We start from the raw sequence: 57671 nt of genomic DNA, 5'->3' as shown, positions 1-57671 counted from the left end.
CCCGAATGCGCGCGGGTTCCGGGCACCGGATCCGGCGGACACGGGGTGCCGCCGACGCGCCGGTGCGTCGTGCCCGTGTCATGCCGCCGGGACACCTCCGAACGCTCGCGCGGCCCCATCGGCGTGGCGGCGCGCGGTCGCGGTGGCAGTGACGCGTCCGGCACCCGCGAACCCGACGGCGCCGCGCCGTTTCGTCCCGCGCGGATCCGACCCGCGCGCTTTTGCTGCCACCGGCCGTACTTGTCTGGACACCGAGTGCTTCCGGTCCGTTGACTGGTCCCCGGGAGCGGCCGTTCACCGCTCTCGGGGGGCGGGCGGGAGCGGGTCCGACACAGCCGCGCATCCCCCGTGCCGACGCCGTCGGGCACAGCACGGCACGCTTCACCTGGGGGATGGTCGCATTGCGTTCGTTTGGCGATTCCGCCGCGCAGGCAGACCCGTGGCCGGAACGGGAACCCACCCCGGACGCGCCGCGGAGCGGCACCGTGCCGCTGTCGTTCGCGCAGCGCCGCATGTGGTTCATCGACCGGTTCGAGGGCCCGTCGGCGACCTACAACGCCGCCTTCCCGCTGCGCCTTTCGGGCACGCTCGACGCGGCGGCGCTGCGGCGGGCCCTCGCTGACGTGGTGGCGCGGCACGAGAGCCTGCGCACGTTGATCGGCGAGGACGACACGGGTGTGCCGTTCCAGCGAGTGCTGCCGGCCGACGACGCCTTCGTCGCGCTGCCGGTGGTGGACGTGCCGGAGGAGGGGCTCCCCGACGCGCTGACGCGGGCCGGTGCGCGCCCGTTCGACCTGACCGCGCAGGTCCCGATCCGCGGGACCCTGTTTCGCTGCGGCCCCCGGGAGCACGTTCTCCTGCTGCTCTTCCACCACATCGCGTGCGACGGCGTGTCCCTGGTGCCGCTGGCCCGCGACCTGGCCGCCGCCTACACCGCACGCCTGGCCGGCCGGGCCCCCGACTGGGCGGAACTCCCCATCCAGTACTCGGACTACACGCTGTGGCAGTACGACCTGCTCGGTGCCGAGGACGACCCGGACAGCCTCCAGCGCGCCCAGGTCGAGTACTGGCGCACGGCCCTGGCGGGCGTCCCGCAGCCGCTCGCGCTGCCCACCGACCGGCCGCGCCCGCCGCGGGCCGGCCACCGCGGCGCGGACGTGGAGTTCACCCTCGACGCGCAGGTGATGGCCGCCGTCGAGCACCTGGCGAACACCCGCGGGGCGACGGTGGCGATGGTGCTCCAGGCAGCCCTCGCCGTGCTCCTGCACGGACTCGGCGGCGGCGACGACCTCACCATCGGCTCGCCGATCGCGGGCCGCACCGACGAGCAACTGGCCGACCTCGTCGGCTTCTTCGTCAACACCTGGGTGCTGCGCGCCGACCTGTCGGGCAATCCCACGTTCACCGGGTTCATCGAGCGGGTACAGGACAAGGCCCTCGCGGCCTACGACCACCAGGACGTGCCGTTCGAGCGCCTGGTGGAGGCCCTCAACCCCGAGCGGTCCACGGCCTACGCACCGCTGTTCCAGGTCATGTTCGCGTGGCAGAACTTCACCCTCCCGGACTTCGCGCTGCCGGGGCTCGACGTGCGGCACGTGTGGCCGCCGACCACGACCGCGAAGTTCGACCTGTTCTTCAACGTCATCGACCTGCCCGGACGGGGCGTCGTCGGCCACCTGGAGTACGCCACCGACCTGTTCGACGCGCGGACGGCCCGGACCCTGGCCGACCGCTACACCCGCCTGGTGGCGCGGTTGTGCGCCGACCCCGATCGGCGGATCGGCTCGGTCGACCTGCTGGACGAGGACGAGCGGGAACTGGTCCTGCGGCGCTTCAACGACACGGCCGCGCCCGTCCCGGACGCGACCCTGCCCGTCCTCTTCGAGCGGCGGGCCGCGCGATGCCCGCGATCCGTCGCCGTCGTCGGCGGCGACACCTCGTACACCTACCGGGAACTCGACGACGCCGCCGACCGGCTCGCACGGGAGCTGGTGCGGCGAGGCGTCGGCCCGGAGACCCTGGTCGGGCTCGCCCTGCCACGCTCGGCCGAACTGGTCGTGGGCCTGCTCGGCATCCTCAAGGCGGGCGGCGCCTACCTGCCGCTGGACCCGCGCCACCCGAGCGCGCGGCTGGACTTCGTGCTCGCCGACGCCCGGCCGCGACTGCTCCTGACGGACGCGCGGGCCGCGGCCGTCCTGCCGGACTCCGGCATCCCCCGGCTGTTCCTCGACGACGTGCCCGACGGCTCCGACGGCTCCGACGGCGCGCCGACGCCGGCCCGCGCGGCGCCGCGCCCGGACCACGCCGCGTACGTCATGTACACCTCGGGGTCGACGGGGACCCCGAAGGGCGTCGTCGTCACCCACGCCACCGTCGTCAACGGCATCACGCGACTCGCCGCCGCCGTCGGCGTCGACGAGCACACCCGCATGACGGCGGGTACGTCGATCAACTTCGACGTGTCCGTCTTCGAGATCCTCACCACGCTCGCCGCGGGCGGCACCGTCGACGTCGTCCGGGACGTACTCGCGCTCGCCGAGGACGGCGGCCGGCACGGCGATGTGATCAGCACCGTGCCCTCCGTCTTCGCCGAACTCCTCGACGAGATCGCCGACACGACCTCCGTGCGCACACTGGTGTTCGCGGGCGAGGTCCTGCCCACCGCGCTGGTGCGGCGCGCCCGTGCGGCCTTCCCCGGTGTCCGGATCGTCAACGCCTACGGCCAGACGGAGTCGTTCTACGCCACCGTGTTCACCCTCGACGGCGCCACCCTCGCCGCCGACGGCGGGCCGGACACCGGCAGCACGCCGCTGGGCGCTGCGCTCGGCAACATGCGCGCCTACGTCCTGGGCGCCGGGCTCGCGCCCGTCCCGGTCGGCGCGGTGGGCGAGCTGTACGTCGCCGGACACATCGCGCGCGGCTACCACCGCCGCCCCCAAGCGACCGCCGAGCGCTTCGTCGCCGACCCGTTCGGACCGGCCGGCACGCGGATGTACCGCACCGGCGACCTCGCCCGCCGGACACCCGACGGGCAACTGCACTACGCGGGCCGTGCCGACGACCAGGTGAAGGTGCGCGGCTTCCGCATCGAACCCGGCGAGGTGGAGGCCGCCCTCACCGCACACCCCGCGGTCGCCCGGGCGGTGGTCGTCGCCCGGGACACGGCCGGGGGCCGGCAACTCGTCGCGTACGTGGTGCCCGTCGACCGGGTCGTGCGGGCGGACTCCGTCGACCTGCTGGCCGGGATCGACGCCCGGGAACTGCGGGCCGCCGCGGCCCGACGGCTGCCGGACTTCATGGTGCCGTCCTCGTTCGTGGTCCTGGACCGGCTTCCGCTCGGCCCGAACGGCAAGGTCGATCGCGCGGCACTGCCCGAGCCGGAAGTGTTCGGCGGCGCGTACCGGGCGCCGCGCACCGCCCACGAGAAAGTGCTCGCCGCGGTGTTCGCCGAGGTCCTGGGCCTGGAACGGGTGGGGCTCGACGACGACTTCTTCGCGACCGGTGGCGACAGCATCCGCTCGCTCCAGGTGGTCGCGCGGGCCCGGGCCAAGGACGTCGACATCACCCCGAAGCTGATCTTCGAATGCCGGACGCCGGCGGCGCTCGCCGAGGCCGCGACCGCGGTGACCGCGGCCGACGGCGTCGACGACGACGGGATCGACGAGTACGCCGGCGACGACTCGGTCGTACCGCTGCCGCCGATCGCGCGGCATCTGCTCGACGCGGGCGGCGGGTACGAGCGGTTCGCGATGGCAGTGGCCGTGGAACTGCCCGAGGGCATCGACGAGGCGGGGCTGCACGCGACGCTCGCCGCCGTGGTAGCGCACCACCCCATGCTGCGCTCCCGGCTCACCGAAGCCCCGGCCACCGCTGCCCCCACCGACGCGGCCCGGCCCGGCGCCGGCGGGCACCAGCCGGTTCTCCTGGTCGAGGATCCGGCCCTGCTCGACGTGACCACCGTGCTGCGCCGCACGCCGTGGGAGGACCCCGGCGACCGGGCCGCCTGGGAGGAACTGCTCGGGGACGAACTGGAGTCGGCGGCCGATTGTCTCGACCCGCGCGGCGGGGTGATGGCGCGATTCGTGTGGTTCGACCCCTCGCCCACGAAGCGGGCCGAGGCCCCCCGGGCGCGGGGGCGGCTGCTCATCGTGCTGCACCACCTGGTGGTCGACGGCGTGTCCTGGCGGGTCCTGCTGCCGGACCTGGCCGCCGCCTGGGCGCAGGTGCGCGACGGCGGCACGCCCCGGCTGCCCGGGGCGGGCACCACGCCGGGCCGGTGGGCGCGTGCCCTCGCCCGCGAGGCGCACACCGCCGAGCGGTCGGCCGAACTGCCCCTGTGGCGGGCGATTCTCGACGGTCCCGATCCGCTGTTGGGCGCGCGGGACCTCGACCCCGAGGTGGACACCCGCTCCACGCTCGAACACCTGCGGATCGGCCTGTCCGCCGAGGCGACCGCGTCGCTGCTCACCACACTCCCGGCCGCATACCGCGCCGGCGTGAGCGACGGGCTGCTCGCGGCCCTGGCCCTGGCGGTCGCCCGTTGGCGCCAGGGCCGCGGTGTGCACGCGTCCGCGACGCTCATCAAACTGGAGGGGCACGGGCGCGAGGAGAGCGTGCTGCCGGGCGCCGACCTCTCGCGTGCGGTGGGCTGGTTCACCACCGTGTTCCCGATCCGCCTCGACGTCGCGGGCCACGACCCGGACGAGGCCTTCGCGGGCGGCCCGGCCGCGGGCGCGCTCGTCAAGGACGTCAAGGAACGGCTGCGCGCCCTGCCCGACAAGGGCCTCGGCTACGGCCTGCTCCGCCACCTGAACCCGGAGGCCGGGGCCGAACTCGGCCGGTACTCCGAAGGGCAGATCGGCTTCAACTACCTGGGCCACTTCGCGGCCGCGGACATGCCCGAGGACCTGCGGGGCCTGGGCTTCACCATGGTCGGCGCCCCGACCGCGCCGCGCACCATGGACATCCCCGCCATGTCCACCCTGGAGATCAACGCGGCGGTCCTCGACACCGGTGCCGGTGCCTGCCTGGAGACGGACTTCGCGTACCCGCCCGGGGTGCTCGACCGCGCCGAAGTGGGCGAACTCGCCGGACTGTGGCGGACCGCGCTCGAAGCACTGGCCCGGCACGCGGAAGACCCGGACGCGGGCGGGCTCACCCCGACGGATCTGCCCCTGGTGGCGGCCACGCAGGCGGACATCGACGGGTGGGAGCGCAGCTACCCCGGTCTGGTGGACGTCTGGCCGCTGACGGCCCTGCAGTCGGGCCTGCTGTTCCACACGGAGTTCGAGGGCGCCCGGGACCCGTACCGGATGCAGCTCACGTGCCATGTGTCCGGGCATGTCGACGCGGACCGGATGCGCGCGGCCGGGCAGGCCCTGTTGGATCGACACCCGAACCTGCGCGCGGCGTTCACGACCGACACCGCGGGCAACCAGGTCCAGGTCATCAGCCCGGAAGGCGTCGAACTGCCTTGGCGGGAGCTCGACTTCAGGGGGCTGCCGGACCGGGGGCGGGACGAGGCCGTGGCCGGCTTCCTCGCCGACGACCAGGCCGCGCCCTTCCCACCCGGCACACCACCGCTGCTGCGGATGTCGTTGATCCGCACCGGCGAGCTGGGGTCGGACCTGGTCCTGACCGCCGCTCACGTGCTGTTCGACGGCTGGTCGTTGCCGCTCCTGCTGGGCGAACTGCTCCGCCTGTACGCCTGCGCGGGCGACCCGTCGGCGCTACCGCGTCCGCGCCCGTTCCGGGACTTCCTGCGCTGGCTCGACCGGCAGGACAAGGACGCGACCGCCCGCGCCTGGACGGCGGAGCTGGACGGTGTGCGCGAGCCCACCCTGCTCCTACCGGATGCCGTGTCCGGCCCCGGCGACCGGCGCGCGGCCGAGCACACGGGCATCGGGCGGGTCGAGGTCGACCTGTCCCCGGACGAGGCCCGGGAGTTGTCCCGGCGGGCCGTCGAACTCGGCATCACCGTCAATACCGTCGTGCAGGGAGCGTGGGCGGTCCTGCTCGGACAGTTGACAGGCCGTCAGGACGTGGTGTTCGGCGCGACCGTATCGGGCCGCCCGCCGCAGGTGCGGGGCTGCGAGAGGATGCTCGGCCTGTTCATCAACACCGTTCCCGTACGGGTCCACTGCACCCCCGGCACGCCTCTCGCGCAGGTCCTGACCACCCTCCAGGGGCGGCAGGCCGCGCTGCTCGACCACCACCACCAGAGCCTGGCGGACCTGCACCGCACGCTCGGACTGTCGACCCTCTTCGACACCCTGGTGGTCTTCGAGTCGTACCCCGTGCACCGTGCGGGCATCGCGGAGGCACACACCGCCGCGGGCATCGAGATCACCGGTATCCGTCCCGTTACGGGCACCCACTACCCGCTGACCGTCATGGCGGAGGCCAACCCGCACCCGCGGCTCTCCCTCCACTACCAGCGGGCCCTGTTCGAACCGTCCGCCGCGCACACGCTCGCGGACCGCCTCCTGCGCGTACTGCGCCGGATCGCGGCCGACCCGCAGGCCCCGGTCGGCTCGGTCGACATCCTGGCAGCGCACGAACGCGCCCTGCTGCTGGGCACATCGACCGCCGCCGCACCGCCCGCCCCGGTGCCGGAGGCGACGGTGGCGGACATGTTCGAACGGCAGGCGGCGCGGACTCCGGACGCGACGGCGGTGCTCCACGACGGTACTTCGGCGACGTACGCCCGCATCGCAGCCCGGGCCGACCGCCTGGCCGGGGAACTGATCTCCCGGGGGGCGGGCCCGGAGCGTGTGGTGGCCGTGTCCCTGCCCCGCACCACCGACCTGATCGTCGGCCTGCTGGCCGTGCTCAAGGCGGGCGCCGCCTACCTTCCGATCGACCCCGCATACCCCGGCGACCGCCTGGACCTGATCCTGCGCGACGCCGCGCCCGCCCTGGTCCTCACCGACACGGCGACGGCGGACGTGTTGCCCGCCACCGACGCGCCCGTCCTGCTCCTGGACACCGTCGACCTCGTGGGGCATCCGAGGAGCGGCCCCGTCGAGAGGCGGCGTCCGAGGCCACGCTCGCTGGCCTACGTGATGTACACGTCGGGGTCCACCGGTACCCCCAAGGGCGTGCTCCTGGACCATGCCACCGTAGTCAACGGCATCCGCCATCTCGCCGACCGCACCGGTATCCGCCCGGGCGCTCGCGTCCTGGCGGCAACCTCGGTCAACTTCGACGTCTCCGTCTTCGAGATCTTCACCACCCTCTGCCACGGCGGCACCCTCGACCTCGCCCGGGACATCCTGGAACTGGCCGAACGCGACGAATGGCACGGCGGGGTGATCAGCACCGTGCCCTCCGCCTTCGCCGAACTCCTCGACCGGATCCGCGACAAGACATCCGTGGAGACCCTGGTCTTCGCGGGCGAGGCACTGCCCGCCGCGCTCGTGCGGCGCGCCCGCGCGGCCTTCCCCGATGTCCGGATCGTCAACGCGTACGGCCAGACGGAGTCCTTCTACGCCACCACCCGCACGGCCGACGACACCGGAGAGGGCGTGAGCCCGAGCGGCATTGCGATCGGCACCCCGCTGCCCAACCTGCGCGCGTACGTACTGGGCTCCGGCCTCGCCCCGGCGCCGGTGGGCGTCGTGGGGGAGCTGTACGTCGCCGGGGAGTTGGCCCGTGGCTATCTCGGCCGGGCGGCCCAGACCGCCGAACGCTTCGTCGCCGACCCCCACGGTCCGCCCGGCTCCCGGATGTACCGCACCGGCGACCTGGCCCGGCGGCGCGAGGACGGACACCTGGAGTACGCGGGCCGCACCGACACCCAGGTCAAGGTGCGCGGGTTCCGGATCGAACCCGGCGAGGTCGAGGCCGCCCTCACCGCGCATCCGGACGTGCGACAGGCGGTCGTGGTCGCCCGAGACTCCGGCGCCGGCGGCACCCGTCTGCTCGCGTACGTGATCCCGGCCGACACCCCGGCCGACCCCGTCGACGCCACGGCTGTGCGCGCGTACGTCGCGGCCCGACTGCCCGAGTTCATGGTGCCGTCGGCGTTCGTCGTCCTCGATCGGCTGCCGCTCACCCCCAACGGCAAGCTCGACCACGAGGCCCTGCCCGCCCCGACGGTCGACGGCGGAACCCACCGGGCGCCGAGCACATTGCGGGAGAAGGCCCTGGCGGACCTCTTCGCGCAGGTCCTGGACGTGGAACGGGTCGGTGTCGACGACAACTTCTTCACCCTGGGCGGGCATTCGCTGCTCGCCACCCGGCTGACCGCGCGGATCCGCGCGCACCTGGGCGTGGAACTGCCGATCCGCACGGTGTTCGACGCCCCCACGGTCGCCGAACTGGTGCGGGAACTGGGCACGGGCCCGGACGTCCGGGCGCCACTGGGGGACCGGCCGACCCGCACCGGCAAGGTGCCGTTGTCGTACGCGCAGCGCCGATTGTGGTTCATCGACCGGTTCGAGGGGCCGTCGGCGACGTACAACATTCCGCTGACACTGCGACTGACCGGCGACCTGGACGTGGCCGCGCTGACCGCGGCGCTGCGGGACGTGGTGGCCCGGCACGAGAGCCTGCGCACGGTGTTCGCGCAGGACGGCGACGGCACGCCGTACCAGGTGGTGCTGCCCGTCGACGCGGCCCGACTGCACGTGCCGGTCGTGGCGGTGAGCGGGCCTGGGGCCCAGGATGCCGCGGACGAGCCGGCCCGGCGGCCCTTCGACCTGGGCGCGGAGATTCCGCTGCGGGCCGTCCTGCTGCGCCGCGACGCCACGGATCACATCCTGTGCCTGGTGCTGCATCACATCGCCGGTGACGGCCAGTCGATGGCGCCGCTGCTGGGCGAGTTCTCCGCGGCCTACGTCGCCCGGCGCGCGGGCCGCGAGCCCCGGTTCGCACCGCTCCCGGTCCAGTACGCCGACTACGCGCTGTGGCAGCACGACCTGCTCGGCGACGCGGACGACCCGACCAGCGTCCTGGCAGGCCAGTTGGCGTACTGGAGGGCGGAGCTGGCAAGCATCCCGCAGCCGCTGCGCCTGCCGGTCGACCGGCCGCGCCCGGCGGTGGCGAGCCACTGCGGCGACCAGGTCGAGATCACGCTCGACGCCAAGCTCCTGGCGGCCGTCGAGGCGCTGGCACGCGAGCACGGGGCGACGGTCGCGATGATGTTGCAGGCGGCGCTCGCGGTGCTGCTGCACCAGATGGGGGCCGGGGACGACATCCCCATCGGCTCGCCGATCGCGGGCCGCACCGACGCCGCGCTCGACGGCCTGATCGGATTCTTCGTCAACACGTGGGTGCTGCGCGCGGACCTGTCGGGCCGCCCCACGTTCGCGGAACTGCTCGACCGGGTCCGGGACAAGGCGCTGGCCGCGTACGACCACCAGGACGCGCCCTTCGAGCGCCTGGTGGAACTGCTCAACCCGGAGCGGTCGACGGCACACCACGCGCTCTTCCAGGTGATGCTCGCCTGGCAGAACATCGACCGGGTGGACCTCGACCTGCCGGGCCTGCGCGCCACCCCTGTGCCGACGGGCACCGGCACCGCCAAATTCGACCTGTTCGTCAACCTCGCGGCGGTCGACGGCGCCGAAGGCCGGGAGGTGCGGGGCCTGCTCGAATACGCCACCGACCTGTTCGACCGGGACACCGCGGCGCGCCTCGCGGACCGGTTCGCGCGGGTGTTGCGGCAGGTCGTCGCGGACCCCGGGGCGCCGGTCGCGGCGGTGGACGTGCTGGAGCCGTCCGAACGGGAGCTGCTGCTGGGCCGGTTGAGCGGGGCGGCGACCACCGCCGCCGTTCCCGAGCCGTCCGTGGCGGGCCTGTTCGAACGGCAGGCGGCGGCCACACCGGACGCGACGGCGCTGGTGTGCGACGGCGAACGGTTGTCGTACGCGGACCTGAACGCCCGCGCCGACCGCCTCGCCCGGGTGCTGCTGTCCCGTGGCGTACGCCCGGAGAGCCTGGTCGCCGTCTCCCTGCCGCGCACCCCCGACCTGATCGCGGCCCTGCTCGCCGTCCTCAAGGCGGGCGCCGCCTACCTGCCGATCGACCCCGCGTACCCGAGCGAGCGCCTCGGCCTCATCCTGCGCGAGGCGGACCCCGAACTGGTCCTCGCCGACGCGACGACGGCGGACGTGCTCCCGGCGACGACCACGGCCCCGGTCGTGCGGATGGACCGGCTCGACCACGCGGCGCGGCCGGAGCACGACGTGGCCGTCGGGGACCGGCCGGGTCCCGGATCCCTGGCATACGTGATGTACACCTCCGGCTCCACCGGCGCCCCCAAGGGCGTCGCCCTCACCCACCACTCGCTGGTCAACGGCCTGCGCCAACTCGCCGTACGGTCCGGCATCCGCGCGGGCACCCGCGTCCTGGCCGCGACGTCGATCAACTTCGACGTGTCCGTCTTCGAGATTTTCGCCACCCTGTGCCACGGCGGCACGCTCGACGTCGTCCGCGACGTCCTGGCCATCGGCGAGCGCGGCGCCCCGCTCGGCGGCGTCGTGTGTGCCGTCCCGTCCGTGTTCGCCGAACTCCTCGACGACATCGCGGACACGACCGCCGTCGAGACGCTGGTGTTCGCCGGCGAGGCGCTGCCGTCGACGCTGGTGGACCGGGTACGGGAGACGTTTCCGGGCGCCCGCGTGATCAACGCCTACGGTCAGACGGAGTCCTTCTACGCCACCACGTTCACGGTCGACGACGCCGGGCCCCGGAGCGGCGGCACACCCATCGGCACCCCCCTGCCGAACATGCGCACCTACGTTCTCGGCCCGGGGCTGACACCCGTGCCCGTCGGCGCGGTCGGTGAGCTGTACGTCGCCGGACCGATCGCGCGCGGCTATCACGCCCGCCCGGGAGCGACCGCCGAACGCTTCGTCGCCGACCCGTACGGCCCGCCCGGCGCACGCATGTACCGCACCGGCGATCTGGCCCGCCACAACCGAGACGGACACCTGGAATACGCGGGCCGCGCCGACGCCCAACTCAAGGTGCGCGGCCTGCGCGTCGAGCCCGGCGAGATCGAGTCCGTGCTCGCCGGGCACCCCGCCCTCACCCGGGCGGTCGTCGCGGCACACGAGTACGCCGGCACGGTGCACCTGGTCGCCTACGTCGTCCCGAGCGGTGCGCGGCACAACGCCGACCGCGTCGAGAGCGTGGGCGACATGGACATCGACCTGACGGCCCGGGTCTCGGTGCGGGAACTGCGGGCGTATGTGGCACGGCAGTTGCCGGAGTACATGGTGCCGTCGCACTTCCTGGTCCTGGACCGGCTCCCGCTCGCCCCGAACGGGAAACCGGACCGGTCGGCGCTGCCCGACCCGGAGTTCACCGGCGGCGTCTACCGGGCGCCGGCCTCGGAGCTCGAACGCATCGTCGCCGACGTGTACGCGCAGGTGCTCGGCCTGGAACGGGTCGGTCTCGACGACGACTTCTTCGCCGCGGGCGGCGACAGCATCCGGTCCATCCAGGTGGTGTCCCGGGCGCGGGCCGCGGGCGTGGAGATCACGCCGCGCCAGGTCTTCGAGTGCCGGACGGTCGCCGAACTCGCACGCGCGGCCGCGGCCGCGGAACCAGGCCGCGGTGTGGTGCTCGACGAACTCCCGGGCGGCGGGACGGGCAGCATGCCGCTGCTGCCGATCGCCGCGTCCATCCGCGACCTGGGCGCGGGCTTCGACCGGTTCGCGATGTCCGTCGCGCTGCGGCTGCCGCGGGGCGTGGACGCGGACGGACTGGCGGCGACGCTGCGCGCCGTGTTCGACCGGCACGACATACTGCGGTCGCGGCTGGTGAACGACGATTGTGTGCGGTTGTGGATCGCCGCGCCCGGCTCGGTCGACGTGCCGGGCCTGGTTCGCCGCGTGCAGTGGGCGGGCCCATGGGAGAACCAGGCGTGGCGGGAGTTCGCCGCGGCGGAGCTCAACGCGGCGGCCGGGCGGCTGGATCCGGGCGCGGGGGTGATGGCGCAGTTCGTGTGGGTCGAGTCGACGTCCGGCGACCCCGGGCGGCTGCTCGTCGTGCTGCACCATCTGGTGGTGGACGGGGTCTCGTGGCGCATCCTGCTTCCCGACCTCGCGGCCGCCTGGCAGCAGGCGCGCGCGGGCCGGGTGCCGGAGCCGGCCCCGGTCGGCACGTCCGTGCGGCGCTGGGCGCACGCCTTGGCGGACGACGCGCGACGACCCGAGCGCACGGTGGAACTCGCCTACTGGCAGGGCGTATTGGCGGGACCCGACCCGCTGCTCGGCACACGTGCGCCGGATCCCGTGCTGGATGTCGCGTCCACGGTGGAGCGCGTGTCGCTGCGGCTTCCGACGACGGTGACCGACACGCTCCTGACCACCCTCCCGGCCGCGTTCCACGGCGGCGTCAACGACGGTCTGCTGGCCGCGCTGGCCCTGGCCGTGGCCCGTTGGCGGCGCGCCCGCGGCGTCGACGAGCCGTCCACACTGATCAGGTCGGAGGGGCACGGTCGCGAGCAGGACGCGGTACCGGGGGCCGAACTGTCGCGCACCGTGGGCTGGTTCACCACGCTCTTCCCGGTGCGGCTGGACACCGCGGGAGTGGACCTCGACGAGGCGTTCGCAGGCGGGCCGGCCGCCGGGGCGCTCGTGAAGGCCGTCAAGGAGCGACTGCTCGCCGTGCCCGACAAGGGTCTGGGCTACGGCCTGCTCCGCTACCTCAACCCCGACACCGCGGCCGGCCTCGCCCGGTACCCCGCGGGGCAGATCAGCTTCAACTACCTGGGCCGTTTCTCGGCCGCCGACATGCCCGACGACCTGCGGCACCTGGGCTTCACCCCGGCACCCGAACTGGTGGGTCTGACCGCCGACCTCGACCCGGACATGCCCGTGGCGGCCACGCTGGAGATCACCGTGGTGGCCGTCGACACCGGCGACGGCACCCGGTTGGACGCCACGCTCGGCGCTCCCGCGGGTGTGTTGCCGCGCTCGGCGGTCGGGGAGTTGGCGGACCTGTGGCGCCAGGCACTCGAAGCGCTCGCCACACACGCGTCGGGCGTCGGCGCGGGCGGGCTCACGCCCTCCGATCTGCCACTGCTGCCGGTGCACCAGCGCCAGATCGAGGTGTGGGAGGAGCGCTTCCCCGACCTGGCCGACGCCTGGCCGCTGACGCCCCTCCAGTCCGGGCTGCTGTTCCACTCCTTCCTCGGCGACGGCACGTTCGACGCGTACCGGATGCAACTGGCCTTCCACGTGGTGGGCCGTGTGGACGCGGCCAGGATGCGTGCGGCGGGCCAGGCCCTGCTGGAGCGGTATCCGAACCTGCGGGCCGCGTTCGTCGACGCGGTCGACGGCCGGCCGGTGCAACTCGTGCCGGGACGGGTCGTGTTGCCGTGGCGGGAACTCGACCTGAGCACCTTGCCAGCGCGGGAGCGGCAGGCGGAGCTCGCCCGGTTCCTGGCGGACGACCACGCCGCGGCCTTCGACCCGGCCGTGCCGCCGCTGCTGCGGATGACGCTCGTACGGATGGCCGAAGAGCGCTTCGAACTGGTTCTGACAGCCCATCACATCCTGTTCGACGGCTGGTCGTTCCCGATCCTGATGCGGGAGCTGCTTCGGCTTTACGACACGTCCGGCGACGCGTCGTCGCTGCCCCGGGCGCAGGGTTACCGGGAGTTCGTGCACTGGCTCTCCCGCCGGGACGCGGCCGCGTCGGCCGCCGTGTGGGCGGGCGAGTTGGAGGGGCTCGACGGGCCCACGCTGCTTGCGCCCGGCCGGGGCTCCGCCGACGGGAGCGGCATCGGGCAGGTCGACGTGGCGCTGTCCGCGGAGGAGGCCCGGGCCCTGTCCCGGCGCGCCGCCGAGCTGGGCGTGACCGTGAACACGCTGGTCCAGGGTGCGTGGGCGGTGCTGCTGGCCGGGCTCACCGGCCGGGACGACGTGGTCTTCGGGGCCACGGTCTCCGGACGCCCGCCCGCGGTCGTCGGCATCGAGTCGATGGTCGGCCTGTTCATCAACACTCTGCCGGTACGCGTGCGTTGCCTCCCGGGCTGGTCGTTCGCGCAGGTGCTGACCAGGCTTCAGGAGCGGCAGGCCGCGCTGCTCGACCATCATCACCACGGGTTGGCGGACATCCAGCGGGCTATCGGGTCGGCGGAGCTCTTCGACACGCTGGTGGTGTTTCAGTCGTATCCGGTCGATGAGGTTGGGGGTGGGGGCGAGAGCAAGGGCGTGGGCGTGGGCGTGGGCGTGGGCGGGTTTGGGGCTGGGGCCGGGGCTCCGGCCAGGGATGGGGATGGGGATGGGGATGCCGACTCGGGCGCCGGGATTGCCTTCACGGGTCTGCGTCCGTTCACCGGGACCCACTATCCGCTGACGCTGATGGCGGGTGCGGACCCTTACCTGCGGCTGTTGCTTCAGTACCGTCCGTCGGCGTTCGACCGGGGTGCGGTCGAGCACGTCGCCGGGCGCCTGGCTGACGTTCTGCGACTCGTGCTGACCGCCCCCGACGAGCCGGTGGCCCGGGTCGACGTCCTGGCGCCGGGAGACCGCGACCATTTCCTGCGTGGCCTCGACGACACGGCGGATCCGGTGGTTTCGGCGACAACGCTGCCCGAGCTCTTCGAGCGGCAGGCGGCGGCCACGCCGGACGCCACGGCGCTGATGCATGCCGGCGGTCGTTTGTCGTACGCGGACCTGAACGCCCGCGCCAACGGCCTCGCCCGGGAGCTGCTGTCCCGTGGGACGGGCCCGGAGACGGTGGTGGCGGTGTCCCTGCCCCGCACCCCCGACCTGATCGTGGCGCTGCTGGCGGTCCTCAAGGCAGGCGCCGCGTATCTGCCGATCGACCCCGAATACCCGGGCGCCCGCCTGGACTTCATTCTCCGTGACGCCGATCCCGCGCTGATTCTCAGCGACACCGTGACGACGGACCTGCTTCCCGACACGAAGGTCCCGATCCTTCACCTGGACGGGCTCGACTTCGCTGGCCTCCCGGCGACCGACCCGGCCGGCCGCTGCGAGCCGGGCTCCTTGGCGTACGTGATGTACACGTCGGGCTCCACCGGCACTCCCAAGGGCGTGCTCCTGGACCACGCCACCGTCGTCAACGGCATCCGTCATCTCGCCGACCGCACCGGGATCCGCCCGGGCCCGCGGGTCCTGGCGGCGACCTCGGTCAACTTCGACGTCTCCGTCTTCGAGATCTTCACCACTCTCTGCCACGGCGGCACCCTCGACCTCGCCCGGGACGTTCTCGAACTGGCCGAACGCGACGAATGGCACGGCGGGGTGATCAGTACCGTGCCCTCCGCCTTCGCCGAACTCCTCGACCGGATCACCCACACCGTCACCGTCGACACGCTCGTCTTCGCGGGCGAAGCCCTGCCGTCGACGCTGGTCGAGCGAGCGCGGCAGGCGTTCCCCGGTGTGCGGGTCGTCAATGCCTATGGTCAGACGGAGTCCTTCTACGCGACCACCTTCGGCATCAGCACCATTGATGGCACCAGCACGGCCGGCGGCAGCGCGCCCATCGGCACCCCGCTGCCCGCCATGCGCGCCTACGTGCTCGGGCCCGGGCTGAGGCCCGTTCCCACGGGTGTCGTCGGCGAGTTGTACGTCGCCGGGCAGTTGGCCCGCGGCTATCACGCCCGTCCGGGACCGACCGCCGAGCGCTTCGTGGCCGACCCGTACGGTCCGCCGGGCTCGCGCATGTACCGCACCGGCGACCTCGCCCGCCGGCGCGGGGGCGGACACCTGGAGTACGTGGGTCGCACCGACAGCCAGATCAAGATCCGCGGCTTCCGTGTCGAAGCAGGCGAGGTCGAAGCCGCCCTCGGCACGCATCCCGACATCCGGCAGGCAGCCGTCATCGCGCGGGACGCGCCCACCGGGAAGCACCTGGTCGCCTACGTGACCGGGGACGGGATCGACACCGATGCCCTGCGCGCGTTCGTGTCCGGCAAGCTGCCCGGCTTCATGGTCCCGTCGGCCTTCGTGGCCTTGGACCGGCTCCCGCTGACAACCAACGGCAAGTTGGACCGGGCCGCGCTGCCGGCCCCGGACCTCGGCGCCGGCGCGGGCGCGTATCGGGCGCCGCGGACCGCGCGCGAGGAGACGCTGTGCGCCCTGTTCGCGGAGGTCCTGGGTGTGGAACGGGTGGGTGTCGACGACGACTTCACCGCACTGGGCGGGCATTCACTGCTGATGATGCGCCTGTTCGCCCGGGTAGACGCCGAACTCGGTGTGCGGGTGCGAGTGCGGGACTTCCTCGCCGCGCCGAACCCCGCCGGCCTTGCCGGGCTGGTCGAGAACGCGGCGGCGGGCCGGGCGGCCGACGCCCCCGCCGTCGTGCCGCGCTCGGAGGCGCGGCTCGCACCCGAACTGCGCTTCCCGGACGCGGGAGGCTTCGGCGCGTCACCGCGGCACGTACTGCTCACCGGAGCCACCGGATTCGTCGGCGCCTTCCTGCTGCGCGAACTCCTCGCGCAGACCGACGCACAGGTGCACTGCCTCGTGCGCGCGGACGCGGACGCGCACGCGCACGCGGATGCGGAACAGGAGGGACGCGTACGCCTGTATGCCGTGCTGGACTCGTACGGCATCGACGTGGGTACCGACGCCGGGCGCGTGCACATCGTGCCCGGCGACCTCGCGCACGACGGTCTCGGCATCGGCGCCGCCCGCTGGGCGGGGCTGCGGGATCAGGTGGACACGATCGTGCACGCGGGCGCACACGTGCACCACCTGTCCGGGTACGAGCGCCTGAAGGCGGCGAATGTGGAGGGCACCCGGACCCTGCTGCGGCTTGCCGCCGAGGGCATCCCCAAGCGTTTCCACCACGTCTCCACGCTGGGGATCTTCGGCAGCGCCGCCGGGCCGCGCCTGCTCACGGAGGACTCCCCGATCGAGGACGCACGGCACACGGCCGCCGACGGCTATGTGGCGAGCAAGTGGGTGGCCGACCTGATGGTGCAACAGGCCATCGCGCGCGGCGCGTCCGGCCGGGTATACCGACTCGGCCGGATCTGGGCGGAGTCGCAGCACGGCGCCGTCAACCCCGACGACATGTTCTGCCGCCTCCTGACCACGTGCGCCGCCCTCGGCTGCCACCCGGAGGGAACGGCCCTACGCGCCGACCTCCTGCCCGCCGACATCGCGGCCCGCGCCCTGGTCGCCCTGGCCCTGGCCGACGCCGCCCCGGCCGTCCACCATCTGCACCACCCTCGGCAGACGGGTGTGGACGCCTTCCTGCACGTCTTCGACGCATGGCGCGGCAGCCGATCGAAGCCGGTATCCGTCCCGGAGTGGCTCCGCCGCCTCGGCCAAGCCGCCGAGGCCGGCCGCCCCCTGCCATTCCTGCCCTACCTGCACGTCTTCCGGCAGTTCGAGGAAACCCTCGGCGACACGGCCCATCTCCCGCCCGACACGTACACCAACGCCCGGACCCTGCACACCCTGGAGCAACTCGACATCGCCCTGCCCGAGGTCGACGAACGAATGATGCGAGCCTTCTGGCAACGCCTGGAGGCCAGGGGGGAACTCGACTGACAGCACACCCTGGCCCCACCCCCGACGACGAGCCCCAGGTGCCCGGCGGACGGGGCTCGGTACGGCCGGCGTGCTCAATCGCGCACCATCGCATCCGCTCACCGGCCGGCCGCCGGGGTGTCGAGTCGGCGACGGAGGATCCGGTCGGCGATGGCAGCGCGGATGCCCTCGCTTCCGAGCCACAGGCCGAGGCGCCGGTGGAGTTCGGCGACCTGGTCGATGGTCAGGCCGGTCACCGGCACGGGGTCGAGGCACAGCCGTGGCTCGGGCGGCCCGGTGGTGGGGATCAGGTCCGGGCGATGCCGACCGATGTCGTCGAGGAGTACGACACGGTGGTGTTCCTCGATGTGCGCGACGACACCCGGTTCGTCGTCGATCGGGTACACGACGACGCGCAGGAGGAGCCCGAAGCCGTCGCGGACGACCCGCGCTCGACCGGGCTGCGGCTCGTCCGAGTGTCGCGGGCACAGCAGGGTCTCGGCGAGGGCGCCCACCTCGGCGTCGGTGAGGTGGAGATGGACGCGGTCGATCCGCACCGCCGACGAGTGCGTCCCGGCGGCGGCGACGGTCAGCCGCCACGGCCGCGCGTGTTCGACAGGCGCGAGGTGGATGCTCCAGGCGGGCAGGGTCACCATCGCGGTGATCGCCTCGGTATCGGTCACGAGGGCTCCAACGGGTGTGTGGGCATCGGGGGTTGCTGTGGAGCGAGGTGGTGGAGCGGGCCCGGCTGCCGCTCGGTGCGGCGCGGGCGACGGAGGGTGGCCGGTGCCCGGAAGCGCACCGACTTGGATCAGGGCCTCCTGGTTGGTCACGCTGTCTCCATCCGGTCGCCGCTGCAGCCCCAGGTTCGTGCTCCTGCGGACGTCACGGCAGGTGTGCGAACCGGCCGCCGATGTGCACGATTCACACGGGGTGTGAAACCGAAATCGTTAGGCTCGGTGACCAGGGCCTGGTTCTGCAACAGCGAGGAGACCCGTGAGCCCGAACCACTTGCTCGCAGCAGCGCTTGATGACGCCGGTATGTCCCGCGCCGGACTCGCCCAGCGCGTTAACGACCTCGGTACCCGTGCCGGCCTGACGCTGCGCTATGACCATACTTCCGTCGGCCGCTGGCTCAAGGGCCAACGACCTCGCGGGCAGTCGGTCGAACTGGTCTGCGCGGTCCTAGCCGAGCGCTTGGGCCGCGCTGTCACCGCGCCCGACATCGACTTCGCCGGTCGGCCGGACGATTCGCCGATCGAGCTGATGGCTTTCGTCGAACGTGCCCCGGCTCTCTGGACATCGGACCACCGGCTCTCCAAAACCGTTCACGAGACTCCCGCCATAACAGGCGTGGCTGCCATTGCACCTGTGTGGGAGTGGGAGAACCCGCCCACGACGCCAACACCTCACATCGAGGAATCGCCCGTGTTGGTCCTGAGGATCTCGAGATGCTGCGCGCAGCGCGCATGCACTACGAACGCATGTACCAGCAGGCCGGCGGCCTGGCCGCGAAACCACGTGTCATCCGATTCCTCGCCGAAAACGTCGCCCCGGCCATCCGTGGCAGTTACCCCGATCGCGTCGGCCGCGAGCTGTTCCGCGCGGTCGGGGGGCTCGTTGCGATCGCGGGCATCTGCACTTACGACTCCGATCAACAGGGCCTGGCTCAGCGCTACTTCCACCAGGCGTTGCGAATGGCGAAGGCGTCCGGCGACCAGGCGTTCGGCGGATATGTCATCGCTCTCCTGGTCAATCAGGCTCTGTTCCTGCGCGACTATCGGCAAGCCATTGCCTTCGCCGAGGCGGGTCTGCGCACCGCCGGTCCGCACTTGTCACCAGCATTGGCGACCGACCTACACGCCATGCAGGCCAAGGCATTTGCCCGGATGAAGCACTCGACCGCAGCACGCCACAGCCTCACCAGGGCCGAGGCGGCCCACGAACGGATCCACCGCGCCGACGAACCCCCCGAGACGACCTACGTACAGCCTGGCCGCATCGACCATCAAGCCGCAGAGGCGATGCTCAGCCTCGGCGATCACCGGGCCGCCCTTCGCTACGCCGAGGACGCCGTCCACGTAAAGACCCACACACGCGGGCGCGTCCACCGTCTCGCGACCCTCACTTCCGTGGCGGTGGCCTGTGGGGACCTGGACCAAGCGGTCTTCTCGGCGGCGTCGATGCTTGACGCCGCACAGGGCGTCGAGTCCCGCCGGCTGCTCGACCGTATGTGTGCGATGCATCGCACGCTCGCACCGCATGCGGACGTGCGGGCAGTGCGCGAGGTGGCCGAGAGAGTCGAGACCGCGCTGGCCCTGTCTGTCTGACGGACACCGAATCGCCCGCGAGGAGACCGGCATGAAGTGGATCAAGCACAGCGAGACCGACGTCTACAGCAACAAGTGGTTCGCCATCCGACTCGCCGACGTCGAACTGCCCGACGGGCGCCACCTCGACCATTACCTCATCCGGCAACGGCCCGTCGCACTCGCAACGATCGTCGACGACCAGGACCGGGTCCTGCTCCTGTGGCGCCATCGATTCATCACCGACACCTGGGGCTGGGAACTTGCCGCCGGAATCGTCGAGGAGCAGGAGGGCGAGACGATCGAGGAGGCCGCCGCCCGGGAGATGTTGGAAGAGACCGGTTGGCGACCGGGACCGCTCCGTCACCTGCTCAGCATCGAACCCTCAAACGGCCTCTCCGATGCGGTCCACCACGTCTACTGGTCGGAAAGCGGCGACCACGTCGGCGATCCGGAAGACGCGTTCGAGTCGGACCGGGTCGAGTGGGTGTCGCTCAAGGAAGTACCGGACCTCGTGGGCCGCAGCGAGATCCGATCGGCGAACGCCATGGCCGCGCTCCTGCTGTTGCACCGGATTCGCGGACTCTGACACCGGACAGCACCATCCGCTGCCTTCGACATCGAAGGGTGCCCCCGCCGAGGGCTCCGGTCTCGATTCTCCCGAGACCGGAGCCTCTCCGCGTGCGCGCGGTGTTGCCGGCGTTTCGACCAATGCCGACCGTTGGGATCAGGTGTGCGCCGGCAGAGGCTTGGCACCGTGGTCGTCCGCGAGTGCGGCATTCTTCTCCGTGCCCTCGAACCTGGCGGTTTCGTCGGGGATTGCGGCGCCTGTCTCGGCACCGAGCTGCTCCGGACGGGCCGTATTCATCAGCGCGGCAACGATCAGCGCGCCCACCACGATGATGCCCGCGGCCCACGCCCCCGCCTCCGCGAAGCCCTCCACCAGTGCCTGCTTCGCGGTCGCCGGGCTGCTGTCGTGGGAGGCCAGGTAGTCCACGGTCGCGCTCGTGGCGATGGTGTTGAGCAGCGCCGTTCCGAGCGAACCGCCGATCTGCTGCGCGGTGTTGACGGTGGCCGAGGCCACGCCCAGGTCGCCCTGGTCGACGCCGTGGGTGGCGTAGTTGATGGCCACCGGCATGACCAGGCCCGCTCCGAAGCCGAGCAGGAGCTGCGAGATCAGCACGCCGCCGGCGTACGAGGTGTCCGGGTCCACGGTGATCATCCACAACATGCCGACGGCGTTGACGAGCATGCCGGGCACGATCAGCGCCCGCGGCGGGAACCTGGGCATCAGCCGGGTGCTGAGCCCGGCGGCCGACACCAGGACCGCAACGGCCATGGGCAGGAAGGCCGCCCCCGTCTTGGTCGGCGAGTACCCCTTGACCACCTGCATGTAGTAGGTCATGAACAGGAACGCCCCGAACATGCCGATGATGGCCAGACCCACGGCCAGGTACGCGCCGCCACGAGTGCGGTCGGCGACCACCCGCAGCGGTAGCAGCGGCTGCGCCATCCGGCTCTCGACGAAGACGAACATCGCGAGCAGCGCCGCGCCGACGGTCAGCAGGCCGAGGACCGTCGTCGAGCCCCAGCCGTCCGCCTCGGCCCTGGTGGTGGCGTACACGATCGCGACCAGCCCGCCGGTCACCAGCACTACGCCCGGGATGTCCAGGCGCGCCTTGCCGTCTCGCCGCGACTCGGCCAGCACCATGTACCCGCCGATCGCCGCGACCAGGGCGATCGGGATGTTGACGTACAGGCACCAGCGCCAGTCCAGGTAGTCGGTCAGCGCCCCGCCGGCCAGCAGCCCGATCGTGCCGCCCGCGGCGCTGATGCCGCCCCAGATCCCGAACGCCTTGGTGCGGTCCTTGGGTTGGCTGAACGTCACCGTCAGCAGCGCCAGCGCGGACGGCTGGAGCAGCGCGCCGAACGCCCCCTGAACGGCCCGGGCGACCAGGAGCATCTCGAAGTTTCCCGCCGCGCCGCCGAGCGCCGACGCGGCGGTGAAGCCGAGCAACGCGATCAGGAAGGTCCGCTTGCGTCCGACGTAGTCGGCGATCCGGCCGCCGAGCAGCAGCAGGCCGCCGAACGCCAGCGTGTACGCGGTGATGATCCACTGCCGGTCGGCATCGGAGACCCCGAGGTCCCCCTGGATGGACGGCATCGCGATGTTCACGACGGTGGCGTCCAGTACGAGCATGAGCTGGGCCAACCCGATGAAGAACAGCGCGACCCAGCGGCGCGATGGGCCGGCCGGGGCCTGCGCGTTCGTGGTTGCCATGACGTGGTCCTCACTCGTGGTGGTACGTGCCGCGCCGATCCTTCGCGCGGCGTCCTGACGTTCACGAGACGTGGGCGATTCGATCCGCGTGACAGTGGCGTGATGTGCCGTACGTCACCCGGTCGCAGGTGTCACAAAGCGGCCGGGCCCGACGTCTTGTGCGTACGGGTGCGGGAACCGGTCATGGGAACGAACGGGTAGGAGAAGCCAGGCATGAGCGCAAGCAGCGAGGAACCAGCGGAGGCTGCGGCGGGTACGACCGAGCCGCCCCGCGTCGGCGAGGGTCGCGTGGACTCGGCCGCGGCCACCGACGCGTTCGTGGCCCACCGCAACCTCCTCTTCACCGTCGCGTACGAGATGCTCGGCTCGGCCGCCGACGCGGAGGACGTTTTGCAGGAGGCCTGGTTGCGGTGGGCGGGGGTCGACCTGGCCGCGGTGCGCGAGCCGCGCGCGTTCCTGGTGCGGATCGTGACCCGGCTGGCGTTGGACCGGCTGCGCGCACTCGACCGCCGCAAGGAAACCTATGTCGGCCCCTGGCTGCCCGAGCCGCTCCTGACCACGCCCGACGTGGCCGAGGACATCGAACTCGCCGACAGCCTCTCGATGGCGATGCTGCTGGTGATGGAGACGCTCACGCCGACCGAGCGCGCGGTGTTCGTACTGCGGGAGGTGTTCGACGTCGCCTACGACGAGATCGCCGAAGCCGTGGACAAGAGCCCCGCCGCGGTCCGCCAGATCGCCCACCGGGCGCGGGCGCACGTCGCGGCACGCCGCCCACGCGACGTCATCTCCCCGGCCGAGACCCGAGCCGCGCTCCAGGCCTTCCAACGCGCGGTCGAGACCGGAGACCTGCAAAACCTCGTCGACATCCTCGCGCCCAACGTCGTAGCCCTCAGCGACGGCGGCGGAATCAGGCACGCCGCGGTGCATCCGATTGTGGGAGCCGACGAAGTCGCCCGTTTCCTGGCCTTCGGCGTGACCAGATTCACCGCCGGCGTATCGATCGAGGCGGTCCAGATCAACGGCTGGCCCGGACTCATCATGCGCCGTGCCGGAGAGATCCACGGCGTCATGGCCATGCGCGTCGAGGCCGGCCTCATCACCGGCCTCTACACGGTGCGCAACCCGGAGAAGCTGTCCCGCCTGGAGCAGGAGACCGAACTGAGCCGTTGAGGGGGGAAGCGACCCGGGGCAGGAAGTCCCCACAGCCCCGACCTGCCTCAACGGGTCGGGGCCGATCGACGAGTACTGGGCCAGGGCCCATCCGGTGCTGCTCGGCGGGGTTACAGCTTGTAGCCGAACTCGTCCGCCGGGGTCGCGGGGGAGGTGTAGCCGTTCGACTGGACGGTCACGTTCACGGTCAAGGGGTCGGTCGGGCCGAGGTCGGGTGGGGGTGCGGTGGCGGTGATTTGGTCGGGGGGTGTGCGCCGGGTGATTTCGGCGGCGTTGTTGCCGAACCAGACCTTGGCGTCGGAGGCGAAGTTCTCGCCGGAGATGGTGACCGGGGTGCCTTTCGGTCCGGTAATCGGGTTGATGCCGGTGACCAGCACGGGTTCGGGGCCGCCGTAGGCGAACCGGCAGGAGGGGACGGCCGGGGAGGTGCCCAGGTTGGTGGTGACACGAACGGCGACGACGCCGACGCCGGCGCCGATGCCCCGGGGGAGATAGGCGGTGATCCGGGTGCCGTTGTCCGTGATGTCGATTCGGGGGCACTCCAGCGTGCCGAAGTCGACACCGGTGTTGACCCCGGTGCCCAGGCCGGTGCCGGTGATGGTGACCGCGGTGCCCGGTAGGCCGACGTTCGGGCTGATGGAGGTGACCACCGGCCCCGGCAGGACGTCGGGGGCGCCGAGCAGGTTCAGGTAGGTGGAGTTGGCGTGCTGGTAGGCGACTTGGCCCATGAAGTCCTGGAGTGACTTCCTGGTCACGTTCGGGTCGTAGGAGCCGGGCGTGGTCCCGTAGCCGGTGTTCAGCTCGCAGGCGTCGCCCGGTTGCGCGTAGACGTTGGGGCCGGGAAGGCCGGCGATCGTCGAGATGACCGCTTTGACGTCGTTGGTCGCCGCCGGGCCGGGGCCGGGGTACCAGTTCTTGGCGTCGTCGAGGTTGGTCCAGGCCTGCGGCACCAGGTCGTAGGCGTTGTAGTAGCGCTCGTTGGCGACCCAGTGCAGGCTTTCCACGTAGGACACGAAGTCCGCACCGCCGGCGGTGGGTGCGGCGAAGGTGTGCATCGCGAACCGCGGGGGGTTCGGCCAGGTTTGCGCTTGGAGGTAGGGCCCGACCATGGTCGCGACGCAGCCGCCCAGGCTGTGGCCGATCACCCGGATGGTCGGGTTCGCCGGCGCCTTGGCGAGCGCGCGGGTGAGCGCCTGCATCAGGGTGACACCCACCGAGTTCATGGTGACGACCTGGGTGAACGCCTCCATCGCGCCTTTGGCGACCCAGACCGGGGTCGACGGCGAATTGCCGACGGTGAACGGCACCACCGTGCCGACGCCGAGGTCTTCGAGCAGGTCGGTCTCGTTGCCGACCGTGCCGCGGATGACCACGGCGAACTCGTTGGATCCGTTGATGCTGTTCGCGAGATACGCCATGTTCGCGTTGTCCGGGCTCAGCGCGACCCACTGCAGGTTCCAGTCGTTCCCGGTCGCCAGGGAGGAGTCGGCCAGTTGCTCGTGGATGCCCAGGAAGACCCGGTTGCTGTGCTCCGCCAGCGTCTCCCCCGACGGACGCGGAGCGGCCGCGCTCGCTGCGATCGCGGCGAGCGTCATGGCCACCGGGGCCATCGCCGATGGGAGCTGTTCGTTCGCCATGCTCACTCTCCTGGCCCCCGATCGCGCGAAGTGCGTCGCAGCCAAACTACGTTTCGCCGACGCAACCCGACGGGACCCGAAGGCAGTTCGGTGGCGGGTTCACACGTTCGGGCCAGTCGCGCCCGGGCCGTCGTTTCGGGCTGTCGCGCCGGGCCGTCACGCCGGGCTGTCACGCCGGGCACGAGGATCACTTCGGCAGGGTGCGGTCAGCCCCTTCTGGGGCAAGCCACGGCATCGCATGACGCTCGGTGGCGCCCCTTGGCGCCATCTGGTGTCGCAGGGCGTCACGGTGACCCGCTCGGCGCCACCCGGTGCCATGTCCTGCCTCAGGGGGCCCAGGAGTGCGCGTGACACCACCGCGACTCGGGCCACCTTCCTTGTGTTTCCGCAGGTAGAGCCGTTGTTTCGTGGCCTGCCCCAGGCAAGGTGCCATCTGGGCTTGCATATGGCGCCATTGTGCTGCCATGATGACGTCATGGACCTCGCACCGTATGTCGACAACCTCCGCCGCGAACTCGCTGTGGCCGCCGAAGCCGGCGGAGAAGATGCCCGCGAACTGGCCGAGCGGCTTATCGCTCCGCTGGAGTCGGCGACCCGTCTGACCATGCTCAACGTGCTCTCCGCCGCGATGGACGAGATCACTCGTGAGCTTGCCCCCGGGTCGGTCGACATACGGCTGCGCGGACTGGACCCGGACTTCGTGGTGACGCCGCCCGCCGACGGTGGCGCCGCCGCGGAGCCGGCCGCGCCGGTCGAACCGTTCAGGGCTCGCGCGCCCGCCGACGGCGACGAGGCCGCCGCCCGCGTCAACCTGCGGCTGCCGGCCCACCTCAAGGCGCGTGTCGAGGAGGCCGCGAGTCGCGAGGGCCTGTCGGTCAACGCGTGGCTGGTGCGGGCCGTGTCGGGCGCGGTCGACGGCGCGCGGCCACGTACGACGGAGAAGACCCAGAGCATCGGACAGAGCTTCAGCGGTTGGGTGCGCTAGCCGCAATACCCCCATCCGCGGCACCACTTCACCCCGACCGCTGCACCCCCACCGCTTCGCCCCCAGCACGCCACCCACATCACGTCCTACCAGCGGGGACGTCCCGAAGACCCAAGAGGACGAGACAGCCATGCCTTCTTTCGACACTCCCGAACCCATCTCGATCACCGCGCACGTGGAGGCGGGTTCCATCCAGTTCACCGCGGGCGACCGCCCCGACACCGTGGTCGACGTACGACCCCGGGACCCGAAGCGGGACCAGGACGTACGGGCGACCGACCAGACCGAGGTCACCTACGCGAACGGCGCGCTGACCATCACGACGCCCAAGTCCGGTCTGTTCGGCCGCACCGGCACCGTCGACGTGAAGGTCGAACTGCCCACCGGCTCGCGCATCGACACGACCGGAGCCTGGACCCAGGTGCTCGGCGAAGGACGGCTCGGCGAGGTCCGCGTGAAGACCTCCTCCGGCGACGTCCGTCTCGACACGACCGGCCCGCTGAACCTGATCGCGTCGCACGGCTCCATCACCGTGGACCGGGTCGAGGGCCCGGCCGAGATCACCACCAGCTCCGGCAGCCTGCGCGTCGGCATCGTCGACGGCCCCGCCGTACTGAAGAACTCGCACGGCACCACGACCGTCGAGGCCGTGACCGGCGAACTGCGGGTGAGTGGCGCCAACGGCGACATCGAGATCCGGCGCGCCGAGGACTCGGTCACCGCCACCACCGCCCACGGCACCCTGCGTGTGGGCGAAGTGGCCTCCGGCACGGTCCAGTTGGAGACCTCGTACGGTGCCATCGAGGTCGGCGTCCGCGAGGGTACGGCCGCCTGGCTCGACGTCAGCTCCAACTCCGGCCAGGTGCGCAATTCGCTCGCCGCGTCCGACACCCCGGAAAAGACGGCCGACGCCGTCAAGATCCGCGCCCGCACCCGCCACGGCAACATCGACGTACGCCGCGCCCGGGTCTGAGCGCCACATCCTCGATCGCCCCATCCCCCAGCCACTTCAGCCTTCGAATGGAGGGCCCCGTGCCTTCTTCCATGCTGCCCACGTCCCGGCGGGCCGACGGTCACGTGCCGACGGTCGCCGTCTCCGCCACCGATCTGCGCAAGTCGTACGGCGACAAGGTCGTGCTCGACGGCATCGACCTGCGCATCCCGGCCGGCTCGGTGTTCGCGCTGCTCGGGCCGAACGGCGCCGGCAAGACCACCGCGGTGAAGATCCTGTCCACGCTCATCGGCGCCGACGGCGGGCAGGCCCAGGTAGCGGGTCACGACCTCGCCACGTCACCGAACGGCGTGCGGGCCGCGATCGGCGTCACCGGGCAGTTCTCCGCGGTCGACGGGCTGATCACCGGCGAGGAGAACATGCTCCTCATGGCCGACCTGCACCACCTGTCCAAGCGCGAGGGACGGCGGGTCGCCGCCGAGTTGCTGGAGCGCTTCGACCTCACCGAGGCCGCGAGGAAGCCCGCCTCCACCTACTCCGGCGGCATGAAGCGCCGCCTGGACATCGCCATGACGCTGGTCGGCAACCCGCGGATCATCTTCCTCGACGAGCCCACCACCGGCCTGGACCCGCGCAGCCGCCACAACATGTGGGGCATCATCCGCGAACTCGTCTCCGACGGCGTCACCGTCTTCCTCACCACCCAGTACCTGGACGAGGCCGACGAACTCGCCGACCGCATCGCCGTCCTCCACAACGGCAGGATCGCCGCCGAGGGCACCGCCGAGGAACTCAAGCGCATGATCCCCGGCGGGCACGTGCGACTGCGCTTCGCCGACCCCGTCGCGTACAAGAGCGCCACCGACGCGCTGCGCGGAATCGCCCGGGACGACGAGGCGCTGTCCCTGCAGATCCCCAGCGACGGCAGCCAACGCGAACTGCGCTCCATCCTCGACCGACTCGACGCCGCCGGCATCGAAGCCGACGAACTCACCGTGCACACCCCCGACCTCGACGACGTCTTCTTCGCCCTCACCGGCGGCACCGACCAGCCGAAGGAGGCTGTCCGATGAGCTCCCTCTCCCTCGCCGTACGCGACTCGCACACCATGCTGCGCCGCAACCTCCTGCACGCGCGCCGCTACCCGTCCCTCACCCTGAACCTGCTGCTCACGCCGATCATCCTGCTGCTGCTCTTCGTCTACATCTTCGGCGACGTGATGAGCGCGGGCATGGGCGGCGGCGCCGACCGCTCCGAGTACATCGCCTACGTCGTGCCGGGCATCCTGATGATGACCATCGGCGGCACGGTGGTCGGGACCGCGGTGTCCGTGTCCATGGACATGACCGAGGGCATCATCGCCCGCTTCCGCACGATGGCGATCCACCGCGGATCCGTACTCATCGGGCACGTCATCGGCAGCGTCCTGCAGTCGATCGCCAGCGTGTTCCTGGTGGGCGTGGTCGCCGTGGCCATCGGCTTCCGGTCCACCGACGCCACGGCCCTGGAATGGCTCGCGGCGTTCGGCCTGATGGCACTGGTCGCCCTGGCGCTCACCTGGATCGCGGTCGGGATGGGCATGGTCAGCCCCAACGCCGAGGCGGCCAGCAACAACGCGCTGCCGCTGATCGTCCTGCCGCTCATCTCGAGCGCCTTCGTCCCGATCGACGCGATGCCGGGCTGGTTCCAACCGATCGCCGAGTACCAGCCGTTCACCCCGGCCATCGAGACCCTGCGCGGCCTGCTGCTGGGCACCGAGATCGGCCACAACGGATGGCTCGCCATCGCCTGGTGCCTGGGCCTCACCGTGCTCGGCTACTTCTGGTCGAAGGCGGTCTTCAACCGCGACCCGAGGCATTAGCCCGGACGACCGCGCGGGCCATCCCCCGCGACTCGTCCCCTCGAGGGCGGCGTACACCGACACCGCGTCGGCGTACGCCGCCCTCGGTCGCGTGTTGTCGCCATCCGAGCCGACCAGGGTCAGCGCACCCGTACTCCGTCGATCGCGATCGAGAGCAGCAGATCGGCCTCGACCGGACCGTCGACATCCTGCTCGGTGGCGAGCGCGATGGCGCCGACGAGCTTGAGCAACCGCGTGATGGTGATGTCCGGGCGCACGGCACCCGCCGCCTGGGCGCGGACAAGGAGCGCGTCACCCGCCTTGGTGATCATGTCGTGGCAGGTCTCGCCCAGCCCCGGGTCCCCGTCGCGCATCAGGGACGCCCCCAGGCCCCGGTTGGCCACGGCATGCGCGCCGACGGCGTGCAGCCAGGTGGACAACGCCCGACCCGGGTCGGGTTCGGCGAGCACATCGTCGGCCTTCGCGCACAGGGCCTCCACGCGGTCCTTGAAGACCGCCTCCAGGAGAGCCTGCCGGGAGGGGAAGTGGCGGTGCAGCGTGGCCGATCCGACTCCCGCGCGGCGGGCGACCTCCTCCAGCGAGGCGTCGGCGCCGTACTCGGCGATCAGGGCCCCGGCGGCGGCCACGAGCTTCTCGACGTTGCGGCGGGCGTCGGCGCGCATCGGTCGGCCGGGTGGGGCGGCGTCCTTGGGCACGGTCACTCCTGGCGGCTTGAAAAATGGGGTGGTCCTCCATATCGTAGCGAACGACAAATGGAGGGCCACCCCACTTATGGTGCGGCTCCCTCGCGCACGGAAACGATGGAGAAAAAGAAACGTGAAGCCGACACGGAAGACCGTCGTGGTCGTGGGAGCAACCGGCCTGCAGGGCAGGACCGTCGTACATCACCTGCTCCGCGACGGCCGGCAGGTGCGGGCACTGACACGCGACCCGAACGGGGCGCGGGCCGCTGCCCTGGCACAGGCAGGCGCGCAGGTGGTGCGGGCACGGATGGAGGACGTCGACTCCCTGACCGCCGCGGCCGAGGGCGCCTGGGGCCTGTTCAGCGTCCAGCCCACCGTCGGATCGCCGGGCACCGCACCGGACTTCACCACCGAGGACGAGGTGACCTGGGGCATCAACGTCGCCGAGGCGGCGCGGGCCGCGGGTATCGGACACTTCGTCTTCACCTCGGTCGCCGGAGCCGACCGACACCGCGAGGAGAAGCTTCCGGTGAACGTGGCCTGCAAGTGGCGGATCGAGCGGCACATCGCCGCGCTCGGCCTGCCCGCGACGATCCTGAGGCCGGTGTCCTTCATGGAGAACTTCACCGGCGGCTACGCGCTGCGGAACGGGAACCTGTCCACCGGGCTCGCCCCCGACGTCCCCCAGCAGATCATGGCCGTCGACGACGTCGGCGCCGTCACCGCACTGGCGTTCGCCCGGCCGAAGGAATGGATCGGCCGGGCGGTCCCGCTCGCGGGAGACGAACTCACGCCGGTTCGGATCGCCGCGGCCATCGGGAAGGCACTCGGCATACCGCTTCCCTACGTACAGATTCCGATCGACGCGATCCGGGCCCTGAGCGAAGACTTCGCCTACGCCAACGAATGGCTCAACGAACGCGGCTACCGCGCGGACATCCCCGCAACCCGGAGGATCCACCCGGGCGTGCTGGACTTCCACACCTGGCTGGAGCGCACCGGCGCGGCCCGGATCGCCGCTTTCCTCGCCTCCGAGCGTGCCGCCGGACAGGACGCATGAGCACCCGCACGCACATTCGCGGCGGCACCGGCACCGGCACCCACGGCCTCGGGCGCGTCGGGATCTGGGCAGGGGACTTCGACCGTCTTCCCGCACCCGAGATCCGTTCGGCCGCCACCGCGATCGAGGAACTCGGCTTCGGCGCCCTGTGGTTCCCCGAGACCACGGGCCGGGAGGCGATGGCCCAGGCCGCGATCCTCCTGGCGGCCGCCCGGCACATCACCGTGGCCGCCGGCATGACCGACATCTACGCCCGCGACCCGATCACGACCGCCGCCGCGCAGCGCACCCTGGACGAGGCGTTCCCCGGGCGCTTCCTGCTCGGCCTGTGGGACAGCCACCCCAGCTTGGCCCAGGACATCCGCGGCCACCGCTTCGGCCCGCCCCTGGCCACCATGCGCTCCTACCTCGACGCGCTGGACGCCGCCCCGTTCGGGCCACCCGACACGGTCGCCTCGCCGAACCGCGTACTCGCCGCCCTGGCCCCCGACATGCTCGCCCTCGCCGCCGAACGCGCCCGGGGCGCAACGGTGTTGGGCATGCCCATCGAGTACACCCGCACCGCGAGAAGCATCCTCGGAGCCGACGGCCTCCTGGCCATCACCCAACTGTGCGTGCTCGGCGACGACCAAGCGACCACCGCCGACCCGGCCCGCGCCACCGCCGCGGCCGCCCTGCCGAACCGCCACCGACTCCTGCGCGGACTCGGACACGAACACCCGGAAGCCCTCGACAACCGACTCGTGGACGCCCTGGTGGCCCACGGCCGCGCCGAGGACATCGCCCACCGCGTGCAAGCACACCTCGACGCCGGAGCCGACCACGTCAGCCTCCACCTCGTAACCTCCACCCCCGACTCCCCACCGATCCGGCAGTGGAAGCAACTGGCCGAGCACCTGCCCGTCTGACCCGACACACCCACACGCGAACACACGAACACGAACGGCAGCGCGGTGTGTGGACCCCGGACCGCCGTCGCCGGGAGGCGCCCACACGGCGCGATCGTCGGCAGTCCCCGTGGATGCGTCCGTCGACGCCTGGGAAGCGAGCACCGTCGACGGCGGCGCCCCCGGAGCGGAGCGAGGCGTCGGACGGCCGACCGGCACGCGCGTCCCGGCGTCGACGTGTGTGCGTTGGTACGATCACGCATGACCTCACAGCGGGCGAACGGCGTCGAACTCGGGATCGAGAGCTTCGGTCGCGACACCGATCCGCTCGTCCTCCTGGCCGGCGGAACCACCATGCTCTCGTGGCCGGATGCGCTGTGCGAGCGGCTTGCGGCGGGCGGACGACGGGTGGTCCGCTACGACCTGCGCGATTGCGGAGCCTCGACGTCCGTCGACCCGGAGGCACCGGCGTACAACCTGCGCGATCTCGCCGCCGACGCCGCCGCGCTCGCCGGTGCCCTCGGCGCCACGACGGCCCACCTCGCCGGAATCGGCGTCGGCGGCATGGTCGCCCAGGTCGCCGCGCTCGACCATCCGGACGCGTTCTCGGCGCTGACCCTGGTGGGCACGCGGCCGGTCGCGCCCGGCCCGGTCGACGACGATCTGCCGGACCACGACGCGGCGAGGATGCGCGCGTTGTTCTCCCGCCCCAGGCCCGACTGGATTGACCGGACAGCGGTCGCGGCGTACGCCGCCGAAGGCGCCGAGTTGCTCGGCAACGACCCGGACCAGGCACGCGCAACCGCGGCCCGGATCTGGGACCGCACGCCCTCGGTCGAACCGGCCGTACAACAGGCGAATCAGCTCGCGATGGTGTTCGCGCGCCTCGACTGCGCGCCGCGCTGGCGCGAGCGCCTGGGCGAACTCACCCTCCCGACCCTCGTCGTGCACGGACGTGACGACCCGTTCTTTCCCGTGGGCAACGGCGAGGCACTCGCCACGGCAATCCGCGGCGCACGCCTGCTCGTCCTCGACAAGATGGGCACCGCCATCCCCGAAACGGCGGCCGACCGGCTCGCCGCGGCGATGCTCGAACACTGACGCCCGCTTGCACCCGTGACGCCTGCCGACGCCCGCTGACGCCTACTGACGCCTACTGACGCCCACGACTCCCGGAGCCTGGGCTCACGGGTCGGGTCGAGTCGGGTCGGGTCGAGTCGCCTTCACGGCAACGCCTCTGTCGGAGGGGCGGGATACGATCTCCGTTGATCGAGGCCGGTCAGAGCACCTTCGAAGTCCGCGGTCATGGGGGGTGGGGCCGGATGGGCGACAACAGAACACAGGAAAGTCCACTTCGTGGAAGCCCTACCGGCATCCATACCTCACCCCCCTCCAACGCCCCACCGCAGCACCGGTCGTGGAGGCGGACCGGGCCGTCGGCGGGCGACTGAGAGCCCGCAGGCCAGGGTGCGGCGCGCCCCTGTTACGGCCGCACGCAGGACCCGGGTGCGAACCGCGAGGCCGACCGGGTGTGGACACGCGTACACGGCCATGGGCCGCCCACGCATCTGGGCGTGACCTCGCGGAGTTGCCAACTACGATCGGCCTCCGACGACATGGGGGTTCACGTGGCATCGACGCCGCCGACCGAGGATCGGATCACCGAGCGAGGCTTGAAGGTGTCGTTTCATGGTGGTCGGGTGATGGGCGCGAGGATGCGAAGTGATGGCGTAGGCGGGACGGCTCGGTGAGTTCACGGCCGCATGGGAGCTTGCTCGGACCTCTCTTCGGCCAGGGGCGTGCACCGCGCGATTCGGGGTTGCCGGTGCCGTCGGGGCGAAGGGCCCTCCAGTGAAGCAATATGTGAAGAACTACCGTGCCGGGGACCCCGTCCTCAAGGCGGTCGGAGTCGGAAAGGACTCCCGGCCGTCCTCGTTCCGGGCTCCTCGTGGGATCACGCCCGACGATCCGTTCTACCGCCAGGTGCTGGCCGCGCGTTCCGTGGCCGAGGTGGGGGAGTTGCTGCACGCCAAGTTCGGCCACGATGTCGGCGACGTCGTTGTCGATATGACCGGTGCGGACCTGTACATCGCCAAATTCGTCGCCGTGGCCGCCGGTCACTGGTCCGGGCTGCATCCGGGGCACGACAACCTCGGCTTCCTGGGGGTCCACGCCACCGAGTGGGGCGGCGACCTGTACGCGGCTCACGCGACCGAGGTCGGGGCGGTTCACCTGCATGCGCCGTATTTCGGAGGAGAGGGCCACCGGGATCGGCTGGCCGAGGGAGTCGTCGGGGGTATCGAGCACGTCATTGACGACTCGCCCGAATACGCGGCGATCACGCACGTGTTGCACGAACTCTCCCATATCGAAGCGTTCAGATTCGGCGGTGTGAACCACTCGTTCATGCCCAACATCCTCAAGGCGGACAGGAAGGCCGCTCGCAGAGGCAAACCGGGGTACGACAAGACCTCGTCGCGTCGGGCGGCTCAGCACCCGGCCTTCGCGCGATTCCCCCGACTACGCCTGTTGGACGACAAGGCGGTCGCCGAACAGATCAGCCCCTACGCCGCAACAGGCAAACACGAGACCTACGCGGTGGCGAAAGCCAAGGTCTACATCGCCGGTGATCAAGCAGGGGACGCCAGCCTCATGGTGGCGAGACTGGGACCGCCCATCGCTGCGGAGATCGCCGCAGCCCCGGGGCTGGTCGCCACGTTCAACCATCTGCGCCACCACCTCGACGAGGCGACCGGCCTGGAAACCACGAACCTGTTGGCTCGCCGTCGGGAGATCGAGAACGCCCGCGCCCTCCGCGAACAAGCCAGGCAGGCCGGACACGCCCGCACGCGGGGTGCCCCTCGGCGAGGAATCCGGTCGCTGCTTCGTCGGGGCAAGCACACCCATGCTCCCGACGTCGCACAGCCGCGCCCCCGACAACACCTCCTCCTCTCGACCCCGTCCGGTACAACCGAGCCGACGCACAGGACGAACACGTTCGGACAGCGAGTCACCGTTGCGCCGGATGCGGGATCGAGCGATGCCCCCGCGCTCCGCACGCCACTCGCCGGCGCAGGCACCGTGGCAGCGGCACGCGGCCCGGTGACCGTGCCGACGCCACACCGCCATTACATCGTGCTCGGCGGCAAGTTGGCGTCGGCACTGGGCCCCGCGCGTGCGGCGGCTTCGCGTGCGGGCCCGGTTGTGGCGAATGCCGCGCTGTCGCCTCCGGCGGGTATCGGGAAGGGGGAGGGCCGCAGTCGCTCCAAGGACGCCGGGAAGTCCCCACGCGGGTTGGGGTGAGCCGGAGAGGATTCCAGCGGGGGAGAGCGGGCACATGACGACGCCCACCCCGCCTGATCACCGATCTTGGCGCTCGCCGCGGTCCCGCTCCCGGAAAAGGGCCTCCGTGCGGTCGATGATCTCGTGCTGGATGGTGCCGAGCGTCGCGTACAAGGAGAGGAGCTCCTCGACGGCGTGCGGTGGCAGTCCCGCGTCCCGGCACCACACCCTCGCCGTGGCGTACCCCTGGCGCAGGGCCTCGAGGTCTGCGGCGAGCTGCATTCGGACGACGCGGGCCGCGACGTCCGGATAGTCGTAGAGGACCTGGTGCCGGCGGTAGAAGGGCAGTCCGGCGTCGTCGAGGAGAGTCGGCAGCGTGCGCTCCCTCCAGGCGATGTCCACGACAGGCCAAGCGTGGTCCGCGAGCTGTGGCCGCTTCGGCACGACGACCGCGCGGGCACCCGTCCCGCGTGTCCAGGAGTGTCGCCGGACCGTCCTGATCCGAGAGCGGGCGATCTTCGTCCGCACAGGGGCCTTCGCCTCCGTGTCGCGCGCAGGGCGCGTCGCGGTGATCCTCTTCGCCAAAGGCGCGTCCTTCAGTTCCTCGACCACGCGATCAATCGTACGCACATGTGTTCGAATACGAGTAAGCCTCGGTGTGTCGCCCGCCGGCCGAGACGTCGTTACATCAGCCGCGCGAGGCGATGCACCCGGGCATACGGCGACACGGGCACCCGTCGTTCGAACCACTTCGACCCGGCGGGTCGCCTCGCGCACCCGTCCGCGCCCAGGCGGGGACGCCCGCGACCCGATGACCTTGCGGCGGAGCAGTCCCCGTGCCTGTCGGGCCGAACCACTAGGGAAAGTCCCCGATGCCTGTGCGGACTTCGCTCCTCTAGCGTCTTGTCGTGCCGGGCGAGACGAGTCGTTCGGCATCCATCCGCGCGGGACGGAGATTCGATGAAGGCGATCGTCCAGGACCGATACGGCTCACCCGACGTGTTGCGGGTCGAGGAGGTGGACAAGCCGACGGTCGCGGGCCACGAGGTCCGGGTCCGGGTCCGGGCGGCGTCGGTCAACGCGCGCGACTGGCACGTCATGCGGGGCGACCCGTACCTCGCACGACTGGCGTTCGGACCGACCAGGCCGAAGATGCGAATCCGGGGTACGGACTTCGCGGGTGTGGTCGAGGCGGTCGGCGAGCGGGTGAAGCGGTTCGCCCCCGGAGACGAGGTGTTCGGAGAGGTCGAGGGCGCGTTCGCGGAGTACGTCGCGGCGCCGGAGCACCTGGTGGCGCCGAAGCCGTCGAACGTGACCTTCGAGCAGGCGGCCGCGCTGCCGCTGGCGGCGAACACCGCGCTGATGGGCCTGCGGGACGCGGCTCGGGTGCGGCCGGGGCACCGGGTCCTGATCAACGGCGCGTCCGGTGGCGTGGGTACGTTCGCGGTCCAGATGGCCAAGGTGTTCGGCGCGGAGGTGACGGGTGTGTGCAGCACCCGGAACGTGGATCTGGTCGGGTCGCTCGGCGCGGACCATGTGGTCGACTACACCCGAGCGGACTTCACGAAGGCCGACGCGCGGTACGACGTGGTGTTCGACCTGGTGGGAAATCGGACCCTGAAGGACCTGCGAAGCGTGCTGACCGCGGAGGGGGCTCTCGTACTCTCCGGCGGGGGGACGTCCGAGGGCGGAAGCCTGGTCGGCCCGATGGGCCTGATCGTCAAGGGGTACGCGGCGTCGCGTCTCGCACGTCACAAGGTGCTGGTCCTGACCGCGAAGGCGAGTCGGGAGAACCTGGAGGCGCTGGCGGAACTCGCCGGTTCGGAGAAGGTCCGCTCGGCCATCGACCGGACCTACGCGTTCGACGAGGCGCCCGAAGCCATCCGACACCTGGAGGTGGAACACGCCCGCGCGAAGGTCGTCATCACCATGTCACCCGGTGCGATTCGCCCCGATTCCGGGTGAGGCACAAGCCCCGCACACGTCTTACGGGCACCTCTGGAGGTCGGCCTTCGCGTTCCGATCGAAGTGGACCCGCACCGGCGGGCCCTGCGCCGGGGTGTACTCCAGGGTGCGGTTGCCGAGGAAGCGCACGTTCGTGATCGCGCTCCTCGCCTCGTTGCATCCATCAAGGATCCAGGTGCTCCGGTCCAGGCCCACGACTACGCGAACCACCAGGTCGTACCGGCGGTCGCGGTAGGCATTGCTCTCGTAATCCACCCGTACCGCCCGGGTCCGACCGTCCGGCGACACCGCCACGACCTTCTCGGTCGTGTCGGCGACGGGGACGAACGGCGCGATCAAGACGGCCACGGCGATGAGGATCAGAACTCCCATCGACACGGTCAGGATCACGAACGCCCAGGCGCAGACGCGGATCAGCAAGCCGCGGGCGGTCGCCCCCACCTCGGCGGCGACCAGACACCAGCCGATCGCGGCCGGGACGACCTCCCAGGACAGGAATCCGCGCTCCAGCACGTCCAGGTTCCACGGATTCGGCTCGACGAGCCGCGACACGGCGAACGCCGCGGCGGCCGACCCCAACAGCACGAGCCTGCGGACGATCACCAAGACCCGGATCAGGCCGTCCGCATCGGACTCGGCCGGAGCCCGCCCGGCCTCGGCCGACGACCGGAAGGGCACACGCGGCAGAGCCCGCCACCGAGCCCGCCACGTGCCGGACCGACGGCGTCGCCCCGGCGGAGTCGAAGGTGTCACCGGATCAGCGGCCACCCACCCACGGTAGAACCCGCCCCGACCTGCCGCCACAAAACCGACGAACTGCCCGGAAAACGCGGCCATTTGCCATCTGCCGTGGGTCAATCGACCACCGCGGTCGGCGGCAAGGCCTCGACCGCGCCCGACTCGGATCCGCCGGACGCACGGCAGCGAGCCGGGGCGCGCCGAACAGCGCCCTTCGGCGGGGTTCGGGCTGGTGGGACACGGCTGTGCGCACGCACCCCGGGCGATCTCGGGAAACGCGGGGCCATGCCGGGTTCGGCCCGCGGGTGTTTCACCTGTCCCGATCGACTCGGCGGGATTCCGCCCGTTCCTTGAATACGCGATCGTGGTTCGGCCCGATGGGACGAATCAGCCGCGGAAGCCGGGTGCACGACCACGAAATGGCCGTGCCCAGGGATGCCTTCGCTGCAACGAGAGACATCCGTTTCCCCTGTTTGTGTCGAGTGGCAACGGCCGGGGTGGACCGCGTTCGAGGGTCCGCGCGCGAGGCGACGCGTGACCTGGGAGTGGTTCGACATGCCTTTTGGGCCCATGTGGGCCTGGCGATGGGAGGCGGCGACCGCCGGCGCCCATGCGGCATCGATGTGAACGACGGCGAAAGCGGCTTCACCGTCGTCCTTCATCCTCGCGACAGCGGCCGGCGGCGATCCCGGCCGAGAGTCAGGGCTCCGGCGCGAGCTGCGGAAAGGCCCCCTGTCGGTGCCCGGTTCGCGGCAATCGCGACGCGAGGCGGGGTCGCGACACGAAGGGGGATCGCAACGCGAGGCAGGACACGGACCCCACCACCTGGGGCGGGACCACCGCGAGGATCACCATGCACATCATCTGTCCTGCCTCCCTCTCGGATCGTGTCCGGTCCTATCGGCGTGCTTTCCCCTCCGGCGCACCGCCCGGAAGGTGATTACGCACTGAGGTTGCCCGTCCAGGCGCCGCGACACCAGTCCCCGAAAGCGATAGATCGCGGACGACGCATGGAACACGCAACGGCCTCACCCTTCGCCCAAGTCGCCGACCTGGGCAAACAGTGGAGAGTTGTTGCGTTTCCAAGTGGGACACCGTGAAACACGCAGGGTAGGCGCGGCTTTACGCCATGTGGTCCGGGGCTTGAGGATGGCCCCGAGTACTCGGCCTTCGCACGTCCTGCAAGGCGTGCGAATCACCACCCCCCGAGGACTCCGTCGAGTGGCAACGAGTCGAGGGAGTGCATTCCTTGAAGAACAAGCCGTTGAAGAACCTGCGGACGCTGTGCGGTTGCCCGCCGGCCCCGAAGACCGGCCCGGCGCTGCCCGGGTCGGCCGTCATCGTCGTCGTCGTCATCCTCGTCATCGCCGCGGGCCTGACCGCCCGCGGACACACGATGGAGAGCGTGACCACGATCCTCACCGTCGGCGGCCTGATCGCCGCCGAAATCATCCGTCGCCTGGTCGCGGTCTTCACGCCGCGCCGTACCGCCTGATCCGGGCGTGGGGCGCCCCACCGGCGCCCTGACGAAGCCCGACCCCGTAATGGTCCAGGCGCAGTGGCTCCGGTCACTGCGCCTGGGCGCGGGGTTGAGTCTTCGTCAGATGGCGCAGATGACGACCGGTCAGGACTGGACGGTCACCCACACCAGACTCTTTCGCGCCGAGCAGGGCATCAAGCCGCCCACGTGGGAAACCGTGCGCGCCTACATCGAGGTCTGCCACGGCAACACCCACAAGGCCCAACGGCTGTGGACCGCAGCCACCGACGCCGCGACCTCCGCCGCGGCGCGGCCCGAACCGGCCCCGGCGGCGCGCACGGTGCTGCCTCCGGAACACATCTCGGAACCCCTGGAGTTGCTGCATGCCATGCGCGCGATGCGCACGGCCCGCGGCTACCGGTCGCTGCGCGAACTCGAGGACGCCGCACGCGTGGACGGCGTCAGCTTCCTGCCGCGCAGCACCCTGGGCGCGATCCTGTCCGGCAAGCGCGCGACCTCGAAGGAAACGCTGCTCGTCCTCGTCGTCGTCTGCACCGGCGCCGAACCCGACAGCGGCACCGTCCGCGCCTGGTCCCAGGCCTGGGATCGGGTGAACGCGTACCGAAAGGGGAACCCCGCACAACCGGCCCTGGCGAGCGTCCTGGCGGAGTTGCGGGAAAAGGACGCCGAACTGCGCCGGGCACGGGAGGAGTTGGCCCGGCGCACCGCCCCACCGGCGGTGGCCCCGGCTGACACGGACGCCTACGCCGACGTCACGATCGAGGTCACCGACAACAACATCACGTCGCCCGCCCCCGCACGACCCTCGCGGTCGGCGCGCGCCTGGCACAGGATTCGCGCACTGATCGGAACACCCCCGCGCGGGTCCCGGCCCACCCCCACGACGAAGATCCTGGGGCCGAGGCCCGCCACCTCGCCGTAGGAAGGCATCACCTCGCGGCCCGCCCCGGTCAGTGGAACCCAGGATCCGGGGCGGGCCGCACGTACTCCCGACAACCGATCGCCATCATCAACGGCAAGTCGGTCGGGTCGCGCGCCGAAGAGTTCCGAGGCGCCACCCGGCCGGGTGCCGTGTCAGCTCTCGAGGAACGCGACGAGGTCCCTGTTGAACTTCTCCTTGTCGCCCGGGACGAGGGCGATGCCGTGGGAACCGCCCTCGTAGACCTTGAGGGTGGCGTTCGGGATGATCTTCGCGCTCTTGCGACCGGTGGCGTCGATGGGTACGACCTGGTCGTCGTCGCCGTGCACGACGAGTGTGGGAACGTCGAACTTCTCGAGGTCCTCGTGGAAGTCCGTGTGGGCGAAGGCGTCGACACACGCGACGCCGCCCTGGATGGTCTCGGCCATGGCCATGTACCAGAACGCGTCCTTGTTGCCCTGGGTGGCCTTGTTGCCGTCGCGGTTCGCGGAGAAGAATCCGACCGCGGTGTCCTTCCAGAACTGCGAGCGCTCGGTGAGGATGCCGTTCTTGATGTCGTCGAAAACGGACTGCGGTACGCCTTCCGGATTGTCCGGGCCCTGGAGCATGAGGGGCGGGATCGCGGAGAGCAGGACCGCCGACTTGACCCGCTGCGTGCCGTGGCGCCCGATGTATCGCGCGAGTTCGCCGCCACCCATCGAGTGCGCCACGAGCGTGACGTCCCGCAGGTCCAACCGGGTGATCAGATCGTTCAGATCGTCGGCGAAGGTGTCGAAGTCGTAGCCGTCGAACACCGGCGTCGAGCGACCGTGACCGCGCCGGTCGTGCGCGATGCCGCGAAATCCGGCGTCGACGACGGCCTTCATCTGGTCCTGCCACGCGTCGCCGTTCAGCGGCCAGCCGTGAATGAACACGACCGGACGGCCGCTGCCCCAGTCCTTGTAGAAGATCTCGACACCGTCGCGAGTGGTCACCGTGGGCATGCTGGAATCCTTCCGGGGCCGGCTTCGGAGCGGGCACCGCGCCCACCTCCGCGAGCCGATATCACACGACACGGACGGACAAACATCGCCCCGACACGGCTATTGGGCGTCTGCGACGTCTCCGATGATCGCCGCCATTCGGGTACGTCGCGCCCTGAGCGGCCCACGCGGCTCGGCTGCACGAAGAGAGGCGCAGGGGCGAGTCTGCCTCGGCAGCGCGAACACACGGTCGGCGGCCACGATGTCGCGGCCGAAGGCCTTCCTCCAGCCGGTGGTGAGGGTCGGCGATGGCCGGCGCCCGTTCCCTGCCGGCGGCCCCTCCACCACTGCGGACACTCGTCGGCACGCAGGTGTTCGGCTCGGGCGCGGTCGTCCTCGACTCCCGGCCGAGTCGGGGCACAAGTCGGCGCTCGACCAGGCCGGCACGAGAGCGCGACCGCCATCACCCGTGCGGGGTGGCTGTTGGCGCAGCCCTCGCGGTGTCGGGGGTTCGGGTGTGTGGGGTGCGTGTCAGAGGCTGCGCGCGGTGATGTTGCCGTAGGCGGTGGTGGCGTGGATGGCGAGTGCGGCGGTGGTGCCGTCGGTGTTCTGGAGGGTGTTGTGGATGCGGCCGTGGGTGGTGCCGGCGTCGAGGGTGGCGGAGACTCCGGGGGCTGCGCCGACGGAGATTTCGCCGTATTCGGTGCGCAGGGTGAGTGTGCCGTGGGTGGCTTCGGTGATGTGGATGTCGCCTTTGCGGGTGTGGATCTCGGCGGGGCCGTCGAGGCGGCCGATGGAGACGTCGCCGGCCTGGAGGGTGAGGCGGGCGGTGGTGGACTCGTCGAGGTTGACGGTGGCCTGGGCGCCGTCGAGGGCGACGTCGCCGAGGCGTCCGACGCCGCGGAGGTCGGTGGCGGCGGTCTTCGCGTCGACGCGGGAGCCGGTGGGCAGTCGCACGGTGACCTCGACGGATCCGGAGGTGCCGAGGACGCGGTTGTTCGCCGGCGCGGCCTGGATCCGCAGGACGCCGTCCGCGAATGCGACGGTGGTCTGCTCGGCGGCCTTCCGGTCGTGGGCCCTGGAGGTGTCCGCGGGCAGGACCTCGACGGTGGTGTCGGTCCGGTCGGCGGCGATGAGGCGGATGCGCCCGGAGGGGATGTCCAGGACGGCGGTGACGGGGGTGGGGGTGCCGAACTTGTGCATGGTGCTCTCCCTGTGGTGCGGCGAGTCCGTTGCGGACCGCCGTTTCCGATGAGGGAAAAGCTACGTTGCATTCATGATGTCGGCAACTCGATCATTGCGAGAGGTTAATATTTGTGCAGGTAGATGGCAACAATTCGTTGCAATGTGTTGAGGTTTAATGCAACGATCCTCATGTGGTCGGTGCAATGGCTTGGAAGTGAACGCCAGCGTGAGACCCCCATGGAGCATGGAGGAGACCGTGATGCCGGGAGGCAGGCTCACCCGGCAGGTGCGCCGGCTGGTGCGCCGGCAGATCGCACCGGGGCCGCCGACGGCCTCGCCCACGCCGAGAGCTCCAGGGGGCCTGGACCGTCCGATCTCGACGATCACGCGCCAGGTGACGCGACGGGGCCGGCGGCTACCGCGCCGACGCGCCGCACCGCGTCACCGGACGCCGCCCGCGCTGAGGGGAAAGATGTCCGCACGAGTGCCGGACCGGCCCGGGGCGACGGCACACGGCCGACGCCCCGGGGGAACAACGAACCGATCAATCGACCGACAGTCACACGACCTTGTGCGACTGCTACCCGCGCGGCCGGAGCGCGTCGGTGACGACCTTCTCGGCGGCGCGTTGCTGGGAGAGCATTTCGGGCTTGCTGCCGTCGAGGGCGAAGTTCATGGAGACCACTGCCCCGCGTCGACCGTCTTCGGTGACGCCGAGGATCACGATGGATCCCGAGTCGCCGCCGTCGTGGCCCCAGTAGCGATCGCCGCCGGGCAGAGGTCGGGAGACGAGCCCGAGGCCGTACCGGCCGTCGGGCCAGATCTCCTCGATCTCGGAGCCGACCGGCCGGGTGGTCTTCATCGCGGTCAGTTCGGCGGGGCGCAGGAGGCGTCCGCCGAGGAGTGCCCGGAAGAAGGTGTCGAGATCGCGGGTGGTGGACACGATGCCGCCGGCCGGGTACGAGGGGATCTGGGAGGTGACGTCGACGAGTTCGTCGTCGAAGCGCTGGTACTGCTTGGCGTGGGGCAGTCGGATGTCCGGCGAGGTCCCGGGCCAGTAGGTGTGTCGCATGCCCAGCGGCCGGAAGATGCGGCGGTCGAACTCGCGGTCCCAGGGCTGCCCGGTGATGCGTTCGATGAGCAGTTCGGCGATCATGTAGCCGGTGTTGGAGTAGGCCCAGCCATCGCCGGGGTCGAAGAGTTGCGGCAGGGCGACCCCGTTCGCCACCAAGTCCTTTGTGGAGAAACGCTGGTAGCGCATCTGCAGGTACTCCGCCTTGGAATTCCACGTCGGGAGGGCGTCCTGCAGGCCCGAGGTGTGCTGGAGCAGTTGCCGGACCGTGATCGGTCGGCCGGCCACGATCCCGGGCAGCCATCGTTCGACCCGGTCGTCGAGCCCAAGGCGTCCCTCGCCCACGAGTTGGAGGACCACGGTGGCGGTGAAGGACTTGGACGTGCTGGCGATCCGGAACGCCCCGTCGGCGGGGATCGCACGTCCGGTGCGCACATCGGCGACGCCGACGCGAGCGGCGCAGGTGGCGTAGCGGGTCGTCGCCCTCGCCTGAACAGCCGGGATTCCCAGCGCCGAGACCGCCTCGGCGTTGCGATGCAGCTTCGGGTAGTCGGGCAGGTCGAGGGTGCCGGCGGGGATGTGCGCTCCTGTACTCCCGTGCGCTGTACTCCCGTTGGCGGTGCTGCCGCTCGCCGCGCTGCCGCTCGCCGCGCTGCTCATGGCTGTGTTGTCGACGGCGGTGGTGGCGACGGCTGCGTTGCCGACGGCGGTCGGAGAGCATGGTGGCGTCGCCGCCGCGCCCACGGCGGGCGGAGCGATCAGGACGGCGGCCGCGGTGGCGCCCAGCGCCAGCGTCAATGTCAGCGGTACGGCGTGAAGGTGGCGTTTCATGCCTGGAAAGTTAGGCGCGGCCGGGGCGGGCGCCGATACCGCCGGCTGGAGGTGTTCCGGTACAGCCTGCTGTAGTGCCGGGGCCGGAGCCCGGTGGCGATACTGACCGTCATGTATGGAGCGAACGCGTTGCGTGCCTGTGCCTACCTGATCGGCAACCTGGTCGCCGCGCTCGGTGGTCTCTTCTTCCTCCCGCGTCCGGGGGCGGCGGGCAACTGGGCGGAGCGTCGGCGGTCCGCCGCCCGGCGTTGGCTCGGCGTACCGGGCGAGTCCTCGCCGACCACGCGCCGCCGGCTGGCGATCAACGCGTTGACGGGCGTTCCGGCGGGCCTCCTGGCCCTGCTTGTTATCGGCAACGTCGTCGTCGGCGTGATCGGCACGACCGCCTGGTGGGCGTTCTCGCCCGCGAACCGCCCGCGGTTGTGGATCGACGTACCGATCGACGACTGGGGTCACGCGCTGTTGCTCGGCAGCGTTCAGGTCGTCCTCCTGGGCGCTGTGGCGTGCTTCGTGCTGCCGCCGCTCGCGCGGGCGCAGAATCGTCTCCTCGCGCCGTCCAAGGCGGAGCGGTTGGCGCTTCGCGCGGCCACGCTGACCCGGACCCGCGCCGACGTCCTCGACGCGCACGGCGCGGAACTGCGCAGGATCGAGCGCGACTTGCACGACGGTGCCCAAGGTAGGCTCGTCGCGATGACGATGCATCTCGACCTGGCACGACAGGCGGTGCGCGAGGAACCGGACACGGCCGAGGCTCTGATCGAACGCGCACACGCGAGCGCCGAGGCCACCCTGGCCGAACTCCGCGACGTGATTCGCACGATCTACCCGCCGATCCTCGCCGACCGGGGGCTTTCCGGGGCGCTGACCGCGGTCGTCGCGCGTTCGGGCGTGCCCGCCCGGCTCGACATGGGCGAGCTGGGTGACATACCCGCCGCGGTCGAGACCGTCGCCTACTTCACGGTCGTCGAGGCGCTGACCAATGCGGCCAAGCACAGTCGGGCCTCCGCCGCCACGGTCACCGTCGAACGCGAGGACGGCCGGTTGCGGATCCGGATCACCGACGACGGGGCGGGCGGCGCCGACGAGGCGCGGGGTACCGGGCTGGCGGGTATACGCCGTCGCGCGTCGGCGCTCGACGGCGAGGTCACGGTGGACAGCCCGGCCGGCGGCCCCACGGCCATCACGGCGGAGCTGCCGTGCGGCTGGTGATCGCCGAGGACAACGTGCTGCTCGCGGAGGGTCTGCAACTCATCCTCGCCAAACACGGCTTCGAGGTCGCCCGGGTCGTCGAGACGGCCGACGACCTGCTCGCGGCGGTGGAGGAGCACGATCCCCAGGCGGCCATCGTCGACGTACGCCTGCCGCCGTCGTTTCGCGACGAGGGCCTGCAGGCGGCGATCGCGCTGCGGCGTCTACGGACGGACTTCCCCATCCTGGTGTTGTCGCAGTACATCGAGCAGACGTACGCGACCGAACTGCTGTCCACCGGCCACCAGGGCGTCGGCTACCTGTTGAAGGACCGGGTCGGCCGGGTCGCCGAGTTCGTCGACGCCCTGCGCAAGGTCGCGGCGGGAGGGTTGGCGCTCGACGCGGAGGTCATCGCGCAGGTCGTCCGCCGCCGGGACGATCCTCTGGCGACGCTGACCACACGTGAGCGGGAAGTCCTCGGCCTGATCGCCGAGGGTCTCGACAACACGACCATCGCGGCGCGTCTGCGGGTGTCGGACAACGCGGTACACAAACACATCGGCAACATCTTCGCCAAGCTCGGCCTGGCCGCCTCCGACGCCGGCCACCGCCGCGTGCTGGCCGTCCTCACCTACCTGGACGCATCGCCGCGCTGAGCGCCGTGTACGGCCGGTACCGTCCCTCTCGGGCGGGCTCGGGCGGGCTCGGGCGGGCTCGGGCGGGCTCGGGCGGGCGAAGGTCGTCGAAGTCGCCGACTTCGAACCGCAACCACCGGGCGACGGGCGTCCATTGCGCCGGACGGAGCCGTCGACCTGCCGGCGTGATTGCGGATGTCCCGTACTCCTCCTGTGTCATTCGGCCCCCCGCGCGGACTCGGCATCCGGCACACCGTCCGCGAGCCGGTGGGCAAGCCCCGGGCAAGGGTCGGTAGTCGAAGGCCCTGCTGCTGCCTGAAGGGCGCGTGATCCGAATTGGGCAAGCCCTGGGCAAGGGGGGCGTCGAAGGGATCCTCGCAGGTGGGGGGGGTGAACCGGAGCGGGCAAGCCCTGGGCAAGGATGGGTCGCCGAAGTCCCCACTCCGGTAGGGCGAGCCGGCCGATGGTGTGGGATGTGCTCGCTCAGGGCGCGGTCTTGGGTGCTTGCTTCTCTCTCGATCCACGAACGATGGAGACCCGCACGGAAGGTCCAATGGGGGAGAGTCACGTGGTCGCGGTCGAGGAGGCGACACGACATCGCCATGCGACATCGCCAAGCGACATGCGGTACCGACTGTGGCAACAGGCGTGTCGGCCACGTGGGTTGACGGCGACAGCGAGCCCCTCGGGTGCCGACACGGACGGCGTGTCGGGGACGAATGGCGGCGCCTCCGGGTTGACGCCGCGCGGACCCGACAGCGCTGTTGTCGCTGCCTCGGGAGCACGCGACATCCGCCCGACGACCTGTGTGGCGCCTGTCGTCGGGTCTCGTGTCGGCCGCCATGTCCGGCAGCACGGGTTGCGCATCCATGGCGGGCGCTGATCGACATCGCCCCGGCCGTCGCGGCCGGCCCGCCCCGCGCGGCAGGCGACACGCGTGCGTGCGGCGCCCTGTTCCTCGGCGGTGCCTGCCGAGGCGGCGACGCCCACAACGGCCGCAGCGCCTGCTCAGAGCCGGACACATCTACGAATGCGGCGAGTTCGTCCTCGATGGGTCGGGGCCCAGGTGAAGATCCGCGACGATGCCGTCGGTTCGGCCCAGCCGCTCCCCGACACGTTTGTCGGGCTTCCGTACGGCGAGCGTGTCGGCCGACATGTCGTGTCGGGTGGCGGGGCGGCCCCTGGGAGCCCGACACATGTGTCGGGTGGATCGGTACGCGTGTGCGTCGGCCGACAAGGCGGCGTCGGCTCGTGTCCGGTGAGCCGACATGTCGTGTCGGGTCGGGCGGTGTCGGTGTCCGGCCCCGACACGTGTGTCTGTCCTGAGGTCCGTACGACGACCTTGTCGGCCGACACGCCGGCGTCGCCTCTTGTCGGGTCTTTCGCCTCCACGTACCGATGGCGGCCTGCCGGGGTCGGCTGTCCGGGGCGGCCGGCGGATCGGTCGCCGACCTCGGACGGCTGCGCGGGACGCCATGGCATCGCATGCGCTCAGGACTCGGACGGGGGTCCGGAAGGTCTTTGTCCCGGACGATCTCGGACGTCCGGGAGGTGCTGTCGGACGAGGTCCGCGGCGACGGTCACTGCGACCCGCACCGACCTCCACGCGGTGACGGCGGTGTCGATGCCGATGCCGATGCGACGTGGAGGTCGGTGCGGGTGCGGGTGCAGGCGCGGTGCGGGCGGGGTTGGAGGTGGGTCAGCAGGACATGGGGTTGGGGAAGGTCTGGGTTTCCTTGGCGGGTGTGGTGCAGGTGGAGGTCTTGCCGCTGGTGAGGTCGAGGGGCTGGGTCTGGTCGCGGGTTCCCAGGACCAGGCCCAGACCCAGGGGCGCGGCGGGAGCGGTGGTGGGATAGCGGACGAACTCCCAGGCCGGGAAGAGGTCTCCGGTGAGCTTGGCGGAGAAGGTCTTGCCGGTGGGGGTCAGGGTCGCTCGGGCGTTGATGCGTCCGAGGGAGATGCAGATGCTCGGCCCGGGATCGGACGGGAGGCAGACCTTGTCGTTCCAGGAGTTCGCCGCGGACATGCCGATGCTGAGGCCACCGTCGGCGGTCTTGGACACGGAGAACAGGTTGCGTTTGTCCTTGGAGCCGTCGCCCACGGAGGCGGCGTCGGCGACGAACGCGATCGGGAGCGCGTCACGGCACAGCGTCTCCTTGGCGCCGCCGGGCAGGGTGATGCCGAGTGCGCAGGATTTGTGGACGTACACGGCGACTTCGCCGGTCCCGGTGTTCCACGCGATGGTGGCCTTGGCGGGTACGACCGGCAGGCTGCTCCAGGAGCGGTGGTCGCCGATGGCGTCGCTGGCCGCGTCCTTGTTGCGGATGAAGGCGCGGGTGATCACCATGCCCCGGTCGGTGCCGGGTGCGACCGAGGTGCGGGCGACCCGGTCGCCGGGGGAGGGGGCGGACTTGAAGTACTTCCGGACCGCCTCGTCGTGGTTGCGGTTGGGTTGGGCGGCGGTGGCCCGGGTGCCGAACGGAGGGCGGGCGCCTTCGCGGCCCTTGCGCGCGGCGACGACGAAGTAGTTCATGCAGGTCTCGGTGACCTTGGTGTGCGTCCAGGTCGTCTTGGTCTTGAGGTTGTCTTTGACGCGGCGGTACTTGGCCTTGTCCGGGCCGAGGAGGTCGCATCCGGGGGCGGCGTAGACGCGGTAGTCGTCCGCGCCGGTGACCTTGGACCAGGACAGTTGCACCGACTGATTGCCGGGCTTGGTCTTGAGGTTGCGTACGGCGGGGAGCGCCGGTGTGGTCTTGGCCGGGGTGGTGGAGGCGGATGAGGATCCGGCGAGTTCGACGGCGTCGGTGGTGACGGCGAGGCCTCGGCCGCCGTTCGAGGGGGCGTCGGGATCGGTGGCGGAGGTGGGGGAGGGGGCGGATCGGGTCCGGGACGTGTCGGCGGGGGTGGTGACCGTGATGCCGGCGGCGAGGGTGAGGCCGCCGACGATCGTGGCGATGACGGTGGATCGGGAGAGTCGGAGGGGGATTTTCATGTGTGCTCCTTGTCCGTTCGCTCGTTCATTCGTTTGTTCGCGGGTGGTGGTGTGGGCAGGGCGGTGCCGGGGTGGATGTGAGGCGGCGGGTTGGTCACGCCGTGATGTGGCGGGGCGCGACTACGTGAGGCCTGGTGGCGGGGCATGCCTGTTGTCCGTTTCCGTTGCGTCGGTCCGGGTGAGTGCACATTTCGTCGGTCGACGACGCGAGGACGGGCTGGTGTCACCGATGCGCGGCCGACAGGGCGGAGGGCTCGAGGGCGGGTGCGGGTGCGGGTTGTCGCGGAGCCCGCGCGGGCCATGTCCCGGCTGGTGCGGCGGAGTTCGCCTCCGGTGGTGGTGGCTGGGGGCCGCACGGACGGGGCTGTGCTCTTGCCGGCCCGAGCCTGTTCGACAACCTTTCGCGGATCGTCCGCGGGGAGCGCGTGACGCACCTCGTGTACGGCGTTGCGAAGAGCCGAGTTTCGGCGAAGTCGCCACGGCCGGGCGTGGCATCCGGACGTGAGGTCGTCGGTGCCTCGCGTCAGCGGGCATCGCCGTTCGTGTGGACAACGGTGGACGTCGTCGGACGTGACATCAGGGGTCGGGGAGCGACGAAGGTGTCGTCGGCGGGTGCGTGCGGTTCGACCTGTCCGGGCTTGGCGGGGTCGAACTCCGTGCAGCGGGGCTTGTTCTTGTGGGGCGAACGCTTGGTGGGAGTCTTGGCCTTCGGTGCCTTGGCCTTCGGCGCTTTGCCCTTCGGGCTCTTGGCCTTCGAGGTCTTGGCTTTCGAGGTCTTGGGCTTCGAGGTCTTGGGCTTCGAGGTCTTGCCCTTCTTTCCGTCCGGGTGAGCGGTGGCCTTTGTGTGGGCGGGTGCGGGGGAGCAGGTGCGGTCGGGCCGGGTCTGCGAGTTGCCGGGCTTCGTCGTGTCGGTGGGGACGTTGGTCTCGGGCGTCTCGGCCGCCTCGGGCGAGTCCGTCGAACCCGTCGAGTCCGTCGCGTCGGTGGTGGTGGCGGTGTCGTTCGTACCGGTTTCGGTGGTCGGGTCCGCCGAATTCGACGAGCACTCGGGCTGGTCGGGGGTGGGAGCCTCCGGCTTGTCGTCCGGCTCGGGTGGCGTCGTCTGGGTGTCGTTCGAACTCTTGGGGCATGCACAGTCGTTCGGCGTCTCGGCTTCCGGGGCCCCGGCGTCGGATCCGCCGGCGTCGGCGTTCGTCGGGGTCCGGGATGCGTCGGGCTCCGTGTCGCCCCCGTCGTTCTCGGGCTCGTTCTTCGGGTCCGGCGTGGACGTCGTGTCCGGTTCGGCCTGCTCGTTCCGCCCGTTGCCCGACTCCTCGGAGCCGGGGCCGTCCGCCGCTTGGTCGGTCGCCGTCGGCGTCGTCTGATCGGTCTCCGCAGGCTCAGGCGCCTCGACTTCAGGTTCCGTGCCCGTGGCTTCCGCGTCCTGAGCGTCGGTGTCCCGACCTTCGGTGTCCCCAGGTTCCGAGGCCTGAGATTCCGGGTCTCGGGATTCCGTGCCGTCGGTCTTGTGCGATGTGTTCGAGCCGTCCGCCGTCGGGGTCGAACCCCCGCCGCAGCTCGCGTCGTTGGTGGGGGTGTCCGACCCGTCCACGGCCGGGGGCTTCGGGTCCGGCTTGCCGGTGGGCTCCTCGGGCGGGTGCCGGTCGCCGGGGCAGGAGCACGCGGGAACGTTCTCCGCCGACCCGGGGTCTCGGGTGGAGGAGGTATCGGCCTGCGGTGTCGCCTTGTCGGAGCGGGTGTTGCGTGGTGGAGCCGCAGGCTCGGGCGCGGTGGTTTCCCGGGGGACGATGCCCTGGGTCGCGGGGCGTCCGCGTTCGGAAGCGGCCGCGGGTCCGGCGAAGGCGAGCGCCGGTATGCCGAGCGCGGCGGCCCCCAGGAGCAGGCCGACGGGCCGCAGCACCCGGTGTTGCGGCGTGTCCCTGCGGTGCCTTCCGGGACCGGCTGCGAACAAGCGTCGTGTCACGGGGGTTTCTCCTCGTCGCTGGTCGGCTCGAACACGGCCGAGCCTCCCCGCCGGTCGCATCGTCCGGCCAGGGATCTGGGCGTCCGGGACTGTCCGGACTCGTCCGCGCAGGTCAGCGGGCTTTACCGACGTCGCTCTCGGGGGTGGGACTACGGCGCGAGTTCTCGAAGACGCCTCGACGGTCCGCGGACACGGCGTACGTCCACCGGCCGCGTCGACGCGCGCCGCGCCGGCCGCAAGGTGGCCGTGACTGGCGTTGCTTCGGGCCGGGCGCGCCCGGGTCGATTCCTGGCCGGGCGTACGGAGCGCCGCGTCGGCCGGCGGCGCGACGCTCCGCCGGCCGGCCTGCGCGTGGGCCGGTCGGCGGCCGTCGGACGAGTCCGGACTGTCTCGGACGGCGAATCCTCTGGCCGGACATCGCCGAGTCGGCGAGCGTTCCCTGCGAGCCGCGAGGGCGGCCGACGAGGGAGGTCGTCATGACACAGCAAACGCGGCGCGTTCCGGCCCGGGGCGGGGCGGTCGACGCGCCGGCGGGCCGTTCGGAGCGGGCGGCCCGGGCGGCCACGACGGCCACGGCGTCCGTGCGGGGTACGGGGGCCGGGCAGATCCCGGCGCTGGAGCGCACCGTCGCGGTGGGCCGGGTCAGACCGGCGCGTCGTCCCGCCGCCACCGCGACGACCGAATCCGCGGCGGGACGCGGCGAATCGCGATCGGCCGACCGCGCGAAGACCGACACCCCACCGGCGGGAACGGACATCGCCGGCGCGTCGTCCGCGCCGGGCCGTACGAAGACCGTCGCCGGCGGGCGGCGTCGACACTCGACGGCGCCCGCGAGGGACGCCTGGCGCGAGGCGGCCCGCAAGCGCGGCGGCCTGCTGGTCGTACTGCTGTGCGCGTTCGTCATCGGCGTGTTCGCGCTCGTGTCGCCCAGGCCGAGCGCGAGCGAACCCGCCGCGTCGCCCGACCTCGTCGTGGACGTACCGACCTCGGAAGACACGGACGCGCCCCACACGCCGTCCGAGCCGGCCGCCACGGCACCGGCCACCACTGCCGCGCCGACGACCGCCGCCCCCACGAACCCCGCCGCTCCGCGGGACGGCAAGCCCGAGAACGGCAAGCCCGCGAACGACACCCCGGGCGGCGACGCGTCCACCCCGACCGCGAAGCCGCCGGCCCCGGACGCCCCCGCCACCGCCGCGACCGCCCCCGGCATCGCGGTGGGCGAACCCGACCCGACGGCCCCCGCCCCCGCCGGCGAGCCGAACCCCGCGGCCGAACCCGTCGAGCCGGCGGCCGAGCGGGAGATCGTCCTGCGGTGGGGCGACACGCTCTGGCATCTGGCCGTGACGCACCAGACGACGGTTGCGGCACTCCAGGAGTCGAACGGACTCGGCGACTCCACCCTCATCTACGCCGGCGCCACCCTGCGCGTGCCCGGATCCACGGCGCCCACGTCCACGGAACCCACGTCCACGGCGCCCACGTCCACGGAACCCGCCACGATGACAACGCCGGTCGCGACGAAGGCCGGTACCGGCACCGACATTTCCGGTGACGCCGACGACTCCCAGACCCCGGCCCCCGACGCGCGCGGTACCACCGACACCCGCAAGCCCACCCCGGCCGCGCACGCGTCCGGCGCGGACGCCGCCGTGGCCTACGCCAAGGCCCAGATCGGCAAGCCGTACCGGTGGGGCGCGACGGGCCCCGGCGCGTTCGACTGCTCGGGCCTGGTGATGCGCGCCTGGGCCGCGGCCGGCGTGAAACTCCCGCGCACCACCTGGGGCATGGTCCGCTCCGGCACCTCGACCACCCGCCAGGCCCTCGTTCCGGGCGACCTGGTGATCACCAACGGCGGCGGCCACGTGCAGATGTACATCGGGAACGGAAAGGTCGTCCATTCCCCCGGCAGCGGCAGAACCGTCACCGTCGCCCCCCTCGCGCCCGCGTCCCGGGTCGTCGCGTACCGCCACATCACCGTCGCCGACCGCTGACGACTCCCACGCCGCACGTACCCCCCGGCCCCGACCGGCAGTTCCTGCTCCACCATCGGCGGTTCGGGCGCAGCACCGTTCCACGGCATGTCGGACCCCGCCGGCCCCGGGCAACCTCCGCTCCACACGATGGATCCCCCGGGCAGCACTCATGGATTCAGCCTCGCCGTCGACCCCGAGGCACCCGGGCGCGACCTGTTCCTTCGCGTCATCGACATCGGATGCACCGACCTGGCCCTCATCGCGACGACCGGCCCTCTCACCGGACGGATCGTCATCGGCAACGCGGAAGGCTCCCGGAGCCCGAACGCCTCCTCCGCAGGCGACTTCCTCGGTTGGTACGAGCGATGGCTCGACCACCTGGCGGCCGGCAAGGACAACCGCGCGCCGGAACTCCCGTCACCGGCACTGCGCGCCCACCCCGGGAGAACCCGCCCGGCCCCCCGGCCGACGGATGCGGGTGCAGGCCGGGCGGACGCCGGGCCGGCTTCATCGATGGGTGGTGCCCGGCCACATCCTGAACCCTCCGAACGATCCGCCCTCCGAAGGTACTTCCGCCGCCGGCCCGCGAGGCTTCCGCCTTGCGGGCCGGCGGTGTCATGCACCGGGACAAGCCGTGACAGTTGTCGAGAAGGGCTTGTCGCCCCGCCGTCCGTTGATGAGAATGACCGCTGTTTCGGTCCGTGTATACGGGCCGCCACGGGGGACAGGGACGGTCGACCAGGGTGACGAATACCCAACCGGGTCCGGACTCGGCGCGCACGCCGGCGGAGTTCGTGACCGCGATGCGGCAGTTACGGCAATGGACGAATCTGAGTTACCGCGCCTTGGAGCGAAGAGCCCAGGGGTTCGGGGCCAGCCTGCCCAGGGCAACGCTCGCCGGCGTACTGAACCGACAGGACCTGCCCCGCGAGGAACTCCTCGCCGTGTTCGTACGCGCCTGCGGCGGCGACGCCGCCACGGTCGAGACGTGGACACTGGCCCGCAAGCGCCTGGCCGTCGACCTCGAAAGCCCCGTCGTGTCGAGCACGGACCCCGACGGGCAGGAGTCCGCAGCCGATCCGGACGACGACCCCGCACAGAACGACGACCCCGCACAGGACGACGACCCCGCGCACGACGACCCCGCGCATGACGACCCCGTGCATGGCGACGAACCGGCCGCGCCGACGGACACGCAGCCCGCGGACGACGATCACGCCGCCTTGGCCCCGACCCCCGGCCCGGCCGCCGATGGCGGCGACGGCGGCGGCATCCCGGCCTCCGACACGGGCCCGGCACACGGAGGCGGTGAACTCCCGCACGCTCCGGCCGAGGACGACGCCCCGCCGCCGACCGCCGACCCGCCGCCCGCCGAGGACGCGCACACGAGCCGACCCCGGTCGTCGAAGCGGCGGATCCTGTCGGGGATCTCGCGGCGCCGTCGACTCACCGTGACCGTGGCCACCGTGCTGCTGCTCGCCGCGGGCACCACCGGGATCGGCATTCTGCGCGACTCCGACGACACCCGCCCGACCCCACCGGGATCGGCCCCCGCGAACACCCCCCGCCCGCACACCGGCGAGCCCACCACCGTGGACACCCCGATCGCCGCCGTGAGTCCCGTCGCCGACGACACGCCGACGACCCGGCCTTCGGCGAGCAGCACCCCACCGGCCACCGCACCCAAGAGCACGCCACCGGCCCCGCCCGCACCGCGCACCACGATCACGGTGCCCCGCCGGGACGAGTACACGCCGCCACCCTGGCCCCGGGCCACCTCGCAGCAACCCTCCTTCACGTGGCCGCCGTCCAGGACCGAACCGGCCGACCCCTTCCCGGAGGAGACCTGCCACGACGTGACCAACGACTGCCTGTAGCCGGCGCCCACCCCCGACGCGCGCACACCAACCTGACCCGGCGAAACAACGCCCACCACGGCTCGACGTCGTCGACCCGGCGAAGCGCTTCGCCATGTCCCGGAACGGGCACGGGCATTCACCGAACGTCGTCCCGCGCACTACGCCTCTCTCACACCCACGCGGCCGGCGCCGGTCCCCCGCCGCCGGTACGTGAACGAGCGGCCCGACGGCCATCGCACCGACCCGCACCCGCGCCGCCGCCGTCACCGGGCCGAGCCCAGCGACCGAGCCCACTCCCGGGACCAGCGGCGCGGCCGAGGTGCCCTCCCCGGCGCAACCGAACCACACGGCGCGGCGCGTCCTGGATGCCTGACATCCCGCCACGGCGGCGCCACACCGCGAGCCGACCGACCGACACCGGCTCGGACACCGGCGCCACGTACGCCCCCACCCTCGGACAGGGCTTCCGACCAGGCCGGACGGAGCCGGACTGTCCCACACGCCCCTCGCCCTTGTCGCAGCCGCAGCGGACGGGAAATCTCGGTCCGGACGGCGCCAAGGACCGGCCTTGCACCCCGAGAACGGGACAGGCCCGGCACGCCGTCGACAGCCCCGGCCGGGCGACATCCGATCCTCGCGACGGCGACGTCACGACATCGCCGCGCCTCCATCCTGGAGAACCATCATGGCGACCCGCACAACGCACCTGCGTCTCACGCTGGTCCTGGCCCTGACGTTGATCGTCCTCGCCGGGCTCTTCACCGCAGCCGACGCCTCATCCTCCTCTTCCTCGTCCCGCAGGCCGTCCTCGACCACGTCCGCCAAGAAGCCCGCCGCGGACGGAAAGCCCTGCGCCGGCAAGCGCGAGGCCAAGAACCCCAAATTCATCGGCACCCACACCATCTGGCCCGACGAACCGAACTGGTCCGCCTCGAGCTGGGCCCCCATCTCGGTCAAACTCGACAAGAGCGTCTCCCTCGCCAACAAGGTCGGCGGCACCCTGGGCGTCAGTCACGAGGGCATCAGCGCCACCGTCGGCTTCGACGTCACCAAGACCTGGACCGACACCATCAGCGCCACCCTCCCCCTGAAGGGCAAGAAGGGCCACTACGTCCTGCGCGGCGGCGCCGCCTACAAGGACTACCGATTCGACGTCTACGAACAACGCGGCCACCTTCGCCTGTTCGGAGGCATCAACGGCACCCTCACCTGCCAGATCGAGACTCGCGTGAAGGTCGGCACGAGCACCGCGTCCAGGTTCTGGCGCTACGACTTCAAGCACAACAAGGTCTCCAAGTAGCCCCGGGCCCGACCGAAGCGATTCGACCGACCTGAGCCAACCTCCCGAACCGCCGCCGGAGAACGTGCTCTCCGGCGGCGGTTCGACTCCATCCGCAGATCGGCAGAACACGAGACGACCGTTTCCGGCAGAGCGCGAGTGCCCACGCGACCGGCACACGCCGAACCCGCCGATGAGCCGCAATCACCCCGCAGGCAAAGCACCTCCCACCCAACGAGCATCGAACCCGCCGCACCCCACTCGGGTCCGGCCCGAAGGTCGTCGCATTCGAGTACCGGCGGCGCGCGACGTACGAGACGCCAAACGCCTACCGGCCACCGCCCACCCCTTCGCCTCGCCTCCGACAGGGCACGTAGCCGCAGCATCGCTCGGCACGTGCCCGACCCGGAAGGGAACCTCGCCCTGGCGCCGGCTGCCGGCGTCGCCCCCGTACGGGCACGCACGAAACGGCGCGCCCACACCGCGGCGCCGCCCGAACCCGGCGCATGCCGGCCGATCGCGCCCGCATACCGCCAGGGTTTACCCGGTTCTCCCGCGCTCGTTGGATGCCGGGTGTGTCGCCGGGCGCCTAGCGTGCCGTGGTCGGGACCGTTCGCGCGCGCAGGGTGGGCGAACGGCGCCCGGCGCCGAACGAGTCCGTGATTACCTGGAGTTCAGTGTGTCCGAAGCCCGGCACGACGTACCCGACCCGCCCCGACCCGCATACGCCCCGCCGCCTCCCGCGGCTCCGCCCGCTCCGGCCTTCCCGCCCTTTCCGCCGCCGGCCGTGCCGGGGGAGGCCGCCGGGGCGCGGGAGGGTTCCGGCGCGTTCGCGGGTGGCTCGGGCAGATGGGTCGCGCTGGTCGCGGCGGGCATCGTATCGACCGTGGTCGCCGCCTTGTTGATCAACGGCACGGACGGTGGCGGCGGACACGATCGCAAGGCGTTCGAGGACCCCGCCGGAGCGGGACCACCCGCGGCCGCACAGCAGCCGATGCCACCGTTTCCGTCGATCGACTCCACGGGCCGGATGCCGACGGAGAGCGCCAAGCCGGCGCGCACCGCCGACGTCCGGCCCTCGGCACCGCCCGCGCCCGGGAAGGACGGCAGGTTCACGGCTCGACCCGATGACCCGACCACGTGGCCGGACGCGTGCGACATCGTCACCGCCACCGACGTCCGGGAGGTCTTTCCCGAGGTGCGCGGCGTCGATGTCGTCGGCACGGCCGACGCCCGCGGTTTCCTCAAGAGCAAGGGGCCCGCGCTGCGCAGCACGACCTGCAAACTCACGCTGGACACACCCCGGGTGATCGACGCGTACAGCACGATCAGCCTGACCGTGGACATCGTGTCGATCGCCACCGGCGCCGAGATGACCCACGACTGGGACTTCTCCGCCTCTGGCCCGCGTCGGCTCGCCGACTACCGGGAACTGCCGCCCTCGGCAGGCGCGGACGCCGGCTACAGCGCGCAGGGCGGTGTGCAGTTCCGCAAGGACGAGTTCATCGTCCGGATCACGCCCTTGGGCCACCTGTCCACGCCGGACGGGTACCCCCAACGCGGCTGGGAGGCCGACCTGTTGCCGCGACTCGTCGCCAAGGCCACCGCCCGCCTGTGACCGACCGGGGGCGACGGGCAACGGCGGGAGCGGCGACGGACCGGGCGTGTACACCCGCCCGGCGGGCGGCATCCCGCAGGCGTCCCATCTCCCAGGCGGAACAGCAGATCAGGAACCTTGGGAGCGTCCCGCGCCCGGAGCGGGACGGCGACGGTATTGCCTCCCTTGCCGCGGCCGGAGACGTTGGGTCCGCAGATCACTCGATGTGGTCGGGGGCAGGCACACCACCCGCTGAACGGTGTGAGAAACGCGAGGATCGAATGAGTCGGCGAAGGAAGTTCGCGGGCGGTGTCGCGGCCATGGCGATGGCCTTCGGCGGAGTCGTCTTCACGGGCGGCCCGGCCAGCGCCTCCGGGTGCACGTGGGCGCCTTGTGGTCGAGCGGTGAACGATACGGCGAGCGACAAGATG

The 57671-nt window shown here is 71.6% G+C and carries 32 protein-coding genes and 1 pseudogene (1 of these 33 only partly in view); 22 read left to right on the top strand and 11 right to left on the bottom strand.

Annotated elements, in window-relative coordinates; translation table 11 throughout:
- Positions 1 to 485: 485 nt before the first annotated feature.
- Positions 486 to 17489 carry an amino acid adenylation domain-containing protein gene (locus ACWCPW_RS27465; protein WP_449764266.1) on the top strand — a complete coding sequence of 5668 codons (17004 nt, stop codon included), beginning with the start codon at positions 486 to 488 and terminating at the stop codon, positions 17487 to 17489.
- Between the two features lie 98 nt (positions 17490 to 17587).
- Here the strand turns inward: ACWCPW_RS27465 and ACWCPW_RS27460 are convergent, their stop codons facing one another.
- Positions 17588 to 18151 carry a hypothetical protein gene (locus tag ACWCPW_RS27460; RefSeq protein WP_449764265.1) on the bottom strand — a complete coding sequence of 188 codons (564 nt, stop codon included), beginning with the start codon at positions 18149 to 18151 and terminating at the stop codon, positions 17588 to 17590.
- A 313-nt stretch (positions 18152 to 18464) separates the two neighbouring features.
- Between ACWCPW_RS27460 and ACWCPW_RS27455 the strand changes: the two are divergent.
- Positions 18465 to 19798 (top strand): annotated as a pseudogene (locus ACWCPW_RS27455) (transcriptional regulator).
- A 31-nt stretch (positions 19799 to 19829) separates the two neighbouring features.
- Positions 19830 to 20366 (top strand): NUDIX hydrolase, encoded by a 537-nt coding sequence (locus tag ACWCPW_RS27450; protein ID WP_449764264.1) that lies wholly within the window; start codon positions 19830 to 19832, stop codon positions 20364 to 20366.
- Positions 20367 to 20504: 138 nt separating this feature from the next.
- On the opposite strand, the gene ACWCPW_RS27445 is transcribed toward ACWCPW_RS27450, so the two are convergent.
- Positions 20505 to 22058: an MFS transporter gene (locus ACWCPW_RS27445; protein ID WP_449764263.1), complete on the bottom strand. Its 1554-nt coding sequence runs from the start codon at positions 22056 to 22058 to the stop codon at positions 20505 to 20507.
- 213 nt (positions 22059 to 22271) lie between these two features.
- Between ACWCPW_RS27445 and ACWCPW_RS27440 the strand changes: the two genes are divergently transcribed.
- A complete protein-coding gene (locus tag ACWCPW_RS27440) occupies positions 22272 to 23231 on the top strand; it encodes an RNA polymerase sigma-70 factor (protein WP_449764262.1) in 960 nt (319 codons plus the stop codon).
- A 110-nt stretch (positions 23232 to 23341) separates the two neighbouring features.
- On the opposite strand, the gene ACWCPW_RS27435 is transcribed toward ACWCPW_RS27440, so the two are convergent.
- Complete coding sequence (locus tag ACWCPW_RS27435) at positions 23342 to 24868, bottom strand: IPT/TIG domain-containing protein (protein WP_449764261.1); 1527 nt, start codon at positions 24866 to 24868, stop codon at positions 23342 to 23344.
- Positions 24869 to 25343: 475 nt separating this feature from the next.
- On the opposite strand from ACWCPW_RS27435, the gene ACWCPW_RS27430 reads away from it, so the two are divergent.
- The 4 genes from ACWCPW_RS27430 (at position 25344) to ACWCPW_RS27415 (ending at position 28666) form a co-directional block, all read left to right on the top strand.
- Positions 25344 to 25853, top strand: coding sequence for a hypothetical protein (locus ACWCPW_RS27430; RefSeq protein WP_449764260.1), 510 nt, complete (start codon positions 25344 to 25346; stop codon positions 25851 to 25853).
- A 130-nt stretch (positions 25854 to 25983) separates the two neighbouring features.
- Positions 25984 to 26826, top strand: a complete 843-nt coding sequence (locus tag ACWCPW_RS27425; RefSeq protein WP_449764259.1) for a DUF4097 family beta strand repeat-containing protein — start codon at positions 25984 to 25986, stop codon at positions 26824 to 26826.
- Positions 26827 to 26897: 71 nt separating this feature from the next.
- Complete coding sequence (locus tag ACWCPW_RS27420; RefSeq protein ID WP_449764292.1) at positions 26898 to 27878, top strand: ATP-binding cassette domain-containing protein; 981 nt, start codon at positions 26898 to 26900, stop codon at positions 27876 to 27878.
- Positions 27875 to 28666 (top strand): ABC transporter permease, encoded by a 792-nt coding sequence (locus ACWCPW_RS27415; protein WP_449764258.1) that lies wholly within the window; start codon positions 27875 to 27877, stop codon positions 28664 to 28666. Before ACWCPW_RS27420 ends, ACWCPW_RS27415 begins: the two co-directional genes overlap by 4 nt.
- Before the next feature lie 119 nt (positions 28667 to 28785).
- Here the strand turns inward: ACWCPW_RS27415 and ACWCPW_RS27410 are convergent, their stop codons facing one another.
- The gene (locus tag ACWCPW_RS27410) at positions 28786 to 29361 is read right to left on the bottom strand and encodes a TetR/AcrR family transcriptional regulator (RefSeq protein ID WP_449764257.1); all 576 of its coding nucleotides are present in this window, start codon (positions 29359 to 29361) and stop codon (positions 28786 to 28788) included.
- Between the two features lie 121 nt (positions 29362 to 29482).
- Between ACWCPW_RS27410 and ACWCPW_RS27405 the strand changes: the two genes are divergently transcribed.
- The 4 genes from ACWCPW_RS27405 (at position 29483) to ACWCPW_RS27390 (ending at position 34599) form a co-directional block, all read left to right on the top strand.
- Positions 29483 to 30409 carry an NmrA/HSCARG family protein gene (locus ACWCPW_RS27405; RefSeq protein ID WP_449764256.1) on the top strand — a complete coding sequence of 309 codons (927 nt, stop codon included), beginning with the start codon at positions 29483 to 29485 and terminating at the stop codon, positions 30407 to 30409.
- Positions 30406 to 31317, top strand: a complete 912-nt coding sequence (locus tag ACWCPW_RS27400) for a TIGR03620 family F420-dependent LLM class oxidoreductase (RefSeq protein ID WP_449764255.1) — start codon at positions 30406 to 30408, stop codon at positions 31315 to 31317. Before ACWCPW_RS27405 ends, ACWCPW_RS27400 begins: the two co-directional genes overlap by 4 nt.
- A gap of 240 nt (positions 31318 to 31557) precedes the next feature.
- The gene (locus ACWCPW_RS27395; protein ID WP_449764254.1) at positions 31558 to 32397 is read left to right on the top strand and encodes an alpha/beta fold hydrolase; all 840 of its coding nucleotides are present in this window, start codon (positions 31558 to 31560) and stop codon (positions 32395 to 32397) included.
- Positions 32398 to 33315: 918 nt separating this feature from the next.
- Complete coding sequence (locus tag ACWCPW_RS27390; protein ID WP_449764253.1) at positions 33316 to 34599, top strand: hypothetical protein; 1284 nt, start codon at positions 33316 to 33318, stop codon at positions 34597 to 34599.
- Between the two features lie 57 nt (positions 34600 to 34656).
- Here the strand turns inward: ACWCPW_RS27390 and ACWCPW_RS27385 are convergent, their stop codons facing one another.
- Positions 34657 to 35190 carry a hypothetical protein gene (locus ACWCPW_RS27385; RefSeq protein WP_449764252.1) on the bottom strand — a complete coding sequence of 178 codons (534 nt, stop codon included), beginning with the start codon at positions 35188 to 35190 and terminating at the stop codon, positions 34657 to 34659.
- 348 nt (positions 35191 to 35538) lie between these two features.
- Here ACWCPW_RS27385 and ACWCPW_RS27380 point away from each other — a divergent pair, with 348 nt between their 5' ends.
- Entirely contained in the window at positions 35539 to 36543 is a 1005-nt protein-coding gene (locus tag ACWCPW_RS27380) for an NAD(P)-dependent alcohol dehydrogenase (RefSeq protein ID WP_449764251.1), read from the top strand.
- A gap of 21 nt (positions 36544 to 36564) precedes the next feature.
- Here ACWCPW_RS27380 and ACWCPW_RS27375 read toward each other — a convergent pair whose 3' ends face one another.
- A complete protein-coding gene (locus ACWCPW_RS27375; protein WP_449764250.1) occupies positions 36565 to 37221 on the bottom strand; it encodes a hypothetical protein in 657 nt (218 codons plus the stop codon).
- Between the two features lie 1309 nt (positions 37222 to 38530).
- On the opposite strand from ACWCPW_RS27375, the gene ACWCPW_RS27370 reads away from it, so the two are divergent.
- Positions 38531 to 38776: a hypothetical protein gene (locus ACWCPW_RS27370; protein WP_449764249.1), complete on the top strand. Its 246-nt coding sequence runs from the start codon at positions 38531 to 38533 to the stop codon at positions 38774 to 38776.
- Positions 38777 to 38885: 109 nt separating this feature from the next.
- Positions 38886 to 39704: a hypothetical protein gene (locus ACWCPW_RS27365; protein WP_449764248.1), complete on the top strand. Its 819-nt coding sequence runs from the start codon at positions 38886 to 38888 to the stop codon at positions 39702 to 39704.
- Positions 39705 to 39856: 152 nt separating this feature from the next.
- Here ACWCPW_RS27365 and ACWCPW_RS27360 read toward each other — a convergent pair whose 3' ends face one another.
- The 3 genes from ACWCPW_RS27360 to ACWCPW_RS27350 form a co-directional block, all read right to left on the bottom strand.
- The gene (locus tag ACWCPW_RS27360; RefSeq protein WP_449764247.1) at positions 39857 to 40684 is read right to left on the bottom strand and encodes an alpha/beta fold hydrolase; all 828 of its coding nucleotides are present in this window, start codon (positions 40682 to 40684) and stop codon (positions 39857 to 39859) included.
- 510 nt (positions 40685 to 41194) lie between these two features.
- Complete coding sequence (locus tag ACWCPW_RS27355; protein ID WP_449764246.1) at positions 41195 to 41866, bottom strand: DUF4097 family beta strand repeat-containing protein; 672 nt, start codon at positions 41864 to 41866, stop codon at positions 41195 to 41197.
- 562 nt (positions 41867 to 42428) lie between these two features.
- Complete coding sequence (locus ACWCPW_RS27350) at positions 42429 to 43751, bottom strand: serine hydrolase domain-containing protein (protein ID WP_449764245.1); 1323 nt, start codon at positions 43749 to 43751, stop codon at positions 42429 to 42431.
- A gap of 111 nt (positions 43752 to 43862) precedes the next feature.
- Here ACWCPW_RS27350 and ACWCPW_RS27345 point away from each other — a divergent pair, with 111 nt between their 5' ends.
- Positions 43863 to 44960: a sensor histidine kinase gene (locus tag ACWCPW_RS27345; protein WP_449764244.1), complete on the top strand. Its 1098-nt coding sequence runs from the start codon at positions 43863 to 43865 to the stop codon at positions 44958 to 44960.
- The gene (locus ACWCPW_RS27340) at positions 44948 to 45595 is read left to right on the top strand and encodes a response regulator transcription factor (protein WP_449764243.1); all 648 of its coding nucleotides are present in this window, start codon (positions 44948 to 44950) and stop codon (positions 45593 to 45595) included. Before ACWCPW_RS27345 ends, ACWCPW_RS27340 begins: the two co-directional genes overlap by 13 nt.
- A 1678-nt stretch (positions 45596 to 47273) precedes the next feature.
- On the opposite strand, the gene ACWCPW_RS27335 is transcribed toward ACWCPW_RS27340, so the two are convergent.
- Together ACWCPW_RS27335 and ACWCPW_RS27330 are read right to left on the bottom strand one after the other, a co-directional pair.
- On the bottom strand, positions 47274 to 48566 hold the full coding sequence (locus ACWCPW_RS27335; protein ID WP_449764242.1) for a hypothetical protein: 1293 nt from the start codon (positions 48564 to 48566) through the stop codon (positions 47274 to 47276).
- A gap of 523 nt (positions 48567 to 49089) precedes the next feature.
- A complete protein-coding gene (locus ACWCPW_RS27330; protein ID WP_449764241.1) occupies positions 49090 to 50529 on the bottom strand; it encodes a hypothetical protein in 1440 nt (479 codons plus the stop codon).
- Between the two features lie 476 nt (positions 50530 to 51005).
- Between ACWCPW_RS27330 and ACWCPW_RS27325 the strand changes: the two genes are divergently transcribed.
- From ACWCPW_RS27325 to ACWCPW_RS27305, 5 genes are all read left to right on the top strand, one after another.
- On the top strand, positions 51006 to 52523 hold the full coding sequence (locus ACWCPW_RS27325) for a C40 family peptidase (protein ID WP_449764240.1): 1518 nt from the start codon (positions 51006 to 51008) through the stop codon (positions 52521 to 52523).
- Positions 52524 to 53248: 725 nt separating this feature from the next.
- Positions 53249 to 54382, top strand: coding sequence for a hypothetical protein (locus tag ACWCPW_RS27320; protein ID WP_449764239.1), 1134 nt, complete (start codon positions 53249 to 53251; stop codon positions 54380 to 54382).
- A 667-nt stretch (positions 54383 to 55049) separates the two neighbouring features.
- Positions 55050 to 55664, top strand: coding sequence for a hypothetical protein (locus ACWCPW_RS27315; protein WP_449764238.1), 615 nt, complete (start codon positions 55050 to 55052; stop codon positions 55662 to 55664).
- Positions 55665 to 56529: 865 nt separating this feature from the next.
- Complete coding sequence (locus tag ACWCPW_RS27310) at positions 56530 to 57261, top strand: hypothetical protein (RefSeq protein ID WP_449764237.1); 732 nt, start codon at positions 56530 to 56532, stop codon at positions 57259 to 57261.
- Positions 57262 to 57560: 299 nt separating this feature from the next.
- Positions 57561 to 57671 carry the beginning of a hypothetical protein gene (locus ACWCPW_RS27305; RefSeq protein WP_449764236.1) on the top strand. It continues 315 nt past the right edge of the window, so only the first 111 of its 426 coding nucleotides appear in the window; the start codon lies at positions 57561 to 57563; its stop codon lies beyond the right edge, outside the window.

It is taken from the genome of Embleya sp. NPDC001921 (assembly GCF_053594475.1).
The sequence above is the reverse complement of the archived record's forward strand: the minus strand, read 5'-3'. Positions and strand labels throughout refer to the sequence as shown.

Bases quoted from the DNA above. Each gene is read 5' to 3' on its own strand.
- ACWCPW_RS27450 (WP_449764264.1), top strand. From the start codon at position 19,830: ATGAAGTGGATCAAGCACAGCGAGACCGACGTCTACAGCAACAAGTGG.
- ACWCPW_RS27445 (WP_449764263.1), bottom strand. From the start codon at position 22,058: ATGGCAACCACGAACGCGCAGGCCCCGGCCGGCCCATCGCGCCGCTGG.
- ACWCPW_RS27440 (WP_449764262.1), top strand. From the start codon at position 22,272: ATGAGCGCAAGCAGCGAGGAACCAGCGGAGGCTGCGGCGGGTACGACC.
- ACWCPW_RS27435 (WP_449764261.1), bottom strand. From the start codon at position 24,868: ATGGCGAACGAACAGCTCCCATCGGCGATGGCCCCGGTGGCCATGACG.
- ACWCPW_RS27430 (WP_449764260.1), top strand. From the start codon at position 25,344: ATGGACCTCGCACCGTATGTCGACAACCTCCGCCGCGAACTCGCTGTG.
- ACWCPW_RS27425 (WP_449764259.1), top strand. From the start codon at position 25,984: ATGCCTTCTTTCGACACTCCCGAACCCATCTCGATCACCGCGCACGTG.
- ACWCPW_RS27420 (WP_449764292.1), top strand. From the start codon at position 26,898: ATGCTGCCCACGTCCCGGCGGGCCGACGGTCACGTGCCGACGGTCGCC.
- ACWCPW_RS27415 (WP_449764258.1), top strand. From the start codon at position 27,875: ATGAGCTCCCTCTCCCTCGCCGTACGCGACTCGCACACCATGCTGCGC.
- ACWCPW_RS27400 (WP_449764255.1), top strand. From the start codon at position 30,406: ATGAGCACCCGCACGCACATTCGCGGCGGCACCGGCACCGGCACCCAC.
- ACWCPW_RS27395 (WP_449764254.1), top strand. From the start codon at position 31,558: ATGACCTCACAGCGGGCGAACGGCGTCGAACTCGGGATCGAGAGCTTC.
- ACWCPW_RS27380 (WP_449764251.1), top strand. From the start codon at position 35,539: ATGAAGGCGATCGTCCAGGACCGATACGGCTCACCCGACGTGTTGCGG.
- ACWCPW_RS27365 (WP_449764248.1), top strand. From the start codon at position 38,886: ATGGCGCAGATGACGACCGGTCAGGACTGGACGGTCACCCACACCAGA.
- ACWCPW_RS27360 (WP_449764247.1), bottom strand. From the start codon at position 40,684: ATGCCCACGGTGACCACTCGCGACGGTGTCGAGATCTTCTACAAGGAC.
- ACWCPW_RS27355 (WP_449764246.1), bottom strand. From the start codon at position 41,866: ATGCACAAGTTCGGCACCCCCACCCCCGTCACCGCCGTCCTGGACATC.
- ACWCPW_RS27350 (WP_449764245.1), bottom strand. From the start codon at position 43,751: ATGAAACGCCACCTTCACGCCGTACCGCTGACATTGACGCTGGCGCTG.
- ACWCPW_RS27345 (WP_449764244.1), top strand. From the start codon at position 43,863: ATGTATGGAGCGAACGCGTTGCGTGCCTGTGCCTACCTGATCGGCAAC.
- ACWCPW_RS27335 (WP_449764242.1), bottom strand. From the start codon at position 48,566: ATGAAAATCCCCCTCCGACTCTCCCGATCCACCGTCATCGCCACGATC.
- ACWCPW_RS27325 (WP_449764240.1), top strand. From the start codon at position 51,006: ATGACACAGCAAACGCGGCGCGTTCCGGCCCGGGGCGGGGCGGTCGAC.
- ACWCPW_RS27315 (WP_449764238.1), top strand. From the start codon at position 55,050: ATGGCGACCCGCACAACGCACCTGCGTCTCACGCTGGTCCTGGCCCTG.